Annotated in this window: 49 protein-coding genes and 1 other RNA gene (2 of these 50 only partly in view); 11 read left to right on the top strand and 39 right to left on the bottom strand. The window is 65.2% G+C overall.

The window, feature by feature from the left end:
• Positions 1–947, top strand: the 3' portion of a protein-coding gene (locus tag AC0L20_RS11420) for a multidrug effflux MFS transporter (protein ID WP_473288604.1). It extends 328 nt beyond the left edge of the window; the window shows 947 of its 1,275 coding nt (coding positions 329–1,275); its start codon lies beyond the left edge, outside the window; it ends in the stop codon at positions 945–947.
• 111 nt (positions 948–1,058) lie between these two features.
• Here AC0L20_RS11420 and ligA read toward each other — a convergent pair whose 3' ends face one another.
• From ligA to rsmH, 20 genes are all read right to left on the bottom strand, one after another.
• A complete protein-coding gene (ligA, locus tag AC0L20_RS11415) occupies positions 1,059–3,212 on the bottom strand; it encodes an NAD-dependent DNA ligase LigA (RefSeq protein ID WP_473288603.1) in 2,154 nt (717 codons plus the stop codon).
• A 107-nt stretch (positions 3,213–3,319) separates the two neighbouring features.
• The gene (gene recN / locus AC0L20_RS11410; RefSeq protein ID WP_473288602.1) at positions 3,320–4,993 is read right to left on the bottom strand and encodes a DNA repair protein RecN; all 1,674 of its coding nucleotides are present in this window, start codon (positions 4,991–4,993) and stop codon (positions 3,320–3,322) included.
• Positions 4,994–5,006: 13 nt separating this feature from the next.
• Entirely contained in the window at positions 5,007–5,897 is an 891-nt protein-coding gene (locus tag AC0L20_RS11405; protein WP_456768423.1) for an outer membrane protein assembly factor BamD, read from the bottom strand.
• Between the two features lie 293 nt (positions 5,898–6,190).
• Positions 6,191–7,153: a UDP-3-O-acyl-N-acetylglucosamine deacetylase gene (gene lpxC / locus AC0L20_RS11400; RefSeq protein WP_026232696.1), complete on the bottom strand. Its 963-nt coding sequence runs from the start codon at positions 7,151–7,153 to the stop codon at positions 6,191–6,193.
• A gap of 361 nt (positions 7,154–7,514) precedes the next feature.
• On the bottom strand, positions 7,515–9,311 hold the full coding sequence (gene ftsZ, locus AC0L20_RS11395; RefSeq protein ID WP_473288601.1) for a cell division protein FtsZ: 1,797 nt from the start codon (positions 9,309–9,311) through the stop codon (positions 7,515–7,517).
• 87 nt (positions 9,312–9,398) lie between these two features.
• Entirely contained in the window at positions 9,399–10,721 is a 1,323-nt protein-coding gene (ftsA, locus tag AC0L20_RS11390; protein ID WP_007613530.1) for a cell division protein FtsA, read from the bottom strand.
• Positions 10,718–11,746, bottom strand: a complete 1,029-nt coding sequence (locus AC0L20_RS11385; protein WP_473288600.1) for a cell division protein FtsQ/DivIB — start codon at positions 11,744–11,746, stop codon at positions 10,718–10,720. The genes ftsA and AC0L20_RS11385 overlap by 4 nt, the downstream gene beginning before the upstream one ends.
• 350 nt (positions 11,747–12,096) lie before the next feature.
• Positions 12,097–13,083 (bottom strand): D-alanine--D-alanine ligase family protein, encoded by a 987-nt coding sequence (locus AC0L20_RS11380; protein WP_473288599.1) that lies wholly within the window; start codon positions 13,081–13,083, stop codon positions 12,097–12,099.
• Positions 13,084–13,106: 23 nt separating this feature from the next.
• Positions 13,107–14,027 (bottom strand): UDP-N-acetylmuramate dehydrogenase, encoded by a 921-nt coding sequence (gene murB, locus AC0L20_RS11375; RefSeq protein WP_473288598.1) that lies wholly within the window; start codon positions 14,025–14,027, stop codon positions 13,107–13,109.
• 4 nt (positions 14,028–14,031) lie between these two features.
• On the bottom strand, positions 14,032–15,435 hold the full coding sequence (gene murC / locus AC0L20_RS11370; RefSeq protein WP_473288597.1) for a UDP-N-acetylmuramate--L-alanine ligase: 1,404 nt from the start codon (positions 15,433–15,435) through the stop codon (positions 14,032–14,034).
• Positions 15,436–15,557: 122 nt separating this feature from the next.
• A complete protein-coding gene (gene murG, locus AC0L20_RS11365; protein ID WP_473288596.1) occupies positions 15,558–16,658 on the bottom strand; it encodes an undecaprenyldiphospho-muramoylpentapeptide beta-N-acetylglucosaminyltransferase in 1,101 nt (366 codons plus the stop codon).
• 69 nt (positions 16,659–16,727) lie between these two features.
• Positions 16,728–17,879, bottom strand: a complete 1,152-nt coding sequence (ftsW, locus tag AC0L20_RS11360) for a putative lipid II flippase FtsW (protein ID WP_456768416.1) — start codon at positions 17,877–17,879, stop codon at positions 16,728–16,730.
• 58 nt (positions 17,880–17,937) lie between these two features.
• On the bottom strand, positions 17,938–18,489 hold the full coding sequence (locus tag AC0L20_RS11355; RefSeq protein ID WP_473288595.1) for a hypothetical protein: 552 nt from the start codon (positions 18,487–18,489) through the stop codon (positions 17,938–17,940).
• Between the two features lie 126 nt (positions 18,490–18,615).
• Positions 18,616–20,016 carry a UDP-N-acetylmuramoyl-L-alanine--D-glutamate ligase gene (gene murD / locus AC0L20_RS11350; RefSeq protein WP_473288594.1) on the bottom strand — a complete coding sequence of 467 codons (1,401 nt, stop codon included), beginning with the start codon at positions 20,014–20,016 and terminating at the stop codon, positions 18,616–18,618.
• A 7-nt stretch (positions 20,017–20,023) separates the two neighbouring features.
• Complete coding sequence (gene mraY / locus AC0L20_RS11345) at positions 20,024–21,127, bottom strand: phospho-N-acetylmuramoyl-pentapeptide-transferase (RefSeq protein WP_007600847.1); 1,104 nt, start codon at positions 21,125–21,127, stop codon at positions 20,024–20,026.
• Between the two features lie 164 nt (positions 21,128–21,291).
• Positions 21,292–22,671: a UDP-N-acetylmuramoyl-tripeptide--D-alanyl-D-alanine ligase gene (locus tag AC0L20_RS11340; RefSeq protein ID WP_473288593.1), complete on the bottom strand. Its 1,380-nt coding sequence runs from the start codon at positions 22,669–22,671 to the stop codon at positions 21,292–21,294.
• Positions 22,668–24,140 carry a UDP-N-acetylmuramoyl-L-alanyl-D-glutamate--2,6-diaminopimelate ligase gene (locus AC0L20_RS11335; protein ID WP_473288592.1) on the bottom strand — a complete coding sequence of 491 codons (1,473 nt, stop codon included), beginning with the start codon at positions 24,138–24,140 and terminating at the stop codon, positions 22,668–22,670. Before AC0L20_RS11335 ends, AC0L20_RS11340 begins: the two co-directional genes overlap by 4 nt.
• An 84-nt stretch (positions 24,141–24,224) precedes the next feature.
• Positions 24,225–25,976 carry a peptidoglycan D,D-transpeptidase FtsI family protein gene (locus AC0L20_RS11330; protein WP_473288591.1) on the bottom strand — a complete coding sequence of 584 codons (1,752 nt, stop codon included), beginning with the start codon at positions 25,974–25,976 and terminating at the stop codon, positions 24,225–24,227.
• Positions 25,973–26,365: a cell division protein FtsL gene (gene ftsL, locus AC0L20_RS11325; protein WP_007600843.1), complete on the bottom strand. Its 393-nt coding sequence runs from the start codon at positions 26,363–26,365 to the stop codon at positions 25,973–25,975. Before ftsL ends, AC0L20_RS11330 begins: the two co-directional genes overlap by 4 nt.
• Before the next feature lie 3 nt (positions 26,366–26,368).
• Positions 26,369–27,349 carry a 16S rRNA (cytosine(1402)-N(4))-methyltransferase RsmH gene (gene rsmH / locus AC0L20_RS11320; RefSeq protein ID WP_473288590.1) on the bottom strand — a complete coding sequence of 327 codons (981 nt, stop codon included), beginning with the start codon at positions 27,347–27,349 and terminating at the stop codon, positions 26,369–26,371.
• A gap of 523 nt (positions 27,350–27,872) precedes the next feature.
• Here rsmH and AC0L20_RS11315 point away from each other — a divergent pair.
• Positions 27,873–28,655 (top strand): N-acetylmuramoyl-L-alanine amidase, encoded by a 783-nt coding sequence (locus tag AC0L20_RS11315; RefSeq protein ID WP_473288589.1) that lies wholly within the window; start codon positions 27,873–27,875, stop codon positions 28,653–28,655.
• Between the two features lie 70 nt (positions 28,656–28,725).
• On the opposite strand, the gene AC0L20_RS11310 is transcribed toward AC0L20_RS11315, so the two are convergent.
• Positions 28,726–29,958 carry an RNA polymerase sigma factor gene (locus AC0L20_RS11310; RefSeq protein WP_473288588.1) on the bottom strand — a complete coding sequence of 411 codons (1,233 nt, stop codon included), beginning with the start codon at positions 29,956–29,958 and terminating at the stop codon, positions 28,726–28,728.
• Between the two features lie 22 nt (positions 29,959–29,980).
• Positions 29,981–30,334, bottom strand: coding sequence for a YciI family protein (locus AC0L20_RS11305; RefSeq protein WP_007600836.1), 354 nt, complete (start codon positions 30,332–30,334; stop codon positions 29,981–29,983).
• Positions 30,335–30,483: 149 nt separating this feature from the next.
• Here AC0L20_RS11305 and rnpB point away from each other — a divergent pair.
• An RNA gene (rnpB, locus tag AC0L20_RS11300) (RNase P RNA component class A) lies at positions 30,484–30,964 on the top strand.
• Positions 30,965–31,081: 117 nt separating this feature from the next.
• Here the strand turns inward: rnpB and AC0L20_RS11295 are convergent.
• Complete coding sequence (locus AC0L20_RS11295) at positions 31,082–31,795, bottom strand: alpha/beta fold hydrolase (protein ID WP_473288587.1); 714 nt, start codon at positions 31,793–31,795, stop codon at positions 31,082–31,084.
• Positions 31,796–31,867: 72 nt separating this feature from the next.
• Positions 31,868–32,332: a DUF983 domain-containing protein gene (locus tag AC0L20_RS11290; RefSeq protein ID WP_473288586.1), complete on the bottom strand. Its 465-nt coding sequence runs from the start codon at positions 32,330–32,332 to the stop codon at positions 31,868–31,870.
• 49 nt (positions 32,333–32,381) lie between these two features.
• Between AC0L20_RS11290 and AC0L20_RS11285 the strand changes: the two genes are divergently transcribed.
• Positions 32,382–33,752, top strand: a complete 1,371-nt coding sequence (locus AC0L20_RS11285; protein WP_473288585.1) for an aminotransferase-like domain-containing protein — start codon at positions 32,382–32,384, stop codon at positions 33,750–33,752.
• A gap of 7 nt (positions 33,753–33,759) precedes the next feature.
• Here the strand turns inward: AC0L20_RS11285 and AC0L20_RS11280 are convergent, their stop codons facing one another.
• The gene (locus tag AC0L20_RS11280) at positions 33,760–34,020 is read right to left on the bottom strand and encodes a hypothetical protein (protein ID WP_473288584.1); all 261 of its coding nucleotides are present in this window, start codon (positions 34,018–34,020) and stop codon (positions 33,760–33,762) included.
• 230 nt (positions 34,021–34,250) lie between these two features.
• Here AC0L20_RS11280 and AC0L20_RS11275 point away from each other — a divergent pair, with 230 nt between their 5' ends.
• Positions 34,251–34,994, top strand: a complete 744-nt coding sequence (locus AC0L20_RS11275; protein WP_456768403.1) for a sulfite exporter TauE/SafE family protein — start codon at positions 34,251–34,253, stop codon at positions 34,992–34,994.
• Between the two features lie 151 nt (positions 34,995–35,145).
• On the opposite strand, the gene AC0L20_RS11270 is transcribed toward AC0L20_RS11275, so the two are convergent.
• The 4 genes from AC0L20_RS11270 to AC0L20_RS11255 form a co-directional block, all read right to left on the bottom strand.
• Positions 35,146–36,552: an MATE family efflux transporter gene (locus AC0L20_RS11270; protein ID WP_456768402.1), complete on the bottom strand. Its 1,407-nt coding sequence runs from the start codon at positions 36,550–36,552 to the stop codon at positions 35,146–35,148.
• A 57-nt stretch (positions 36,553–36,609) separates the two neighbouring features.
• Entirely contained in the window at positions 36,610–38,409 is a 1,800-nt protein-coding gene (locus tag AC0L20_RS11265; RefSeq protein WP_473288583.1) for an ABC transporter ATP-binding protein, read from the bottom strand.
• Between the two features lie 470 nt (positions 38,410–38,879).
• Complete coding sequence (locus tag AC0L20_RS11260) at positions 38,880–40,466, bottom strand: DHA2 family efflux MFS transporter permease subunit (protein WP_473288582.1); 1,587 nt, start codon at positions 40,464–40,466, stop codon at positions 38,880–38,882.
• 25 nt (positions 40,467–40,491) lie between these two features.
• Positions 40,492–41,811 carry an HlyD family secretion protein gene (locus AC0L20_RS11255; protein ID WP_473288581.1) on the bottom strand — a complete coding sequence of 440 codons (1,320 nt, stop codon included), beginning with the start codon at positions 41,809–41,811 and terminating at the stop codon, positions 40,492–40,494.
• Between the two features lie 195 nt (positions 41,812–42,006).
• Between AC0L20_RS11255 and AC0L20_RS11250 the strand changes: the two genes are divergently transcribed.
• Together AC0L20_RS11250 and AC0L20_RS11245 are read left to right on the top strand one after the other, a co-directional pair.
• On the top strand, positions 42,007–42,642 hold the full coding sequence (locus AC0L20_RS11250) for a TetR/AcrR family transcriptional regulator (RefSeq protein WP_456768399.1): 636 nt from the start codon (positions 42,007–42,009) through the stop codon (positions 42,640–42,642).
• Between the two features lie 150 nt (positions 42,643–42,792).
• Positions 42,793–43,128, top strand: a complete 336-nt coding sequence (locus tag AC0L20_RS11245) for a DUF6665 family protein (RefSeq protein WP_473288580.1) — start codon at positions 42,793–42,795, stop codon at positions 43,126–43,128.
• Positions 43,129–43,238: 110 nt separating this feature from the next.
• Here AC0L20_RS11245 and AC0L20_RS11240 read toward each other — a convergent pair whose 3' ends face one another.
• The 7 genes from AC0L20_RS11240 to AC0L20_RS11210 form a co-directional block, all read right to left on the bottom strand.
• On the bottom strand, positions 43,239–43,787 hold the full coding sequence (locus AC0L20_RS11240) for an NUDIX hydrolase (RefSeq protein ID WP_473288579.1): 549 nt from the start codon (positions 43,785–43,787) through the stop codon (positions 43,239–43,241).
• Between the two features lie 250 nt (positions 43,788–44,037).
• Positions 44,038–44,766 (bottom strand): Crp/Fnr family transcriptional regulator, encoded by a 729-nt coding sequence (locus tag AC0L20_RS11235; RefSeq protein ID WP_473288578.1) that lies wholly within the window; start codon positions 44,764–44,766, stop codon positions 44,038–44,040.
• A gap of 47 nt (positions 44,767–44,813) precedes the next feature.
• On the bottom strand, positions 44,814–46,193 hold the full coding sequence (locus AC0L20_RS11230) for an amidase family protein (RefSeq protein WP_473288577.1): 1,380 nt from the start codon (positions 46,191–46,193) through the stop codon (positions 44,814–44,816).
• A gap of 62 nt (positions 46,194–46,255) precedes the next feature.
• Entirely contained in the window at positions 46,256–47,263 is a 1,008-nt protein-coding gene (locus AC0L20_RS11225; RefSeq protein WP_473288576.1) for a taurine ABC transporter substrate-binding protein, read from the bottom strand.
• 29 nt (positions 47,264–47,292) lie between these two features.
• Positions 47,293–48,132 (bottom strand): ABC transporter permease, encoded by an 840-nt coding sequence (locus AC0L20_RS11220; protein ID WP_007613602.1) that lies wholly within the window; start codon positions 48,130–48,132, stop codon positions 47,293–47,295.
• On the bottom strand, positions 48,129–49,427 hold the full coding sequence (locus AC0L20_RS11215; RefSeq protein WP_473288575.1) for a M20 family metallopeptidase: 1,299 nt from the start codon (positions 49,425–49,427) through the stop codon (positions 48,129–48,131). Before AC0L20_RS11215 ends, AC0L20_RS11220 begins: the two co-directional genes overlap by 4 nt.
• A gap of 236 nt (positions 49,428–49,663) precedes the next feature.
• Positions 49,664–50,854 carry an extensin-like domain-containing protein gene (locus tag AC0L20_RS11210; RefSeq protein WP_473288574.1) on the bottom strand — a complete coding sequence of 397 codons (1,191 nt, stop codon included), beginning with the start codon at positions 50,852–50,854 and terminating at the stop codon, positions 49,664–49,666.
• Between the two features lie 39 nt (positions 50,855–50,893).
• Between AC0L20_RS11210 and AC0L20_RS11205 the strand changes: the two genes are divergently transcribed.
• Positions 50,894–51,130, top strand: coding sequence for a hypothetical protein (locus AC0L20_RS11205; protein WP_473288573.1), 237 nt, complete (start codon positions 50,894–50,896; stop codon positions 51,128–51,130).
• A gap of 31 nt (positions 51,131–51,161) precedes the next feature.
• Here the strand turns inward: AC0L20_RS11205 and AC0L20_RS11200 are convergent, their stop codons facing one another.
• On the bottom strand, positions 51,162–52,010 hold the full coding sequence (locus AC0L20_RS11200) for a DUF2147 domain-containing protein (RefSeq protein WP_473288572.1): 849 nt from the start codon (positions 52,008–52,010) through the stop codon (positions 51,162–51,164).
• A 195-nt stretch (positions 52,011–52,205) separates the two neighbouring features.
• Here AC0L20_RS11200 and AC0L20_RS11195 point away from each other — a divergent pair, with 195 nt between their 5' ends.
• Together AC0L20_RS11195 and AC0L20_RS11190 are read left to right on the top strand one after the other, a co-directional pair.
• Positions 52,206–53,000, top strand: a complete 795-nt coding sequence (locus AC0L20_RS11195) for a DUF2147 domain-containing protein (protein WP_473288571.1) — start codon at positions 52,206–52,208, stop codon at positions 52,998–53,000.
• Between the two features lie 269 nt (positions 53,001–53,269).
• Positions 53,270–54,721, top strand: a complete 1,452-nt coding sequence (locus tag AC0L20_RS11190) for a FecR family protein (RefSeq protein ID WP_473288831.1) — start codon at positions 53,270–53,272, stop codon at positions 54,719–54,721.
• A gap of 192 nt (positions 54,722–54,913) precedes the next feature.
• Here the strand turns inward: AC0L20_RS11190 and AC0L20_RS11185 are convergent, their stop codons facing one another.
• Both AC0L20_RS11185 and asd read right to left on the bottom strand, forming a co-directional pair.
• Positions 54,914–55,477: an NUDIX hydrolase gene (locus AC0L20_RS11185; RefSeq protein ID WP_473288570.1), complete on the bottom strand. Its 564-nt coding sequence runs from the start codon at positions 55,475–55,477 to the stop codon at positions 54,914–54,916.
• Between the two features lie 67 nt (positions 55,478–55,544).
• Positions 55,545–56,408 (bottom strand): archaetidylserine decarboxylase, encoded by an 864-nt coding sequence (gene asd, locus AC0L20_RS11180; RefSeq protein WP_247818388.1) that lies wholly within the window; start codon positions 56,406–56,408, stop codon positions 55,545–55,547.
• Between the two features lie 35 nt (positions 56,409–56,443).
• Here asd and AC0L20_RS11175 point away from each other — a divergent pair, with 35 nt between their 5' ends.
• Positions 56,444–57,671, top strand: partial view of an aminotransferase class III-fold pyridoxal phosphate-dependent enzyme gene (locus AC0L20_RS11175; RefSeq protein WP_473288569.1) — the 5' portion only. The gene runs 437 nt beyond the window's last position; 1,228 of the gene's 1,665 nt are visible here — the first part of the coding sequence; it begins with the start codon at positions 56,444–56,446; the stop codon falls past the right edge of the window.

Genomic DNA, 57,671 nt, shown 5'->3' with positions numbered 1-57,671 from the left:
AGCTGATCGCCGCGCGCTTCTTCCAGGCGCTGGGCGGCGCCGCCGGCATGGTGGTGAGCCGCGCCATCATCCGCGACATCTACGAGCGCGACCGCGTCGCCTCGATGATCAGCCTCGTCATCGCGGTGCTGATGATCGGGCAGATGGTCTCCCCGCTCACCGGCGGCCTGATCGAGACTGCGTTCGGCTGGCGCGCGATCTTTTACGCCATCACCGTCGCCGCGATCATTGTCGCCGTCGGCATCGCATTCGCGCTGCCCGAGACCCGCCGAGACCGCGCCGCCGGCAGCGGCTTTCGCGGCGATGTCGGCATCCTGATCCGCAACCGCGCCTTCGTCGGCTACGTGATGTGCCAGGTGCTGGCCTCGCAGATCATCTTCACCTTCGCCGGCGGCGGCCCCTATATCGTGGTGACGCAGATGGGCAGGACCAGCGCCGAATACGGCGCGTGGTTCGCGACGACGGGTTTTGCCTATCTCGTCGGCAATCTGCTCTGCGTGCGCTTCGCGCCGCGGCACTCGTTGGAGAAGTTGATCTGGTTCGGCCTCGCGCTCCAGCTTTGCGGCAGCCTCTTGAACCTGCTGTGGAGCTTCACCGGCTGGAACGAGGCACCCGCCTGGCTGTTCGGCACGCAGATGATCGTGATGGTCGGCAATGCCTTCGTGATGGCGAACTCCGCCGCCGGCGCCATCAGCATCCGTCCCGAGGCCGCCGGCACCGCCTCAGGTGCGATGGGCTTCCTCCAGCAGGGCATCGGCGCGTTGATGTCGCAATTCGGCGCCTATCTCGGCGGCCATTCCGCGACCACGCTGCCGCTCACCGCCGCAGTGCTGGCGATCTCCCTGCTGTGCGCCTGCACGATGATCTTCGTCGTCCCCCGCCGCGAGGTCATGGTGAGCGAGACGCTGATCGGGCAGGCGGAGGAGGAAGAGAGCGGGATGATGTGAGGAGCGGGATGCCCTCTCACCGTCATTGCGAGCGCAGCGAAGCAATCCAGACTGCGACCCGCGGAAAGATTCTGGATTGCTTCGCTGCGCTCGCAATGACGAAAGGAAACGTCACTCCCCGATCAGCGCCAGCCACTCGTCCTCGGTCAGCACCTTGACGCCATGCTTGTTGGCTTCCGCGAGCTTCGAACCTGCGCCGGGGCCGGCGACGACGAAATCGGTTTTCTTGGACACCGATCCGGACACTTTTGCACCTAACCGCTCAGCGGTGGCCTTGGCCTCGTCGCGCGTCATCTTCTCCAGCGAGCCCGTGAACACCACGGTCTTGCCCGCGACGGCGGAGTTGCCCTTCGGCTTTTCGGCGTCGATGATCTCGACCTCCCTGGTCAGCCGCTCGACGATGCCGCGATTGTGGCTCTCGCCGAAATAATCCGCGATGCTCTTGATCACGGTCTCGCCGATCTGGTCGAGCGCATCCATCTCGGCCACCGCCTCCTCGTCGCCCTTGGCGACCTTGAGGCTGGCGTCGTGGAAGGCGTCCCAGGAGCCGTAGCCGCGGGCCAGCGCCAGCGCCGTGGTCTCGCCGATATGGCGCATGCCGAGCGCGTAGATAAAACGTTCCAGCGCGATCTTCCGACGGCTCTCGATCGCGCCGAACAGATTGCGCACCGAGGTTGCGCCGTAACCCTCGATGTCCTCCAGCTTGAGTTTCGAATTGCGCTTTTCCAGCGTGAAGATATCGGCTGGCTCCTTCACAAAGCCCTCGTCGAAGAAGTACTGGAGCTGCTTCTCGCCAAGACCGTCGATGTCGAAGGCGCGCCGCGACACGAACAGCTTCAAATGCTCGATCTTCTGATAGGGGCAGGCGAACTCGCCGGTGCAGCGAGCGCGTGAGCCCTCTTCGCCAGCGGCCGTCTCTCCTCGCACGACGTCGGTATGCAGCGGACACGGACATTTCTTGGGGAAGTGGTATTCCTTAGCGCTCTTCGGCCGCATGTCGAGGACGACGTCGACCACCTGCGGGATGACGTCGCCGGCGCGCTGGATCACGACGGTGTCGCCGATCCTGATGTCGCGGCCCTCGCGCAGCACCTCGCCCTTGTTGCCGATACCCTTGATGTAGTCCTCGTTGTGCAGCGTGACGTTCTGCACGATCACGCCGCCGACGCCGACCGGTTCGAGCTTGCCTACCGGCGTGAACGAGCCGGTGCGGCCGACCTGGATCTCGATGTCGCGCAACACCGTCGTGGCGCGCTCGGCCGGGAATTTGTGGGCAATGCCCCAGCGCGGCGTGCGCGAGACGAAGCCGAGCCGTTCCTGCCAGTCGATGCGATCGACCTTGTAGACGACCCCGTCGATGTCGTAGTCGAGCTTTGCGCGCTGCTCCTCGATCGCGTGATGAAACGCGAGCAGCTCCTCGACGGAGTGACAAAGCTTCGTCAGCGGGTTGGTCTTGAAGCCGCAGCGCTCGAACCAGCCGATCATGCCGCTCTGCGTACCCTCCGGCATCGCGCTCATCTCGCCCCAGGCATAGGCGAAGAAGCCGAGGGGGCGCGAGGCGGTGATGGTCGGATCCTTCTGCCGGAGCGAGCCCGCGGCCGAGTTGCGTGGATTGGCGAAGATGGTGCCGCCTTCCGCCTTCTGCCGCTCGTTGAGCGCCAGGAACGCCTTCTTGGTCATGTAGACCTCGCCGCGCACCTCGCAGACGTCTGGGACGTTGCGGCCCTTCAGCTTTTGCGGCACGTCTTCGAGGGTGCGGATATTGGCGGTGACGTCCTCGCCGACCGCGCCGTCGCCGCGCGTCGCGGCGGTGACGAGTTCACCGCCCTCATAGCGCAGCGACATCGAGAGGCCGTCGATCTTCGGCTCGGCGGAGAAATCGATTCTGTCGTCGTCGAGCTTCAGGAAGCGCACGATGCGGCCGACGAAGTCGCGCAGATCCTCTTCCGCAAAGGCGTTGTCGAGCGACAGCATGGGGACGGCATGCCGCACTTTCTTGAAGCGGCCCGACGGTGCAGCACCGACTTTCTGCGACGGCGAGTCCGCACTGACGAATTCCGGGAAGCGCTTCTCGATCGCGTTGAAGCGCTGGCGTAGCGCGTCATACTCGGCATCGGTGACGGTGGGCGCGTCGTCCTGGTAGTAGCGTTCGTTATGCCCCTCGATCTCGAGCGCGAGCCGCATGTGCTCGACCCTGGCCTGCGCCTTGGTGAGGTCAGCGACGTCGCGAAGCGGTGTTGATTTGGATTTTGCTGCTCTGGCCATGGTGCTTGGATACGATGGAGCGGGCGGGAGGGTAAAGGCGGTTACAGTTTCGTACCCCGAACATAACGTTTAGGGCCCCGGCGCTTGCGCGCGTCCGGGACACGAAATCAAGCCGTGGCTGCCTTGAGCAGCCGGTCCGCGGCAGCCCTCGCCTCCGCGGTGATCTCGGCGCCGGCGAGCATCCGCGCGATCTCCTCGCGGCGGTGGTCGGCGGCGAGCGCGTTGACGCGGGTGGCGACGCGCTTGCCCTTGTCCAATGCGTCCTTGGAGATCAGCAAATGCTGGTCGGCACGGGCGGCGACCTGCGGGGCGTGGGTCACCGCCATCACCTGGACCTTGCCGGCGAGCCGCGCCAGCCGTCCGCCGATCGCGTCCGCGACTGCGCCGCCGACGCCGGTGTCGATCTCGTCGAACACCAAAGTCGGCGCCGAGCCGCGGTCGGACAGCACGACCTTCAGCGCCAGCAGGAAACGCGACAGCTCGCCACCGGAGGCGACCTTCATCATCGGCCCCGCCTTTGTGCCCGGGTTGGTCTGCACCCAGAACTCGACGCGGTCGAACCCTTGCGGCCCTGGCGCTGCCTCGTCGGTCTGGACCTGGGTCATGAACTTGGCGCGTTCGAGCTTGAGCGGCGCGAGCTCGGCATTGACCGCCTTGTTGAGCTTCTCCGCCGATTTCTGCCGCGCCATCGACAGCTTCTTGGCGGCCGTCGCATAGCGCGCATCGGCCTCGATCGCGGCCTGCTCCAGCTTTTTCAGCCGTGAGGCGCCGGCATCGATCAGGACGACATCGGCGGCATATCTGGCGGCAAGTGCTGCGAGCCCGTCGACCGGCGTCGAATATTTGCGCGACGCTGCACGCAGCGCGAACAGCCGCTCCTCGATGCGTTCGAGCTCCGAGGGATCGAAATCGGTCGCGGCCAGCGCCGCCTGGAGATGCTGGTCGGCTTCCTCCAGCGCGTTGATCGCGATGTCGATCGCCCTCACCGCGGGTTCGACCAGCGCCGGCGAGTTGACGCCGCGACGCTCCAGTCGACGCACGGCCGCCGACAGCGAGGCGACCGGCGAATGGTGGCCGCCGACCGCCTCTTGTGCCTCGCGCAGGTCGGAGGCGATTTTCTCGCCCTGCATCATCGTGGTCCGACGGGACGCCAGCGAGGTCTCCTCGCCGTCCTTGGGCGCGAGCTGCTTCAATTCGTCGGAGGCGTGGCGGAGGTAATCGGCTTCGCGCGCAGCGCGCTCCATGCCGGCACGATGCTCCTCCAGCGCGGTATTGGCGGTGCGGCGGGCGTCCCAGAGCCCTTCGACCGCCGAGACGTCCTTTTCGAGACCGGCGAAGGCGTCGAGCAGGCGGCGGTGGGTGGCGGCATCGACCAGCGCGCGTTCGTCGTGCTGGCCGTGGATTTCGACCAGGGCAGTACCGACCGCCTTCAGCGTCTGCACGCTGATCGCCTGGTCGTTGATGAAGGCGCGGGTGCGGCCGTCGGCGAGCTGGACCCGGCGGAGAATCATCTCGCCAGTATCCTCCAGCCCGTTCTCCGCGAGGATTTTGGCCGCGGGATGGTTTTTTGGGATATCGAATACGGCAGTGACCTGCCCCTGCTCCGCGCCGTGGCGCACGAGGCCGGCATCGCCGCGGCCGCCGAGCGCCAACGCAAAGGCATCGAGCAGGATGGATTTGCCCGCACCGGTCTCGCCGGTCAAAACCGCGAGGCCCGGTGCGAATTCGATATCGAGCCGTTCGATCAGGACGATGTCACGGATCGACAGACGCGCCAGCATGGAACTCTATTTCCTAGCCGAGGCCCATTTTCTTGAAGGTCTTGCTAATCCAGGACCCCTGATTCTCGCTCGGTTCGAGACCGCCCGATTTTACAAGATTATAGGCGTCCTTGTACCAGCGACTGTCAGGAAAATTATGCCCGAGCACGGCGGCGGCCGTCTGAGCCTCGCCGACGATCCCGATCGCCATATAGGCCTCGGTCAGGCGGTACAGCGCCTCCTCGACATGGCGGGTGGTCTGGTACTGCGTCACCACGGCCTTATAGCGGTTGATCGCCGCCGTGTAGTCGCGCTTCTGCGCGTAATAGCGGCCGACGTTCATTTCCTTGCCGGCGAGCTGGTCGCGCGCACCTTCGATCTTGGCCTTGGCCGAGGTCGCATATTCGGAGGTCGGATATTTGCGAACCACCTCTTCCAGCGAGGCGATCGCCTTCTCAGTGCGGGTCTGGTCGCGGCTGATGTCCGGAATCTGGTCGTAATGCGAGGCGGCAATCAGATACTGCGCGTAGGCCGCATCCGGGCTGCCGGGATGCAGCGTGACGTAGCGGGTGGCCGCGCCGATGCAGCTGTCGTAATCGCCGCCCTGGTAGGACGCGTAGGCCGACATCAGCAACGATTTGCGGGCCCAGTCGGAATAAGGATGCTGGCGGTCAACCTCTTCGAACTTCTTGTTCGCCGCCTTCATGTCCTTCTTCTCGTTCATGAGGTACAGGCCCTCATTGTAGATCTTGTCGGCGGGCTCCTCGACGAAGGTGTCGTCCTTGGCGGTGAACTTGTCCCAAAGCGCGCCGGTGCCGCAGCCGGCCAGCGGCAGCGCGAGCGTGATGAAGGCGGCGGCGTGAAGCAGCCCACGAATCCCAGACAAGGCCGAGAAGTATCCGCGCGTCATACGCTGTGCCGACATGAATATTGCCCTGACGCCCTGTGGTGCGGTGTCCGCCAGCCCATGAACCCCGTCCTGGGCGCGAAATAGTGCCGTGGCGCCTGCCGTGCGACCACGCCGGTGTAACCGAAAAACGATCTTCAACCAACCGGATAGGCACGCATTCCGCCCGGATTAAGGCGAACGCGCCGCAATCCTAACCGATCATCGTTACCAGGAGTTTCCCGGGGAAAGCCGCCGCCAAACGCCCATGGCAACGGGTCTCTTCAGGTCCGTCTCTTCGGGAATGTCTCGCTTCAGGAAACGTCTCTCTTTTAGGAAACGTCTGGCCCGTAGACCGCGGCGATCCGGCCACCCACGATGCCGCGACCGGTTTCGGCCACCGGACGCGTGGTGCGGCGGGCTGCCTCGCCCTCGACCACCCGCCAGGCGGTGCGGTCGGCGAGCAGCGCGGTCAGGACGGCGTGGTTGAGCTTGTGGCCGCCACGTACCGAGCGGTAGGCGCCGAGCAGCGGCAGACCGGCCAGCGCGAGGTCGCCGATCACGTCCAACACCTTGTGGCGGGCGCATTCGTCGGCGTAGCGCAGGCCTTCGGTGTTGAGCAGCCGTTCCTCGTCGAACACGACGGTGTTGTCGAACGAGGCGCCGAGCGCATAGCCCGCGCTCCAGAGCCGCGCGACGTCGCACATCAGACCGAAAGTCCGGGCCCGGCCGACTTCGCGGCGGAAACGCTCCGGGTTGAGGTCGAAGGCGTAACTCTGCTGGCCGATGACAGGATTGGTGAAGTCAATCTCGACCTCGGCACGGAACCCGTCGGCATAGGGCCTGATCTCGCCGAAGGAGTCGCCGATCTTGACCGAGATCGGCTTCAAAACTTGGATGAAGCGGCGCTGTGCCGGCTGGGTCACGATGCCGGCCTGGTCGATCGCCGCAACGAAGGCTGCCGCGCTGCCGTCCATGATCGGCACTTCCGGCCCGTCGATCTCGATGATGGCGTTGTCGACGCCCATGCCCCGCAGCGCAGCAAGCACATGCTCGGCGGTGGAAACCAGCGGGCCGTTGCGATCTCCGAGGACGGTAGCGAAATCGGTCGCGATCACCTGCTCGGCGGTGGCCTGAACTTCGCGGTCACTTCCCTCGAGCCCGGTACGGATAAAAACAAAGCCCGCGTCGACAGGCGCGGGTCCAAGCGTGAGCGTGACGGGAAGACCGGAATGAACGCCGACGCCTGCCACACTGGCTTGCGCACGAAGCGTTGTTTGCCGGCTAAATTTCATCAGGAACCGCCCCACTACGACCACCGCGACTTATACTGGACCCGACTGAGCGGCTGAGACCGCTCGCTTCCGAATCCGTATCCCCAAGTCACGGCAAACCATAGTCACTGCCTCAAACAGCGCCAACTCACGCTTTTTTACCGATTGTTACCCCAAACCCGCCGTATTCGCGCCAAGGCTTAACCAAATTGGACCGGAGTTTGGGACCGTTTTCGGCAGTTTTACTGAACCATCGAATACGTAATTAATGATTTAAAATCAGTTGCTTGGCTGCGCAATCCGGATATGCACGGGGCAAAAGAAAAGGTCCCGGCAAGCTTCCCGCCGGGACCTTTTTTCGTCTGCCTTATTGTAACAATCCTCAGGTCGCCTGCCGCCGCAGGAAGGCCGGGATATCAAGATGGTCGTCTCCCTGTGGCGCCGGGGCAACAGGCGCAGGACGGCCGTGCATGTCCAGGCCCTGCGGCGCGGGACGACGGGCATACTCGGACACCGGCTCGGTGGACGCGATTTGCTGCGCCACGGTCTTCTGGGGGCGGCGATCGGGCAGCGGCGGCATCGCGGGACCGGCGGTGCGGGCCGCGATCGGCGCCTCGCTCTCCTCGTCACGACGGCCGAGGCCGACATTGGCGAGGCGCTGCAGCAGCGACAGCCGGGTCTTCTGCGGGGTCTCTTCTTCGACCTCGCCGCGGGCCTGGCGAAGCTCGGCCTGGGCGGGCATCGGAAGTTCCTCGATCCGCGGCATCCGCGGTGTGCGGACCGGCGCACGCTCGGCCTGCGGCGGGATGAAGGTTTCCGGCGTCATCGGCTCATGCATGGCCATCGGCGCCTGCTCGGGCTCCGGGAACAGCGTGGGCTTCTGCGCGATCGGGCGCACGGTGACGTCGCCATAGGTCTGCATCGGCGCGGGAGCCTGCGGAACGTCCGCAACGGCGGCGGCGATGGCGGCAAGCGCAGCGCGCTCCACGTTCGGACGCGGAGCCGTGGGAGCGGCGGCAAACTGGCCCGTTCCTGCGGCCGGGGTCTGCGCTTCGAACTTCTGGGCGCGCTCGGCCATGCGCTGATTGTCGGCGCGCAGCCGCGCGGTCAAATCGGCAAGGCGGCTCTCGGCAGCCGCGGCCGGAGCCTGCTGAGCCTGCGGTGCCGGGTTCGCAACCGGCGCACTGGTGGCCTGGGTGTTACGAGCGATCGCGGCCTGCTCGATGCCGGTGGCGACGACCGAGACGCGGATCAGGCCGTCGAGCGCCTCGTCGAAGGTGGCGCCGACGATGATGTTGGCGTCCTGGTCGACTTCCTCGCGGATGCGGGTCGCGGCTTCGTCGACCTCGAACAAAGTGAGGTCCTTGCCGCCCGTGATGGAGATCAGGAGGCCTTTGGCGCCCTTCATCGAGCTGTCGTCGATCAGCGGGTTGGCGATCGCGGCTTCAGCGGCGGTCAGCGCGCGCTTGTCGCCGGAGGCTTCGCCCGTGCCCATCATCGCCTTGCCCATTTCCTTCATCACCGCTCTCACGTCGGCGAAGTCGAGATTGATCAGGCCTTCCTTGACCATCAGGTCGGTGATGCAGGCAACGCCCGAATAGAGCACCTGGTCGGCCATCGCGAAAGCGTCGGCGAAGGTGGTCTTCTCGTTGGCGACCCGGAACAGGTTCTGGTTCGGGATGATCAGCAGCGTATCGACGACCTTGTGGAGCTCGTTGATGCCCGCTTCCGCGGTGCGCATACGGCGACCGCCCTCGAAGTGGAAGGGCTTGGTCACGACGCCGACGGTGAGGATGCCCATCTCGCGCGCGATCTTGGCGATCACGGGAGCCGCACCGGTGCCGGTGCCGCCGCCCATGCCGGCGGTGACGAACACCATGTTGGCGCCCGAGAGATGGTCGCGGAGCTCGTCCATGACCTCTTCGGCAGCCGCCGCGCCGACCACCGGCTGCGAACCTGCGCCCAACCCTTGCGTGGCGGCCGTGCCCATCTGCACGATGCGCTGCGCCTTCGACATCGTCAGCGCCTGCGCGTCGGTGTTGGCGACCACGAAGTCGACGCCCTGGAGGCCCGCCGTGATCATGTTGTTGACGGCGTTACCACCGGCGCCGCCGACGCCGAACACGGTGATGCGGGGCTTCAGTTCGTGAATATCAGGAACATTGATGCTGATGGTCATGTTTGCCTCTCGATCACGCGCGCGTGGGTTCGCCCCGGCCGGCGGCCGCGGGAGTTGGTGAAAATCGAATATTGCGGGAAGGAGTCATCAGAAGCCCTCGCGTAGCCATCGTCCGACCTTTCCGAAATACCCGCCGGTCCCCGTCCTGACCTGCTGCCGCGTATGCCGCGGTTCGACATGTTCGTGGTGAACATATTGCGGGTAGACGAGCAGTCCGGCCGGCACCGCGAAGGCGGCGTTCTTCGCCTCGTTGGGCAGCCGGCCGAAACCGAGCGGACGTCCGACCCGCACGGGCCGGCCGAGAATCTGCGTTCCGAGCTCAACGAGACCGGTGAGCTGCGAGGCCCCGCCCGAGAGCACGACACGGCCGTTGGGCTCCGAGGCGAAGGGCGAATCCTTCAGCTTGTCCCGAACCATTTCGAAGACTTCCTCGGCACGATGCTTGACGATGTTGGCGATGGTAGCGCGGGAGACGATCTGCGGCAGATCCTGCTCGTCACCGGCTGTCGGTACAGACATCAGCTCACGCGAGTCCGATCCGCCGGTGATGACGGTCCCATATAACGTCTTGATTCGCTCGGCATCGGCAATGGTCGCGGAGAGTCCGCGCGCCAGATCCATCGTGATGTGTTGCCCGCCGACCGCAAAACCCGCGGCATGTACGAACCGGCCGCCGGAAAAGACCGCGATCGTGGTGGTGCCCGCCCCCATCTCGACCACGGCGGCGCCGAGATCGGCCTCGTCGTCGGTCAGCACCGACAGGCCGGCCACATAGGGGCTCGCCGCCATGGCTTCGACGTTGATGTGGCAGCGTTCGACCGCCAGCATCAGGTTCCGCGCCACGGTGGCGTCGCAGGTGACGACGTTCATGTCGATGCCGAACTGATGCGCAACCATGCCGCGCGGGTCGCGGATGCCTTTGACGCCGTCGAGCGTGTAGCCGACCGGCAGCGCGTGCAGCACGGTGCGGCCTTCGCCGGTGGCGTGGCGCATGCCGGTGGAGGTGACGCGGCTGACATCGGCCGGCGTCACGGCGCCGCCGCGGATGTCGGCGGCAGCTTCGACCAGCTGACCGGAGAGCCGGCCGCCGGAGACCGATAGCAGCACGGACTCGACCCGCACCTTGGCCATTTTCTCCGCAAGCCCGACGGCCTGTCGTACCGCCTGCTCGCATTCGCCGAGATCGATCACGGCGCCGGCCTTCATGCCGCGCGACTGGATCTGGCTGTAGCCGATCAGCTCCACCGCATGGGTCCGGTCGCGCAGGGCTTCGCTCGGCGCCGACGGCTTCAGCCGCGCGATCATGCAGGCGATCTTGCTGGTCCCGATGTCGAGGCAGGCGACGAGGCCGCCGCGCTTGTGCGGCATCGGGCGTGTCTTTGGTGTCTGGGTGCGATCAAGACCGGTCATGCAGCGTCCCCGGCCTTTTTCTTCTTCTTGTCCTTGAACAAATCGTCCCGCGCCTTGGCAGCGTCCTCGGACAGCTGCACCACCAGCCGATCGGGCAGGCGCAGGTCGACCGCGACGATGTCGCGGGAGAACAGCCTGTCCTCCTTATCGAGCCTGGACAGCATCGCAAGCGCGTTGCCGACGTCCTGCTCGGGCAGGCGGATGTCCAGGCCGTCCTTGAGCCTGAGGTTCCAGCGCCGCTCACCGACGAAGATCGCGGCCTTGGTGATCGAATTGACCTGCGGATAGCGCGCCAGCAAGGCGAGGAAATCGCGGGCCTGCGTATCGGCGCCCTTGCCGACCACGAGCGGCAGCGACAGGAAGCGGCGCGAGACATAGGGTTCGAGCACGGCGCCGTCATCGGCGATGACGGAGAGCCGGCCGGCCTCCTGCCACAGCGCGAACGCCTTGCGCTCGGTGAGCTCGATCATGAGCTGGCCCGGATAGAGCTTCAGCACGGTCGCATCCGCGATCCAGGGATTGGCCTTGAGCTTGTCGCGCACCGCGTCGGCGTCGAGGAACAGCAGCGAGGATCGGCCGCTGACGCCGCCGATCGCGAGGATCTCGTCCTGGCTGAGCTGCTTGCGGCCGTTGATCACGACCGAGGTGATGCGGAAGCCGGCGGAATTGGCCAGCGCGTTACGGGTGTCGTTGACCGCCGTGATGAAATCCTGGAGATGACCGCCCTTGACGATACCGAAGCCGCAGCTTCCGATCAGGAGCAGCACCGTCATGGTGATCCCGACCCGGCGCGGCAGATAGCGCTCGACCAGCGCGACCAACCGCGGCGGCGGCTCGCGCTGGATGACGGCCTTGGCCCTGGTCTTTTCCTTGGCGGCGGCACGCGCGCCGTGAACTCTTTCCTGACGCTTGTCCTGCACCCACTCGCGCAGAAGCACGACCGCTCCGATAGCGGCCGCCTTCAGGTCAGCTTGGGGCCTCAGCGATCTGAAAAGCGACCGAGTGAGGCTTCCTGCTCCATCCATTGCACGAGCTCGTCAACAGTTTGCCCGCGACATCGCGCGGGTCCTGGCGAACATGACGTCTCGGACTTGCCGGGCCGGGTGCTGGTCTTCAGCAGAAGAAAACCTCTCCCCTTCAGAGCGTTCGCTGGGAGTGACAACACCCGCAACGGTCCACGCGCCGGCAGCCAAAGCGTCATATGCGCCGCCAGCGTTAACCTTCGGACGTCCTGGTAAACAAAAGGTAAAGTTCGTTAACGACGTGAGCGTTTTGCCCAGGCCTGTGAGGCATTTATGCCGCAATATCCGGCATTTTACCGGTTTTGGGTTCCAAAACCGGCCGTTTCGCCGGTTCGGCCGTTAACCAGTCCTAATTATTTTCGCACACCGGCCACAGCGAGCTCGACCAGGCCGCGCAGGAAGTCAACGAACGCGATGCCCTCGGCCTTCAGCGCCTTGGGGTAGAGCGAGGACTTGGTCAGCCCGGGCAGCGTGTTGGTTTCGAGATAGATCAGCCCCTTGTCCGAGACGATGAAGTCCGAACGGGAATAGCCGGTACAGGACATCGCCCGGTGCGCCAGCATCGCCTGCTGCTTCAGTGCGGCGGTGATCTCGGGCGCGAAACGGCCCGGACAGATCTCCTGGGTCGACTTCAAGAGATATTTCGCCGCGTAGTCGAAACTGCCCTCGCCCGGAATGATCTCGATCGGCGGCAGCGACATGATGGAGCCGTCCGGCCGCTCCAGCACGCCGCAGGTCGCCTCGACGCCGGCGATGTAGGGCTCGATCACGTACTCTTCGTGCTTGGCGGCATTGCGGACGGCGACGAGATCCTGCTTGGCGTTGACGAAGATCAGGCCGTAGCTCGAGCCATCCCTGGCAGGCTTTGCGATCAGCCGGCCATATTCGGCGAAGGCCTCGTCGATCTGGTCCAGCGCAATGTTGGCCGGCGGCGACACGCCGCCGAGCGCGGCGAAATGTTTGGCCGCGAACTTGTCGAACGCGAGATGCGAGGAGGCCGAGCCCGATCCGGTGAAAGGCACACCGCGCGCCTCGCACATCACCTGCAACTCGCCGTTCTCGGCGCGCCCGCCGTGCAGGCCGAGCACCAGCACGCGATCCTCCGCTTTGGCCTGGTCGAGCGCCTGCTCCAGCGGAATGCCTGACGTGCCCGGCTTGAACTCGTCCTCGAACGGACGGGCATGTTCGAGCAGTTGCTTCGACTGCACGACATGCACCTTGTCCTCGACGTCCCACCACCAGAGATCGGCCTCGGGCAGCGCCTGATGCAGCGCCTGGGCTGAGGCGACCGAAACCAGACGCTCGCGGTTGGAGCCGCCGAAGAGGATGGTGATGCGCATGTTCTCTTGTCGCCTGTCCAAATTTAGCCGGGAATTCCGATCCGCTTGATTTCCCAGTGTAGCTCAATTCCGGAATTTGCCTTCACCCGTTCACGCACGGTCTCGCCCAGCGTCTCGATGTCGTGCGCGGTGGCATTGCCCGTGTTGATCAGGAAATTGCAGTGCATTTCGGACACCTCGGCACCGCCGACGCGCAGGCCGCGGCAGCCGGCGGCGTCGACCAGCTTCCAGGCGGAATGGCCGGGCGGATTCTTGAAGGTCGAGCCGCCGGTCTTTTCCCGGATCGGCTGCGCGGTCTCGCGATGGGTTTGCACTTCCGCCATGCGCGTCCGGATCGCCTCGGCATCCCCCATCTCGCCGCGGAACCGCGCGGAGGTGAAGATGATGGAGGGATCGACGCCACTGTTGCGGTAGACGAACTTCATGTCGGCATTGGAGAAGACGTGCTTCGCGCCGTCGCGCCCGACGCCTCGCGCCTCGATCAACACGTCCCTGGTCTCGCCGCCATTGGCGCCCGCATTCATGCGCAGCGCGCCACCGATCGTGCCGGGAATGCCGAAGTAGAATTCGAGCCCGCCGATATTGGCCGACGCGGCGACTTCCGCCACGCGCTTGTCGAGCGCGGCCGCGCCCGCGGTGACGACATCGCTGTTCGCGCTCGCCTCGCCAAAGGCGCGCGGCGCCAGACGAACCACCACGCCCGCAATGCCGCCGTCGCGCACGATCAGGTTGGAGCCGACACCGACGACATAGACGGGAATGTCGCTTGCGAGATGCGCGAGGAAGTAGGCGAGATCGTCCTCGTCCGCCGGCGTGAACAACACCTGCGCGGGACCGCCGACACGAAACCAGGTGAGCTCGGAGAGCGACTGGTTCGCCAGCAGCCGGCCGCGAAGATCGGGCATCGCGGCTTTGAGGTCGGATGTGATGTCGGGGAAGCTCACTGCCCTACCCCAGCGCCTTCAACTCGCCGGGCAAGGCATACGCCCATTGCGTGATGTTGCCGGCCCCTAAGCACACGACGAGATCTCCCGACTTCGCCACGCCCTTGACGATGCCGGCGAGATCGGAGGCCGCCGGCAGCGGGATCACCTCGCGGTGGCCGTGGGCGCGCAGGCCCGCGGCGAAATGGTCGCGATCGATGCCCTCGATCGGCGTCTCGCCAGCGGCGTAGACGTCGGCGACGATCACCGCATCGGCGTCGTTGAAACAGGTGCAGAATTCCTCGAACAGCGACTGCAGGCGGGTGTAGCGATGCGGCTGCACCACGGCGACGATCTTGCCGCCGGTGGATTCCCGCGCCGCCTTCAGCACGGCCGCGATCTCGACCGGGTGATGGCCGTAATCGTCGATCACGGTGATGCCGTTCCACTCGCCGGTCTTGGTGAAGCGGCGCTTGACGCCCCCGAAGCCGGCGATCGCCTTGCGGATCGCCTCGTCCGACACGCCGAGTTCGCGCGCGACCGCAATCGCGGCCGTCGCGTTGGAGGCATTGTGGCGTCCCGGCATCGGCAGCATGAGATCGGAGATCTCATGCACGGCGCCCGTCTTGCGATCGCGGAACGCAACCTTGAACTTCGATCCGCCGCCCGTCGGGGTCAGGTCGACGAAGCGCACATCGGCCTGCGGATTCTCGCCATAGGTGATGATGCGCCGATCCTCGATCTTGCCGACGAGAGTCTGCACCACGGGATGATCGATGCACATCACGGCGAAGCCATAGAATGGCAGGTTCTCGACGAAATGCCGGAACGAGTCCTGCACGGCTTCGAAGGTCTTGAAGTGGTCGAGATGCTCGGGATCGACATTGGTGACGATCGCGACCTCGGTCGGCAGCTTCAGGAACGTGCCGTCACTCTCGTCGGCTTCGACCACCATCCAGTTGCCCGCACCGAGACGCGCGTTGGAGCCGTAGGCGTTGATGATGCCGCCGTTGATCACGGTGGGATCGAGGCCGCCGGCGTCGAGCAGCGTCGCGACCATGGTGGTCGTGGTGGTCTTGCCGTGCGTGCCGGCGATCGCGACGCAGCTCTTCAGCCGCATCAACTCGGCCAGCATCTCGGCGCGGCGCACCACGGGGATGCGCCGTTCGCGCGCCGCCGTCAGTTCCGGATTGTCGCGCTTGATCGCGGTGGAGACCACGACGACGTCAGCGCCGTCGACGTTCTCCGCCTTGTGGCCGACCGAGACCCTCGCACCGTTCTTGCGCAGACGGTCGAGATTGTAATTGTCGGACGCGTCCGAGCCCTGCACGGAATAGCCGAGATTAAGCAGCACCTCGGCGATGCCGCTCATGCCGATCCCGCCGATCCCGACGAAGTGGATGGGTCCGATCTCGCGCGGCAGTCTCATGCTCTGTTCCCTGACCTCGCCGCCGGAAAGGGCGGCGTCTGGCGAAGGTCACGGCAAATCAGCCGCGCGCCTTTCCTACTGGATGCCCCGCTTTAGAAGGCGAAGACAAGGGCTTTTTCGCGTCAGATTCCCGCGATTTTGGCCACCAGATCGGCCAGCCGCTCCGCTGCGTCGAGCCGGCCGGCGCCGCGGGCGGCCTGCGCCATGGCGGCAAGACGCGCGGGCTCGGCGGCGAAGGCGGAGATCTCGGCGGCGAGGCGATCGGAGGAAAACTCGGTTTGCGGAATGCGGATCGCACCGTCGACCTTGGCCAGCACGCCGGCATTGGCGAACTGGTCCTGGTCGATCGCGCCCGGCAGCGGCACCAGGATCGAGGGCCGCCCGATCGCGGCGAGCTCGGCCACGGTGCCGGCGCCTGAGCGCGACACCACCAGATGGTTGGAGGCCAGCCGCGCCGGCAGATCGGTGAAAAACGGCGCAAGCTCGGCCTTGATCTTCAGTCCGTCGTAGACCGCACGCACGCGCGCCATGTCCTCGTCGCGCACCTGCTGGGTGAGGACGAGCCGGCTCCACAGCGCAGGCTCGAGGCGCTCGATCGCGCCCGGCACGATGTCGGCCATGATGCGCGCGCCCTGGCTGCCCCCGACGACGAGCAGGCGCAGCGGGCCGTTCACTTCAGGCGCAGCATACGGCACGCCAGCTGCGGCGAGGATCGCCGGCCGCATCGGCGTGCCGACCGTGGTGGTCTTGCCTGATAGCGCCGGATCGCGGTCGAGCACGCCGGGCAACGACGTCGCAATGGCGCGGACGCGGCTCGACAGGAACCTGTTGGCGCGGCCGAGCACGGCATTGGCGTCATGAATGATGCCGGGCACGCCGGCGAATTTTGCCGCGACCAGCGGCGGCAGCGTCGGATAGCCACCGAAGCCGACGACGGCGACCGGCTTCAATCGCTTGATCAGGCTGTAGGCGGACAACGTGCCGGCCGCGAGCGTCAGGCCGGCATAGGCGAGCTGCAGCGGATTGCGTCCACGCGCAGTCTCGCTCGAGACGACGTCGATCATGTCCTTGGTGAACAGGCCGCTATAGCGCAGCGCGCGCTCGTCGGTGACGAGGCGGACGCGGAATCCGCGCCGGATCAGCTCGACGCCGAGCGCCTCAGCCGGAAACAGATGGCCGCCGGTGCCGCCCGCGGCGAGAAGAATCAGGGGGGAGGTGTCCATGGTGGCGAGTTTTACAGTGTCTCCCCCGTCATTGCGAGCGAAGCGGCGAAGCGAAGCAATGACGAAAAACTACGCGTAGCTGCGCATCGCCTCGGCGTGGCCGCTCGCCTCGACCTCGGTGCGCGGCCGCAGCCGCGTCAGCGCCAGCATCATGCCGACACCATAGGCCAGCGACACGATCGAGGAGCCGCCATAGGAGATGAAGGGCAGCGTCATGCCCTTGGCGGGGATGAGCTGGAGATTGACCGACATGTTGATGGCGGCCTGCACGCCGAACAGGATCGCAAGACCCGAGGCAGCAAAGCGCGAGAACATGTCCTCGTTGGCATAAGCGCGCGACAGCGTGCGAATGACGACGAAAGCAAACAGGGCCAGCATCGCGAGGCACAGGATGATGCCGAACTCTTCAGCGGCAACCGCGAACACGAAGTCGGTGTGGCTGTCCGGCAGGCTGCGCTTGGCAATACCCTCGCCCGGTCCGAGCCCGAACCAGCCGCCGTTGTAGAAGGCCTCCATGGCGGTATCGACCTGGAAGGTGTCGCCCGAGGCCGGATTCATGAAGCGCTTGATGCGGCCGGCGACGTGGGGAACAAAAAGATAGGCGCTGAACAGTCCGGCGGCGCCGAGGCCGGCGAGCCCGAACACCCAGATCATCCGCATGCCCGCGATAAAGAACAGCGAGCCCCACACCATCAGGATCAGCATGGTCTGGCCGAAGTCGGGCTCCATGACGAGAAGCGAGACCAGCATCAACAGCAGCGCGAGCGCCATCGAAGTCGCCGGCATCTCCGGCCGCTTGGTGGATTCGGCGAACAGCCAGGCGGCGATGACGACGAACGACGGCTTTGCGATTTCGGATGCCTGGATGTTGACGCCGATCAGCGTGATCCAGCGCCGCGAGCCCTTCACCTCCGGGCCAATCGCGAGCGTCAGCACGATCAGGACGATGCTGGCCGCGAAGATGATCAGCGCCGAGCGACGGATTGCCCGCGGCGACAGAAAGGACACCCCGAGCAGCACCAGGCCGGACGGCGCCAGGAACATCACGTGGCGGCTGAAGAAATGGAAGGGATCGAGCCCGATGCGGGTCGCAACCGGCGGGCTCGCCGCCAGCGACAGGATCACGCCGGTCAGCATCAGCGCGAGGATGGCGCCCATCAGCGGCTTGTCGACGGTCCACCACCATTCGGAAAAGGGGGTGCGTTCTTCACGGGAGAGCATGGCGGCCGCTTTCGGACAGAGGTCGGTCCATTGGTCGCCGAGGTTGGTTACCGGGGGGTTAAGGCGAGAGATAACTTTTCGGAGTTGTGGAGCGACGCCCTCTAGGCTTTCGCCAGGAAGAAATTTCCTTTTCCAAGTCGTGATCCGTGGACAACTCCTCGATCGCTTGCTTCGCAGCCGCGCTCCTGGATTTTCTCAAAGCTCGCAATAACAAGAGGCGGCTCGGACCGTGTGACCTGTCCTTGGCAAGGGCAATCAGTTCATTGATCGTGCTGTCGGTTGTTGTTGCCGCCAACGCGACGGCGAGGCCGTCCTCTACGCCGCGACGGCGAGTACCATTGTCATGACCGGAGGCAGCTTTGCGGTATTCCGCGACAAGAATTGGCCAAGCATAGCGCGCATCAGGAACGGCAAGGATTCTGGCCAATGTCTCCCGCGTTGGATCTGAGTAAGGCAACACAAGATGCTTCAGAAGGACCGGAATGGCAGCGGGATACGGAACGGACCTCACAATGAGGTCTGAGAGGAACTTAATGCCAATGCCCGCCGCCTGAAGTTCATTAACAATTGGCGCCTGTTCTTCCTTGAAACGCGCCATCCGCTCAGCCAAGGCGAGCTCGCGCTCTCTCTTCCTGGCCAAAAATTCGGGATCAGATTCTAATATAGCGGCTAGTTCAGCAGCCGTTACCGGTGGGCGCCTCTTTGTCATTGAGCACTCGTTTCATGACCAGCATCCCTACACCACCGGCTTCACGCCCGGCAGCGCCTGCACCAGCTCGCGGAACCTGGTGCCGCGAATCTCGAAATTGCGGTACTGGTCGAACGACGCGCAGGCGGGTGACAGCAGGACGACCGCGTCAGTGATGCCCGACGCCTCCGCGTCGCGTGCGGCTTGCTCGACGGCGACGTCGAGAGTCTGGCTGATCTCATGCGCCACTTGCGTGCCGAGCGTGCCGGAAAACTCCTGCGCGGCTTCGCCGATCAGATAGGCTTTTCGTATGCGCGGGAAGTAGCAGGTGAGGCCGGTGATTCCGCCGGCCTTCGGCTTGCCGCCCGCGATCCAGAAGATGTCCGAAAAGGAAGACAGTGCGTGCGCGGTGGCGTCCGCATTGGTGCCCTTGGAGTCGTTGACGAACAGCACGCTGCCGCGGCGGCCAACCTGCTCCATGCGATGCGCCAGGCCTGGAAAGCTCCGCAGGCCGTTCTGAAGCACATCGAGGCCGATGCCCATCGCGAGCGCGGCGGCGGCGGCGCACGCCGCGTTCTGCGCATTGTGCAGGCCACGCAGAGAACCGATGCCGCCGAGCGCCGCGATTTCACTGCGTGCGCCGCCGGAATTGCGCACAATGGTGCCGTGCTCGACATGGATGCCGCTGGCCAGCGGATTTTTGACGGAGATGCGCACCACATTCTTGCCGGCGCGATCGAGCCGGTCGGCGATATCGCGGCAAAAACCGTCGTCGACGCCGACAATCGCCGTGCCGCCCGGCTGCACACCGGCAACGAGGCGCTCCTTCACCGCAGCGTAATGCGCGATGGTGCCGTGGCGATCGATGTGGTCCTCGCTGACATTCAGCAGAATGCCGACGGAGGGATCGAGCGAGGGCGTGAGGTCGATCTGGTAGGACGACATCTCGATGACGTGAACGCGGCCCATGCGCGGCGGCTCCAGCGACAGGATCGCGGTGCCGATGTTGCCGCCCATCTGGGTGTCGTAGCCGGCGACCTTGGTCAGATGCGCGATCAAAGCCGTCGTGGTCGATTTGCCATTCGTGCCGGTGATGGCGACGAACGGCGCGTCCGGCGCGTGCCGGCGCCGTTCGCGACAGAACAGTTCGATGTCGCCGATCACCTCGATAGCGGCCTCGCGCGCCTTCAGCACGCTCCAATGCGGCACCGGGTGGGTCAGGGGAACGCCGGGCGCGAGCACCAGCGCCGCGAAATTCGCCCAGGAGACATTGCGCAAATCAGCCGTGATGAAGCCGGCTTGCGCGGCCTTGGCGACGTTGTCGGCATTGTCGTCGGCGGCGATCACCTCGGCGCCGCCCGCCTTCAGCGCGTGACAGGACGCGAGCCCCGAGCCGCCGAGGCCGAACACCGCGACCGTCTTGCCGGCAAAGGACGTGACGGGGATCATCGAGCGCTCACCGCAGCTTCAGCGTCGACAGGCCGGCGAGCGCCAGCATCACCGAGATGATCCAGAAACGGATCACGATCTGGGGCTCGGTCCAGCCGAGCTGCTCGAAATGGTGATGGATCGGCGCCATCCGGAAGATGCGCTTTCCCGTCATCTTGAACGACACCACCTGCACGATGACGGAGACCGCCTCCAGCACGAACAGGCCGCCGATCACCGCGAGCACGATCTCGTGCTTCACCGCGACCGCGATCGCACCCAGCATGCCGCCGAGCGCGAGCGAACCGGTGTCGCCCATGAAGATCGAGGCCGGCGGCGCGTTGAACCAGAGGAAGCCGAGACCGGCGCCCAGCAGCGCGCCGCAGAGCACCGCGAGTTCGCCGGTGCCGGCAACATATTTGATCTGGAGATAATCGGCGAACACCGCGTTGCCGGCGAGATAGGCGATCATCGCAAAGCTCGCGGTCGCGATCATCACGGGCACGATGGCAAGGCCGTCGAGACCGTCGGTGAGGTTCACCGCGTTGCCGGCGCCGACGATGACGAAGGCGCCGAACACGACGAAGAACCAGCCGAAATGCAGCACGGTGTCCTTCAGGAAAGGAATCGTCAGCGCGGTCGACGCGGGATCGCGGTTCAGCCGCACCAGCGCGTAGCAGGCAACCAGCGCAATCGCCGCCTCGATCAGCAGGCGAAGCTTGCTGCCGAACCCGGTCGTGGTCTGCTTGGTCACCTTGAGATAATCGTCATAGAAGCCGACGAAGCCGAAGCCGAGCGTCACCGCCAGCACGATCCAGACGTAAGGATTGAGCGGATTGGCCCACAGCACCGTGCCGACCGTGAGGCCGGACAGGATCATCAGCCCGCCCATGGTGGGCGTGCCTTTCTTGGCGAGATGCGATTGCGGACCATCGGCCCGGATCGGCTGCCCCTTGCCTTGCCGGATGCGCAGATGGTCGATGATCCAGGGCCCGAACAGGAACACGAACAGCGCGCCGGTGACGACGGCGCCGCCGGTGCGGAAGGTGATGTAGCGGAAGACGTTCAGGAAGGTGCGAACGGCACCGAAGCCCGGAAATGTGTTGGAGAGCTCGATCAGCCAGTAAAACATTCAGACGGTCCTATGGCGCCTTTGCACGCGCCTTGATCTTGGCCTTATCAACCTGTCTCACGCGCATTCGCTGGTCTTCATCCTGGGGTCGGGCGACCTCTAAAGAAAACGAACGGCTTCGCGCCGGAAAGGGTGGGATTCGGGAACAGCGCCTTCCAAGCAGTTTACGCCCTTGCCTGCAAGGCGGCCACTAGGCCCGGCACAAACTTGTTGACCCAGAACATCTTCTTGCTGCCCTTGACAACCACGACATCGCCTGCCCTCAGCAGATTTGCGACCTCGCCCGGCTTCAGCGTAACGGGGTCGTCGTGCCAGCCGAGACCCTTGCCGGCTGGAAGCGCCTCGAACAGGTGACGCATCAGGGGCCCCACGCAATAGACCCCGTCAATGCCGTCGAGATGCCTGGCGAGATCGGTGTGATAGGCCGGCGCGCCGTCGCCGAGCTCCAGCATATCGCCGAGCACGGCAATGCGGCGGCCGCCGGTGGTGTTGCGCGCCTGCAGGCTTTGCAGCGCGGCAGCCACGCTCGCCGGATTGCCGTTGAAGCTGTCGTCGATCACAGTGATGCCGCCGACCACCTCCTCGACGCCACGGCCGGTCATGATGCCGACCCGGTCGAGCTTGATCGCAAGCGTCGCCGCATCGAGGTTGGCCGCACGGATCGATGCGAGCGCGGCGAGCGCATTCTGGACGCGGTGCGGCGCCCCCGGCGTCAGGCTGAACGCGATCTCTTTCTTGCCGAGCGCGGCTACGACCTGCCAGCTGTCGCCATGCGGCGCGTGCGCGACCTCGTGCACCTCGGCTTTGTCGCCGAAGCGTATGACCTTGCCTTTCCAGTCCGGCGCCTTGATCCCGGCGGGCAGCACCAGCACGCCTTCCGAAGGCAGGCCGAGTGCAATCGACACCTTCTCGCGGCGGATGGCTTCGAGCGAGCCAAGCTTCTCCAGATGCACCGGCTGGACGTTGACGACGAGCGCGACCGTCGGCCGGGTCAGGTCGCTGAGCCGCGCGATCTCGCCGGCCTGGTTCATGCCCATCTCGACGACCCAGAGACTGGCATCGGGCCGCGCATTGCACAGCGTCAGCGGCACGCCCCAAAAATTGTTGAAGCTCGACGGGCTGGCATAGGCATTGGGGTAGGCCGCGAGGAATTCCTTGGTGCTGGTCTTGCCGGCGCTGCCGGTGAGCCCGATCACCGGTCCGTTGAAGCGCGCACGTGCCGCGCGCGCTAGGCCCCAGAGTCCGTCGATCAGCGTGTCCTTGACGACGATCTGGGGAATGCGGATGCCCGCGATCTCGTGCGGCACGATCATCGCGACGGCGCCTGAGGCTTCCGCCTTGTCCGCGAACTCCCAGCCGTCACGCGCGCTGGCGAAGGCCGAAATGAAGCCGCCGCTCGGGGTGCCGCTCAGCGCCACGAACAGGCAGCCCGGTTTCACCAGCCGGCTGTCCTGGGTGACGAAGTCGATCGGCGTGTCCGGGAACGATCCGGCGACGCCCAGCGCGCGCGCCACTTCGGCCACCGTCCATATGGGCGCACTCATGCAATCCTCGACGCTAATGCGGCGGCGACCGCCTCGTGATCACTGAAGGGCAACACCTCTCCGCCGACGATCTGCCCGGTCTCGTGGCCCTTGCCGGCGATGAGCAGCGCATCGCCATCTTCTAATTCCGCGATCGCGGTGCGGATCGCAACGGCGCGGTCGCCGATTTCGCGGGCGCCCTTGGCGGCGGCGAGGATCTCGGCGCGAATGGCCTCCGGCTTCTCGCTGCGCGGATTGTCGTCGGTGATGATGATGCCGTCGGCGTTGACGGCCGCGATCTCGCCCATGATCGGACGCTTGCCGGCATCGCGGTCGCCGCCGGCGCCGAACACGACGACCAGCCTGCGCCTGGCGTAGGGACGCAGCGCCTGCAGCGCCTTGGCCAGCGCATCGGGCTTGTGCGCATAGTCGACGAAGATCGGCGCGCCGTTGCGCTCGCCGACGCGCTCCAACCGGCCTTTGGCGCCCTCGAGATGTTCGAGGCTCGCGAACACGTCTGCTGCGTCGCTGCCGGTGCCGATGGCGAGACCGGCCGACACCAGCGCATTCTCGATCTGGAATTCGCCGACCAGCGGCAGCCGGATCGTATGCCGCTTGCCGCGATGTTCGAGCGCGAGCACTTGCGAAAACCCTTCGACCTCCGCACCGGCGAAACGAATGCCCTCGCCGGCCCCGTCGCCGTTGCGACCGACCGCCATCACGCGCAAGCCGCGCGACTTTGCCGCGTCGATTGCCTCCGCCGAGCAATCATGATCGGCCGAGATCACGGCCGCGCCTCCCGGCGGAACAAGTTCGCGGAACAGCCTGAGCTTGGCCGCGAGATAATGCGCGACGGTCGGATGGTAATCCATGTGGTCGCGCGAGAGATTGGTGAAGCCGCCGGCGGACACGCGCACGCCGTCGAGCCGATATTGGTCGAGTCCGTGAGAAGAGGCCTCGAAGGCGAGATGCGTGACGCCTTCGCGCGCGATCTCGTCCAACTGCCGGTGCAGCGCGATCGGATCGGGCGTCGTCAGCGAGCCGTAGACGGTACGCTTCGGTGAGACCAGGCCGATGGTTCCGATGCTGGCGGAGGCATGCCCAAGCCGCTCCCAGATCTGTCGGGTGAATGCGGCAACCGAGGTCTTGCCGCTGGTGCCGGTCACCGCCGCGATGGTCGCAGGCTGCGCGGGGTAGAATTTGGCCGCGGCCAGCGCCAGCGCGCGGCGCGGATTGGCGACTGTGATGAACGGCACCTTGCAGCCATCAGGCGCATGATCGCCGACAACCGCGACCGCGCCGGCGGCAATCGCGGCATCGATGAAGCGTGCACCGTCGGTCTTGCTGCCTGCGAGCGCAAAGAAGAGATCGCCCGGCTTGACCGCGCGGCTGTCGAGGGCAACGCCGCTCACGTCGAACGCCGCGACGGCGGGCTCGATTGCGGCATCATTGACCTGAACGTTCTGATCGAGGAGGTCGCGCAGCTTCATGGTCTTCCAGTCGACATGGCCGCGCCGGAAGCCGAATCTCCAGGGAAATCCCGACTCAGCAGCGGCAACGGCCCACCCGGTTGATTACTGGGTTGTCCTGGATGCTGCAAGAATAAGGCGGTCGGACGGCGGCAGGTCAAACCGCGGCTCGACACCGAGAAGCGGCGCGATCCGCTCGATCACCTTGCCGCCGGTCGGCACCGCGTTCCAGCCCGAGGTGATGAAACCCTTCGTTTCCGGAATCGCCTGGGGCTCGTCCAGCATGATCAGAATCTGATATTTTGGATCGTCGCAGGGCATGATTGCGGTGAAGGAGTTGAGCACCCGCTTCTTGGCATAGCGGCCGTTGATGACCTTCTCGGACGTGCCGGTCTTGCCACCGACATAGTAACCTTTGACGTCAGCGGTCTTGGCGGTGCCGATTTCGGCATTGAGCCGCATCAGGAACCGCATCTTGTCGCTGGTCTCCGTCTTGATGACGCGCTTGGCCATCGCCGCTGCTTCGGATTCGGTGCGCTTCATGAAGGTCGGCGGAATCAGATAGCCGCCGTTCACCAGCGCGTTGATGCCCATCACCGCCTGCAGCGGCGCCACCGACATGCCCTGGCCGAACGCGATGGTCACCGTGTTCAGCTCGCCCCAGCGACGAGGGATCAGCGGCGCCGCGCTCTCCGGCAACTCGGTGCGCAGCCGCGTCAGTTGGCCCATCTTGGCGAGGAACGCCTTGTGGGCCTCGACGCCCTGGCCGAGCGCAATCCGCGCGGCGCCGATATTGGACGAGAAGGTGAACACTTCCTTGGTGTTGATGAAGCGTCCGAGCGCGTGGCTGTCATGGATGGTGAACTTGCCGTAGTGCAGGTTTCCCCGTGCATCCCACATCGAGTTCAAATTGATCTTGCCGGAATCGAGCGCCATCGCCAGCGTGAACGCCTTGAAGGTCGAGCCCATCTCGTAGACGCCGGTGGTCAGGCGATTGATGCGGTCGGGGTCGTGCGCTTCCTTCGGATTGTTGGGATCGAAGTCCGGCAGGGAGACCATCGCCACGATCTCGCCGGTCTTGACGTTGGAGACGATGCCGGACGCCGCCTTGGCGTGGTATTTCTCCTTGGCCTTCAGGAGCTCGTCACGCAGGGCGTGTTCGACGCGCAGATCGACCGAGAGCTCGATCGGCTTTTGCAGCCGGTCGGTGGCAAAGCCCGCGCGGTGGAGATCTGCGAGCCCCTGATTGTCGAGCCACTTCTCCATGCCGGCGATGCCCTGGTTGTCGATGTTGACCAGACCGATGAGGTGGGCGACCTCGTTGCCGGTCGGATAGACGCGCTTGTTCTCGCGCAGGAAGCCGATGCCGGGAATGCCGAGCTTGTGGATGTCTTGCTGCTGCTTCGCCGTGATCTCGCGCTTGAGCCAGACGAAGCCCTTGCGCGTCTTCAGGCGCTCGCGCACCTCGGCCTCGTCGAGGTCGGGCACGGTGGCGGTCAGAAGTTCGATTGCCTCGTCCTTGTCGATGATGCGGCGCGGCTCGCCGAACAGGCTCGACGCCTTGACGTCGGTCGCGAGGATCGCGCCGTTGCGATCGACGATGTCGGGCCTCGCGGTCGCGACCACCTCCTGCGCTGCGGCACGGCGCGCGCCGTGGGCGTCGGCGCCGATCGCGAACATCACGAGCCGGCCGCCGATCAGGGCGTAGACCGCGCCGAAGGCGAGCATCGCCAGGCCGACGCGCGCCCGCGCCTTGGCCGCGCGATCGACGTTGCGCCCATAAAGCAGGCTGCGGATCAGCCGCTGCCGCCAAGGCTCGGTCGGCTTTTCAGGTTTGGCCGGGGTCACAGCACTCATGGCTTGTCCTCGGGCTGAGGCACGGAGCCCGTCACATTATCGGGGTCGCTCGCGGCTTCGATGGTGTTGAGCATGGCGCCGATCGGATCGGGCTCGCCCGGCCTGAACATCCGCGGCGGACGCTCGGGCAAATTCTTCAGTGAATCATATTGCGTGCCGTTGACCGGCTTGAGCTGCAGATGCCGGTCGGACAGGCCTTGCAGGCGCAGGGGTGCATCGAGCTTGGCCCATTCGGAGCGCAGCGCCGCGATCGCATCGCGCTGCTCGCGGATCTCCGCATGCAGCCGCAGCACCTTTTCGGTGCGCGCCGTGGAGTCCATCTTGATCCGGTAGACATAGGCCGCCGCGAAGATTAGCGCGCCGATGACGAGGAGGTGGATGAAGCGCATGCGCTAGCCACCTCTCATGACGTCGGAGAGTTTTGGCCAGGACGATTGCTCGCCATCGTCATGCGCGGGCGCCGAGGTGCGCTCGGCGGCGCGCAGTTTTGCCGACCGCGCGCGCGGGTTATGCGCGACTTCGTCCTCGCCCGCGATCACCGGCCGCCGCGTCAGCAGCTGAAAGCTCGGCACCGCCTGAGACACTTCCGGCAAATGGCGTGAGCCGCCACCTGTCTTGCTGCGCTCGGCGAAGAAATTCTTGACGATGCGGTCTTCCAGCGAATGGAACGAGACGACCACGAGGCGACCACCGGGCTTGAGCACACGCTCGGCAGCAATGAGTGCGTTCTGGAGTTCCTCGAGCTCTTCGTTGACGAAGATGCGCAGAGCCTGGAACGTCCGCGTCGCCGGATGAATATCGCCGGGCTTGGAACGAACCACCCTGCCGACGAGATCGGCGAGCGCGCGCGTGGTCGCGAACGGCGTCTCCTGGCGGTCCGCGACGACAGCGCGGGCGATGCGGCGCGACTGCCGCTCTTCGCCGAGGAGATAAATGATGTCGGCGAGATCGCCTTCCGATGCGCGCGCCACGACATCGGCCGCAGTCGGGCCTGCCTGCCCCATCCGCATATCGAGCGGACCATCGAGGCGGAACGAGAAGCCGCGGCCGGCCTGGTCGAGCTGCATCGAGGACACGCCGACGTCCATCACGACGCCGTCGAGGCCTTGCGCCGCGCAGATTTCGGCGAGGTTGGAGAAGCGGTCTTCAACGAGCGTCAGCCGGCCCGCGGAGCGTTCGACCAGCTCGGCGCCGCCCTCGATCGCAGTACGGTCGCGGTCAATGGCGATCACCCGGGTTCCCGGCACGTCGAGGATCGCGCGGCTGTAGCCGCCGGCACCAAAGGTCGCGTCGATATAAAGGCCGCCTTCGCGTGGGGCGAGGTGGTCGATGGCCTCGCGGCCAAGAACGGGGATGTGCGGAGCCGAGCTCATGCGCCAAGCCTGCCGAGCGCCCCGCCGGACTCCCAAGTGAGATCGGGGACGAACAAGCTCATAACGCCTCGAATGATTCCGCGTCGCGGCGGTTCCACGACCCAACCCCCGTCCAACATGGTTACCGTGCCCGGTCGTCCCGGGCCACCAACCCAGTATTCCCCTTGGAATTTGTCGGGCAGCCATGGGATTTCGAGCCAAAATACGCTTTGGCCGCCTCGGGACGCAGGTCGGCTCTTCATCTCTCAGTAACGGCCCTTAGCGTTAAGAAAGCGTTGATCGACTCGCGACAAGTCGAAAAGCTGACGCGGCGGTGATGCTTCATCCACACACATGCGCCAAAATGCATCCGTTAACCTCGTCGCGCGGTTGCGCACGGCGGAGGGTAAAGGAATAGTAAAGAGAAGGGCTTGGCCCACTCTCTGTCTGTCTCGAGCTGTTTATGTCGTCCGGTTCGTCCACGCCGTCTGGATCTGATTCGAAGCGTCAACGCGTTCTCCCGGTTCCCAAGGCCGCCGCGAACATGCGGACGTTCGAGCCGGATTCCTCGATCGTCTCCGACATCATCCCCTCACCGAACCATGGCGACCGCAACAAGGGCCGGCAGCCCGATATGATCGTGCTACATTACACCGGCATGCCCGACGTCGAAGGTGCGCTGGCGCGGCTCTGCTCTGCGGGCACCGAGGTGTCGGCACATTATGTCGTGCTGGAAGACGGCCGCATCGTGCAATGCGTGCCGGAGGCCAGGCGTGCTTGGCATGCCGGCGTGTCCGCCTGGGCCGGCGAGGATGACATCAACTCCTGCTCGATCGGCATCGAGATCGTCAATCGCGGCCACGATTGGGGTTATCCCGAGTTTCCGCTGCGCCAGATCGCCGCCGTGATCGCGCTGTGCCGCGGCATCATGCTCCGCCGCAAGGTGCCGGCGCACCGGGTGCTCGGCCACTCCGACGTGGCGCCCGCGCGCAAGAAAGATCCCGGCGAAAAATTTCCGTGGCATTCGCTGGCCAATTCCGGCGTCGGCCACTGGGTCACGCCCGCGCCGGTGGTGCGCGGCGAGAGCCTGATGCTCGGCACCATCAGCGACGAGGTGCTGAGCCTGCAGCAGGCGCTCGCCCGATACGGCTACGGCGTTCCCCTCACCGGCAAATACGACGCCGCGACCATGGAAGTCGTCACTGCGTTCCAGCGCCATTTCCGCCCGGCGCGACTGGATGGGGTCGCGGATCACTCGACACTGTCGACCTTGCAGGCGCTGTTGGGGAGTCTCCCTCAGGAGACAGCGACTATCGCGTCGACGTGACGGCGACTGCCACACCCCGTCATTGCGAGCGAAGCGCAAGTGCTCCTCGCAATGACGGAGTATGTGGCGGCTACTCCATCTCCCTCATCCTTCGCGCGTACAGCCGTCGCAGCGGCTCCAACTGCGTCGCCTCCGTCGCCGCGCGATAGGCGTCGCGCGCCTCCTCCTTCCGGCCAAGCCGCCGCAGCAGATCCGCCCGCACCGCCGGCAACAGCTCGTAGCCATGAAGCCCGCCGCGTGCGGCGGTCGCATCCACGAGATCGAGTGCGCGCGCGGGGCCATCGACCATCGACACCGCCGCCGCGTGGTTGAGCTCGATCACCGGCGACGGATTGATGCGCAATAGCACTTCGTAGAGCCCGGCAATCTGCGGCCAGTCTGTCTGCTCATAGCTCGGCGCGCGCGCATGCAGCGCAGCGATCGCGGCTTGTACTGCATAGGGCTGCGGCCGGCCGGGCACGCGCAGTGCGTCGTCCACCAGACGGAGACCCTCCTCGATCTGTGCACGGTCCCACCGCGAACGATCCTGCTCTTCCAGCAGCACGATGTCGCCCGCAGCGGTCTGACGCCCTGCGCGGCGCGCATCGTGCAGCAGCATCAGCGCCAGCAGGCCCTTGATCCCCGCGCGATCGGGTAACAGCCGGTCGAGCAAGCGGCCAAGCCGGATCGCCTCGGCCGCAAGATCGGGTCGCATCAAATCCGCACCTGACGTCGCCACATAGCCTTCGGTGAAGACCAGATAGATTACGGCAAGCACACCCTCGAGCCGCGGCACCAGCGTGTCGCGCTCGGGGACCTCATAGGGAATGCCAGCGAGCCTGATCTTCTGCTTGGCGCGGACGAGACGCTGCCCCATCGCATCTTCAGTGACGAGGAAGGCGCGCGCGACCTGCGCCGTGGAGAGCCCGCAGACGGTGCGCAGCGTCAGCGCGACCTGGACTTCGGGCGCAAATGCCGGATGGCAGCAGGTGAAGATCAGCCGCAGCATGTCGTCGTCGAGCATTGCCGGCGGCTCGGCGGGCGCTTGCGCGTTCAGCTCGAGCTCGTGCACGAGCGCCTGCTCCTTGCCGCGGAAGACGGCCTGGCGCCTGATACGGTCGATCGCCTTGTGCCTGGCGACATTGACCAGCCAGGCACGCGCATTGTCGGGGACCTCGCACGCCGGCCAGCGCTCCAGTGCCACCGCAAAGGCGTCCTGGAGCGCGTCCTCGGCAAGATCGAAATCGCCGACGAGGCGGATCAGCGTAGCCAGCGCCCGCCCCGCCTCGTCGCGGAAGATCTTGTCGGTCTCGGACAATGTCATATGTCGATGCGCGGCCGCGCTATCACTTGTCGTAGACCCAGATCGGCCGCACCTCGATCGAGCCGATGCGCGCCGACGGAATCCGCGACGCGATCTCGATCGCGGTATCGAGATCCTTGGCCTCCACGAGGTAATAGCCGCCGAGCTGCTCGCGCGTTTCGGCAAACGGGCCGTCGGTCGTCAGCGTCTTGCCATCGCGCACGCGCACGGTCGTCGCGGTCGTGGTCGGCTGCAGCCGGTCGCCCGCCTTGAAATTGCCGCTCTGGATGATGCCTTGCGTGAAGGTCTGATATTCCGCCGTCATCTGCTGGCCGGCCGCCGGACGCATATTCGCGTACTCGGCTTCGTTCTGGTAGATCATCAGCAAATACTGCATCGCTTAACTCCTGTTGCACGGCTTGATCGCCGACATCCAGTCGAACGGAGCCCGCGCCCAACGACATCTTCAGGATAAATTATTTCGGGCGAACCGTGCATGGCGATATCGGCTTGCGGAACCGACACAAATGCTTCATGCGTAAGCCGTCAGTCGGCCGGACGGCCGCTCCGGCAAGTGCCGAAAGGCCGCCGGGGAGGAAAGTCCGGGCTCCCTTGACATACGGTGCCGGATAACGTCCGGCGGGGGCGACCCCAGGGAAAGTGCCACAGAGAACGAACCGCCCGCCTTCGCCCCTTCGGGGCTTCGGCGAGGCAGGCCCGCAAGGCTTGCCACGTCGTAGCAGCGTCAGCTGCGTAGACGGGTAAGGGTGAAAAGGTGCGGTAAGAGCGCACCGCGGCTGCGGCAACGGAGCCGGCATGGTAAACCCCACCGGGAGCAAAACCGAATAGGGACGGCGTAGCGGGCTGTTCGCGAAAGCGATAACGCCGCGGGGCGATGTCAGGCCCGCCGTCCGGGTAGGTTGCTCGAGGCCATGTGCAAACATGGTCCCAGAGGAATGGCCGTCACGTATCGTTCGCGCAAGCGGACGGTGCCTTACAGAACCCGGCTTACAGGCCGGCTGATATCCTAACGCGTTTTCGAGCGAAGTGGTTTTCCGGTTCGCGTGAAGAAAACGCGTCTTACCAAGAAGTGACGAGGGGTTCGATGCTGACCGCATCGGGCCCCTCACCATTTGGGCGCTCACTATCCGACGATCTCTTGCAACACGCCCATCAACGCCTCCGGCGCCGTCACGTTCGGCGCATGGCTTGCGTCGAGTTCGAAAGTACGCCAGCCATCCTCGCTCTTGGTGCGCTTCGCAAACTGCCCGAACACGTCGCCCGGCGGAATGCGCGTGCAATAGATGTAGCTCCGCGGCATCACCGGCTCGCCATGTTCGAGCTTCAGCTTCGTCTCGAAACATTTGATCGGCATGTTGATCCGGCGCGCGTTGAGCCAATCGAGATCGGCCTGCGGCGTATCCGGCGGCGGCGGGTTCGGCGGGATGCGATAGCCGTCGCCTGAGCTTGCAGCCTTGCGCATCGGCTCGCGCCCGCCCTCATGGAGATCGAACAGCGATTGGCCGTCACGCGGCACGAAGGCGTCGAGATAGATCAATTGCGTCACCCGCTCGCGCGCGCGATCGGCGACGCCGGTGGCGACCATGCCGCCATAGCTGTGGCCGAGCAGCACGATGTCCTCGAGGTCCTCGAATCTGATGACGTTGAGAATGTCCTGGATGTGCGTATCGAGATCGATCGCGGGACTGGCCAGATGCGCGCGCTCGCCGAGCCCGGTATAGGTCGGCGCAATCAGGCGATGGCCGGCCTGCGCCATCAGCGGGTGCATCTTCTTCCAGGCCCACCCGCCGGACCACGCGCCGTGACAAAGCAGGAAGGTTTTTGAGCGTGCGGCCATCGGCGTTTCCATCGTTCTTGTTTGTACGATGGAGTGTAGCGGCCGGTCGCGCGATGTAAACGCTACGGCTCCTTAAGCCGCGCGCGTGTTCACCTTGACGAAAACGGGTGCACCCTGACCAGCTTTGCGCCGCAGCTTGCCCGCCTCAAAACCATGCATGCCGATCTGCCATTGCAGCCCGACGATGGCACCCTTGGTCGGCTGCAGCAGCGCGAGCGAGGCGAACAAGGTCACCGGCAGCCACACAGCCAGTTGCAGCCAGACGGCCGGCGCATAGGCGGTCTCGACCGCGAGGATTGCCGGCACCACGAGATGGCCGACGACGACCATCACCAGATAGGCCGGGAAATCGTCGGCGCGCTGGTGAAACAGCTCCTCGCCGCAATGGTCGCAGGTATCCGCCACCTTCAGGAAACGGCCGAACGCGTGCCCCTCGCCGCAATTGGGGCATTTGCCCAAGAAACCGCGCCACATCGCTTTCGTGAGAGAGACTGAACCGGTCGCCATGACCCCACCTCTTCCTTTTCTACGATCCATACAATAATATATTGCATCCATACATTCAAAGGATATAGGCCTTAATTGCATGGATTGGACCCCTACAATCTCGGAGCTGAGCGGGCCGCGCTATCAGCGCATCGTCGAGGCCATGGAGGCCGATATCGCGGCCGGCCGGCTGGTGCGTGGGCAGCAATTGCCGACGCAGCGGGCGCTGGCAAAGGCGCTCGGCGTCGACCTCACCACGGTGACGCGCGCCTACACCGAGGCGCGGCGCCGCGGCATCATGGAGGCCCGGGTCGGCCAGGGCTCGTTCGTGTCGGAGACCAGCGCGCGCCGCGCAGTCGACCTGCCGCATCCCGTCGCGATCGACCTCTCGATGAACGTGCCGCCGCAACCACTCGAAGCGCAGCTCGACGAGCGCATCATCGCCGGGATGGAAGCCATCCGCGCGAAATCGGGCCTGACGGCGCATCTCAACTATCAGCCGCCCGGCGGCAGCGCACACGAGCGCGAGGTCGCGGCGCGATGGATGCGCGCACGCGTACCGCATGCGCATGCCGACAGGCTCGTGATCTTTCCCGGCGCGCAGACGATCCTGTTCAACCTGCTCGCCCATCTCGCACGCCCCGGCGACGTGATCCTCACGGAGGCCCTCACCTTCCCCGGCATCAAGGCCGCCGCGGCGCGGCTCGGAGTCAAGCTCGTCGGCGTCGCCATGGATGACGGCGGCATGCTGCCCGACGCGCTGGCGAAAGCTTGCCGCACGCATAGACCGAAAGCGGTCTATCTCATTCCGACGCTGCACAATCCGACCACCGCGACGCTTCTTCCCGAACGCCGCAGCGCCATCGCGAAGATCATCAACGATGCCGATACGATTCTGATCGAGGACGACGCCTACGGGCTGCTCGATCGCTCGGCATCGCCGATCGCCAATCTCATTCCGGAACGGACATATCTCGCGACCACGCTGTCAAAATGCATCGCGCCCGCGCTACGAGTTGCCTATCTGACGACGCCCGACAGCAGCTCGCAGCGGGAGATGCGCAACTATTTGCAGGCGACGGTGCAGATGCCGGCGCCGCTGATGGTCGCGCTGGTGACGCATTGGATCGAGACCGGCATCGCCGACCGCATCATCACCGCCATCAGGAGCGAGGCCGTCGGCCGCCAGCAGCTCGCGCAACGGGCGCTCAAAGGATTCGAGTTCCAGGCCAAGTCCGCCGCTCACCATCTGTGGCTGCGGCTGCCGGAGGGCCGTCCGGACGTCGCGGCGCATCTGCTGCGGAATGGACTTGCAGTGGTCGCCGGCGAGGCCTTCACCGTCGACGGGACCCCGCCACACGCGGCACGCGTCTCGCTTGGCGCCGCGCGCAACAGGGCGGAATTGACGGAAGCGCTACGCATCCTGGTCGGCGCGCTGCACAGGCCCGCCGACACCAGACAGATCGTCTAGCAATAGCCTATTGATGCTGGCGGCGATGCCGCGAGCGCACGACCGGCGCGACGGGGGACGGATAGGCCGCATAGGCTTCGCTCGGCGCGACGGACTCGCCGCGGGCCCCGCGCCCGGCTGGCGTGAGCTGGCCGCCATTCAGAACATCGCGGTCGGGATGGGCAGCCTGATAGGCCGCGGGCTCGGAAAACTGGGCTTGCGCTATTGTCGGCATCAAGGCGGCCGCCGACACCAGCGCGGCCGCGACGGCTATCTTCGTGCGGGTCATCGTCCTTCTCGATATGCTCATTCGGGAGTCTGGCCGATCGAACCGCATGATAGCGTCGAGCGGGCCCCAGGTTGAAGTACGAGCATCATGTAGGCCTGTCTTTCGCGAACGCCCGCCACTGCGGATCACGCTTGCGTGCGGTTTTGAAATTGACCTGCACCGCCGCAGCTGTGCTATGCGAGCGATGGCGATCAACAGTTCGGGATCGCCCAGGCGACAGGGACAATCTGTTGGAAATACTCACCTACGCGCTGCTGCTGCTCGGCGCACTGGCCGGGGGCTTCGTCTCGGGCCTTGCCGGATTCGGCACGGCGCTGATGGCGCTCGGCATCTGGCTCTACGTGCTGCCGCCCTCGCTCGCGGTGCCGCTGGTGCTGATCTGCTCGGTGATCGCGCAGAGCTCGACGCTGCCGTCGATGTGGAAAAGTTTTGATCTTTCGCTGGTCTGGCCGTTCCTGATTGGAGGACTGATCGGCGTGCCGCTGGGCACCATGCTGGTCGCCTCCGCCGATCCAAAAGTCTTCAAGCTGAGCGTCGGCGTGCTGCTGCTGATCTTCTCGACCGCGCTGTACCTCAACAAGAAGCCGCTCGCCGTCACCTTCGGCGGCCGCATTGCCGACGGCGCGATCGGCTTCGCCGGCGGCATTCTTGGCGGTCTCGCCGGACTGTCGGGGCCACTGCCGATCCTGTGGGCCAACATCCGCGGCTGGAACAAGCACGAGCGGCGCGGCATCTTCCAGCTCTTCAATTTCACCGTGCTCGCCACCGCTTTGGTGTTGCAGACGGCCTCGGGCCTCGTCGCGTTCAAGGTGGTCTGGCTCGCGGTGGTCGCATTTCCGGGCACGCTGATCGGCGCATGGGCCGGCGCGCGCGTCTATCACGCGCTGAGCGACAAGCATTTCGGCGATGTCGTGCTCGGTCTGTTGTTCCTGTCGGGCCTCGGCCTCGTCTGGAACAGTTTGGGCACGCACTAGCTCCGTATTGTCTTCGCCGCGAGCGCCACGCCGCCGGCAATTCCGACGCCAAGCACGTAGATCCTCCCCCTCGGCAACAGCAACGCGATCAGCGCGACGGAGCGGCCTGGCGCGCGAGAGCGCGCCGCCCAGATCCGGGGACAAGCGCTCGCTACGCGGGCGCGCGTACAGGAGACGCCACGGGCTCGGGGGCAGCCTGCTCGGGGGACTCCTCGTGCCGAAGCACCACAAGGCGCTTCCTGAATTCACGCCGTAGCAGCCACAAGCTCAGGGCCGCCTGCAGCGTGGTCGTCGCGATCGACAGGTACCAGACATGCTCCATCCGAAAGCCTGGCCACGTCGAGAGCCAGATCGACGGCAGGGAATAGGTGAGGACCCGCGTTGCCGAGGTCAACAACACCGGCTTGGTGTTGCCGAGCCCCTGAAACAGGCTGGAGCAGGTGAAGATCAGGCCCTGCGCCACCATGTTGAGCGAGACGATGCGCAGGAAAAGCGAGGCAACCGCCATCGTCTCCTGATCTTTCGAGAAGCCGGTAAGCAACAGACCAGGCACGAGCTGCGCCGGGATCAAGAAAACAATCATCACGGCGGTCGCGACAAGCGCCGCCTTGACAAACGTCTCCCTCACGCGCGCTCCATTGCCGGCGCCGAAGTTCTGGCCGGCGATCGGTCCTGCGGCAAGGGCGATGGCGAGCGCCGGCATCTGCATCAGGCCGAGGAGACGCGTCCCGATGCCAAATCCGGCCTGTGCCGCCGAGCCGAAAACGCTCAGCACGTAATAGCCCACGGCCATGATGATGAAGACCATCGCGAACTCGCCGCCTGCAGGCAGGCCGACATTGAGGATCCTCTTCCACTCTCGAAGCTGCGGTCGCCATTGCGCGGGATTAAAGGCGACATAGCGTTCCAGTTTCAGGAAATACACCAGCAGCATCAGCACACCGATGAAGACGGCAATCGAGCTTGCGAGGCCCGCTCCGGCAACACCGAGCGCGTGCCCGGTGCCCCAACCCGAGATCAGGACCGGCGCCAGCGCGATGTTGATGGCCACTGCAAGCGCTTGAACCACCATGCTCGGTCGCACGATGCCCGTCGCCCGCAACGCAGACGCCATGACTTGCGACGCAAACTGCAGCGCCAAAGCCGGCATGAACCAGAGCAGATAAATCGCGCCGGCTTCGACCGTGGCCTCATCGGCCGCGACCGCGCGCATATATGGGCGCGACAATACGAAGCCCGCGCCCAGGGTCAGGAGCCCGAACAGCACCGATAGGAGGACCGACTGGTTGAAGACGAGGTTGGCGTCGCCGCGATCCTTGCGCCCCACCGCGTGCGCCATCAGTGCCACCGTGCCGACGCCGAGCACCTGCATCAGCGCATTGACGAGAAAGCCGGCATTGCCGGCCGCGGCGACGCCTGCGATTGCCGCATCGCCCAGTCCCGACACGAAATACAGGTCGACGAGCTGGCAGATCATGATCGTGATCATGCCGACCACGATCGGTGGCGCCATGCTCAGGATGTGGCTCACGATGGAGCCGCGTGTCAGGTCCTTCATGTCATCCATCCTCTGGCGGCGCGACGGCGGGCTTTCGTCTCGCCGGCCGCGCGCCCCTCATTCCGCTGCTGCGATCTGTCCGAGCTCCACCACCTGGCGCTCGAACAGGCCGCGATAGATGCCGCCGGGCTTGGCCGCGAGCCTGGCATGCGTGCCTTGCTCGACGATCTCGCCGCGGTCGAACACCAGGATGCGATCGAGGCTCTTCACCGTCGACAGCCGGTGCGCGATCACGATCGAGGTGCGGCCTCGCATCAGCCGCTCCATCGCCTGCTGGATCAGCGCCTCGGATTCCGAATCGAGGCTCGAGGTCGCTTCGTCCAGGATCAGCACCGGCGCATCGGCCAGGAAGGCGCGCGCCAGCGCCACGCGCTGCCGCTCGCCGCCGGAGAGCTTGACGCCGCGTTCGCCGACCAGCGTGCCGTAGCCCTTGGGCAGGCGCACGATGAAGTCGTGCGCGTTGGCCAGCCGTGCCGCCTGCTCGATCGCCTCCAGGCTGGCGCCGGGCCGGCCATAGGCGATGTTCTCGGCGAGCGAGCGGTGAAACAGGATCGGGTCCTGCTGCACGATCGCGATCTGGCTGCGCAGCGAATGCTGCGTCGCCTTAGCGATGTCTTGCCCATCGATCAGAACGCGGCCGCCGGTGACGTCGTAGAGCCGCTGCACCAGCTTGACGAAGGTGGTCTTGCCGGAGCCGGAACGGCCGACGAGACCGACGCGTTCGCCGGCGCGGATCGTGACCGACAGTCCGTCATAGAGCGGCGCGTGATGGCCGCCGTAATGGAACGTGACGTCGTCGAACACCAGCTCGCCGCGCTCGATCGCGATCGGCCGCGCGTCCGTCGCGTCCGCAATCCCGATCGGCTCGTCGTGGATCGCCACCAGCTCCTCCATGTCGTTGACCGAGCGCTGCAGGTTGTTGATGTGCATTCCGACGTCGCGCAAATAGGCATGGATGACGTAATAGCTCGTCAGCACATAGGTGACGTCGCCGGGCGAGGCCCGCCCCGACATCCACAGCAGCACGGCGCCGCCGATCACGGAGGCGCGCAGGGCCAGCAACACCGAGAGCTGCGCCAGATTGGTGTAGTTGTAGCGCAGCCAGGTCCGCCGCACGCGCACGCGCCAGCGGTTGACGACACGGGCAAGCCGCGCATCCTCGCGCGCCTCCGCGCCGAACGACTTCACCACGGCGTTGCAGGTCAGCGCATCCGCCAGCGTGCCGCCGACCTTGGTGTCCCAGGCATTGGAGATGCGCGCTGCTGGCGCGATGTAACGCGTCGAGAACAGCACCGTCATCGTGACATAGGCCAGCGCGCCCAGCGCGATCACCGCGCCGAGCGAGGCCCAGTGCACGCCGAGCAGGATCATCGACCCGATCAGCACCAGCAGCGACGGCGCCAGCGCCATCAAGATGGTGTCGTTCAACAGGTCGAGCGCCCACATGCCGCGGGTCACCTTGCGCACCGTGGATCCCGCGAAGGAGTTGGCGTGCCAGTCGGTCGAGAACCGTTGCACGCGCATGAAGGCTTCCTGCGCGACCTCGGACATGATCTTCAGCGAGAACGGCACGATGGCCTGGAGGCCGGTCAGCCGCAGCACCATGGAGGCTGCGCCCAGCGCCACGATACCGCCCAGCGCCATCAGCGCCGCGTGACGCGCGGCGGGATCGGATGGGCCGCGCGTCAGGGCGTCGACCAGATGTCCGGAGAAGACCGGCATGAACAGGTCGGCGATGGTCGCACCCAACAAGCCGCCGGCCACGACGAGGGTACGCCCCGGCTGCTTCAGCCAGTGCCGGAACACGAAGGGCAGCACCACGCGTATCGCCGCGGGCCTTTTTGACAGAGCGGTCATGGCATCATCCGGCCGCTTATGCCGCGGGCCGGCTCCATTGATGGACGCAGGCCGGCCGCGAGGGCCGAGACGGCGTCACTTGAAGTTGGGTTTGACTTGGGAAGCGGAGCGATCGGGACTGGAAGCCCAATCGAAGCTGGCGGAAGAGGCCTCTAGGAGGCCGAGCAGATACCGAGCCAGAACATCATCGAGCGCGGGCGTGCGATCTGCGAATGCGACGAAATCATGCAAATCCTCCCGGTTCGATGGAATGAGGTGCGCTTTATAGATGTGTCAGTGGTGATTTGCAACGGGGCTCGCGCGAGATCACGCACGAGTGTTGCAAATTGGTGCGCGTCGCCGCGCGCTCCTCCGTCATGCCCGCGTAGGCGGGCGTCCAGTACGCCGCGGCGCCTCGGCTCTATTACATGCTTTTCGGAATACTGGATCGCCCGGTCAAGCCGGGCGATGACACCGAATGAGTGGCTGGCTTAATGCGCGTCGCCGCTGGCGCCGAACGGCGAGGCCGGCTTCTTCAACAGCGTGACGAGCAGGGTGAGGCCGAGATAGAACAGCGTCAGGATGAAGAAGGCATCGCCGAAGCCCATCACCACGGCCTGGCGATGCACGAGCTGCGACAGCTGCTTCATCGCCATCAGGGTGGAATCGCCGAGCCCCTGGAACTTCTGCATGAACATGGTCAGGGTTTCGGTCGCGGTCGCGTTGCCCCAGGTCACGCGCTCCTGCAGGCGCGTGATGTGCAAATCGGTGCGGTCGTTGAGCACGGTGTTGATGACGGCAAGACCCACCGCGCCGCCGAGATTGCGCATCAGATTGAAGAGGCCCGAGGCGTTCTTCACCCGGTCGGGCGCGAGCGTGCCGAGCGCGATGTTGTTGGTCGGCACCATCGCGAACATCATACCGATGCCGCGCAGGATCTGCGGAATCAGCAGCTCGTAGAAATCGTAGTCGCGCGTGATCCAGGTCATCTGGTAGGAGCCGAGCGCGAACACGACGAGCCCGAATGCGATCATGTAGCGCATGTCGTACTTCGCCATCAGACGGCCGACCACCGGCGCGACCAGGAACATGGTGATGCCTGAGACGAACATGGTCTCGCCGATCATCAGCGCGCTGTAGCCACGCACTTCGGCGAGGTAGCGCGGATAGATGTAGGTGAGGCCGTAGAGGCCGATGCCGATGCAGAACTGAAGGACGCAGCCGATCGCGAAATTGCGATTGGAAAAGGTGCGCAAATTGACGATCGGCTCGGCCGCCGTGAAGACGCGCCAGAAGAAGGCAATCGCGGAGATGCCACAGATCCAGGCGCAGATCGCGACCGAGGGGTCCTGCATCCATTCATATTGCGGCCCTTCCTCCAGCACGTATTCCAGCGTGCCCAGGAAGCCGGCCATGAACAGCAGCCCCCACCAGTCGAAACGATCGAGCAATTCGAAATGCGGCTCGTCGAAATCGACCAGCGCCAGCACGCCGATAGTGATGCCGATGCCGGGCACGACGTTGATGAAGAACAACCAGTTCCAGGACATCAGGTCGGTGATGTAGCCGCCGACGGTCGGTCCGATGGTCGGCGCCAGCGTCGCGACGAGCCCGATGATGGGACCGACGATGTGGAATTTGGTGCGTGGGAAGACGGTGTAGGCGGAGGCGAACACCGTCGGGATCATGCCAGCGCCGAGAAAACCTTGCAGCGCGCGCCAGAGGATCATCTCCTCGATGGTGGTGGCAAAGCCGCAGAGCAGGCTCGATGCGGTAAAGCCGGCCGCCGAGATCGCGAACAACAGCCGCGTGCCGAAGGCGCGCGACAAGAATCCCGACAGCGGGATCGCGATCACTTCGGCGATCAGATAAGCGGTCTGGACCCAGGAGACTTCACTGGAGCTTGCGGACAGGCCGGCCTGGATTTCACTCAGGGACGCCGAGACGATCTGGATGTCCAGGATCGACATGAACATCCCGAACACCATGATGATGAAGGCGAACAGCCGCTTCGGCGCGATGCGCTCCGAAGCGGTGTCCGCCATCATGGCAGGTGAAGCGGTCGTGGCGTTGGCCATGGTCTAACCTCGCGGCGCAGGCGCGCTACTGCGGATGGATCATGGTGGCGTCGTCGAGATCGACCTCGCTGTCGGCGTCGGCCGCGCCCTTGTTGGTGTCGACCGTCGCAGTGACCGACATGCCGGCACGGAGCAGGTTTTGCTTCGCGACCGACTTCGGCACGCGGATGCGGACCGGCACGCGCTGCACGATCTTGGTGAAGTTGCCGGTGGCGTTGTCAGGCGGCAGCAGCGTGAATACCGAGCCCGAGCCCGCCGCGATGCTGTCGACGACACCGGAGAACTTGCGCATGCCGTAGGCGTCGACCTTGATCGTCACCGGCTGACCGGGGCGGATGCGCTTGAGCTGGGTCTCCTTGAAATTGGCGTCGATATAGACGTTGTCGAGCGGCACGACGTTGCCGAGCCGCTGGCCCACCGCGACGAAGTCGCCGGCGCTGACGAGCCGGTTCGAGAACGTGCCGTCGACCGGCGCGCGCACCGCGGTGAAGGCGAGATCGCGCTCGGCCTTGGCCAGCGTGGTCTTGAGCTCGGCGAGCTGCGCCTGCGCTTCGGCCTGCTGCGCCTTGGCGACGTCGACATTGCTGAGCGCGACGTCGTAGGCGGCCTGCGCAGCCTTGACCGCGGCGGCGCCCTGGTCGCGTCCGGCTTCGGAGCTCTCGAAGGTGGCGCGCGAGGCAAACCCCTTGTTGCTCAGCGCCTGCTGGCGCTCATAATCGAGGTCGGCGCGCTTGAGGCCGGCTTCGGCGGAGACGAGCTGCGCCTTGGCCTGTGCGACCTGGCTGTCGAGTGCCGCGACCTGGCGGCCGATGCGATCGATGGTGGCCTGCTGGGTCGCGATCCTGGTCGCGGCGGCGTCGACCGCGATCTTGTAGTCGCCGTCGTCGATGCGGAAGACGATGTCGCCGGCGCGGACCCTCGTGTTGTCGCCGGCGAGGATCGAGGAGACGTGGCCGGCAACGCGCGCGCCCAGCATGGTGTTATTGGCGCGGACATAGGCGTCGTCGGTCGCGACGTAGAAGCGGCCAACCAGGGTGTAATAGCCGGCATAGCTCGCGGCCGCGAGCGCCAGCACCAGCCCCACTCCCATCATCACGAATTTGCGCTTGCCGGACTTCGGCGCGCCGGCGGCGGCGGGCGCGTCTGGGGCTGCGGCCGGCTTGTCGGTCACGGGCTGCTCCGGCGCCTCGCTGGGGCGGCGCTTGGTTTCCTCGGCCACATGAGAGCGCAACTGCTCGGCGAGAACCACAGACGTCTCGGTGGCAGCGTCACCACCCGCGGGCGTCGGCGTCTCCACGGCGTCCGGGCGAAGGACGCGCGCAGCCTGGTCTCTCACTACGGCCATGAAGGCCTCCCCAAAAAAAGCGCGATGAGGGACGGCCGCCGTGCGGCCGGGTCCCTCTCGCCGATCCCAAATATCATTGACCGAACGGTTCGGTCAATATAGATAATATTCCCGGGCAGACCCTACTGGCCCGAATCCTTTATTTCGGTTTCATGACCCTCGACCGATGCAAAAACCTTCCGAGACCCTGAACCAATGGTTGTAGCCGACCGCGAACATCTGCACGTCATCCAGGAGGAGGACAGCTCCAAACGCCGCCAGATCCTGGACGGGGCCCGCAAGGTGTTCATGGATCTCGGGTTTGACGGCGCCAGCATGGGCGAGATCGCCCGCGCTGCTCAGGTCTCCAAAGGCACGCTTTACGTCTACTTCGCCGACAAATGCGCGCTATTCGAAGCCATCCTCGAGCAGGAGGCGCTCCAGCACGGGCAGGTCGCGTTCAATTTCGATCCGGCACGCGATGTTGAAACCACGCTGAAGGATTTCGGCCGGGCCTACAACCGTCTGCTGTGCCGGCCCGGCGGCGGATCGGCGATCCGTACCGTGATGGCGATCGCCGAGCGCATGCCCGATCTCGGCCGCCGCTACTATGCGCGGGTGCTGGACAAGTCCATCAACCGCCTCTCCGACTATCTCAACACCCATGTCGCCTCCGGCGATCTCGCGATCGACGATTGCGATCTGGCGGCGTCGCAGTTCATGGAACTGTGCAAGGCCTCGCTGTTCCTTCCCTTCGTCTTCCAGGCCGCGCCTGCGCCGTCCGAAGAGCGAATGAGCGAAGTCGTCGACAGCGCGACACGGATGTTCCTGGCGGCTTATCGGGCGAAGTAGCCGCGCAAAATAACCTCTCGCCGTCATTGCGAGCGCAGCGAAGCAATCCAGAATCTCTCCGCGGGAACACTCTGGATTGCTTCGTCGCTTCGCTCCTCGCAATGACGGCTGAGTTGCGCCTGTAGAAGTCTCAGCATTATATTTGGGCTCATGTCCCGTGATCTCCGCCCGCCGGTCGATATCCTCCATTACGAGATTGTCCAGGAACAGGCCTCCGCGCTTGGACGGATGGGCCGCACGCTCGAGCAGGCGCTCGCGCGCTTGCGCGAGTTCGACGCCGCCCATGCCCTCCCTGAGGCGCCGGCCTCGATGCAGCCAGCCAGGCGCAAGCTGGTGATGGACGCCGGCCACGCGCTCTGGATGTTCGTGGTGCAGCGTGAGGCGACCGGCCTTCGCGACAGCCGCCACATCATGCGGACCTACAACGTCCCGTCCGAGGTGCAGCTGTGCATGGGGCTGGTCCCAGCACCGTCGAAGTCGGGCTGAAAATGATTTTCGACGGCGCCGGAATACGTGAAGAACAGGTACCGAGAACCGGACATATGCGGTGCAGCGATAACCGGCTTTGCCGCTGGAAAGCCTGATCCGTCTTGCGCTTATGCTCCGATTGCGCGGAGCGCCTTATAGCCCGCGGCAACCGACGCCATAGATTTGATTCTTCCGTCTTCGAGCGCTTTAATCACTTCCTGCAGCGACATCAATACAACTTCGACTCCTGACGCCTCTTCCAATTCGTCAAGGCGTTGCCTGCCTGTCAGCGCACATCCGCTCGCAAGGAAAATATGCACTAGATTCGAATTCTTGGTTGAATCGTCAAAGCAAGTTCCGAGGTCGATCATGTCGCTCGGCGAATAGCCGGTCTCTTCTTCAAGCTCCCGCGCTGCTGCCGTCATCGGTGATTCCGACTGAAAGGTGCCGGCCGGGAATTCCAACGTGATTGCCTGCACGCCATGCTTATACTGCCGAACGAGGATAAGATCGTTTTCTCTTGTGAGCGGGACCGCAATAGCCACATTAGGCCGCTGCGAGACAAAGTAGTCGTCAACAACGCGCCCATTGGGCAATTTAACGGTGTCTCGCCGGAGCTTATACCAGCGGTGGTCGAAGGCCATTTCGCTCGACAGTAGTGTCCAAGGCTGAATCAAGAGACCTTCCTCGCTGGTGAGATGGCCGTTTGAGGTTAACTGGCCCGTTCCGGCACTGGCGACTCCAATTCGTCCTGCACCGCGTATAGCAGATTCAATCGCCTGAGCCAGACCGTGCGTGAATCTGGCAATCGAGTGTTCGCGCGCATTGCGCGAGCCGCGCCATGTCCGAAGTGGGAAGGCTGCCCATCATGCTCAACGCGGGAGACTTCCGTCTTGCGCCGGTAGCTGACCTTTATGAGTACACGACCTAGTCGGTCACCTGCTTCCGTAACGCAGCGAGATCGTTGACGACCATCTTGGTTGGGCCGGTCCAGATGATGCCGTCGTCCTGGAGGCGGCTGAGGATCAGGCTGATCGACTGGCGCGTGGCGCCGATCATGCGCGCGAGATTGGCCTGCGTGATGCGGCCGAGCGAGATCGGGCCACTCTCGTCCTGGGCCGCGTTCTCGCATAGCTTGACCAGCAGCAGCACCAACCGTTCCGCCGCCTTCTGTCCCGCCAGCGTCTGCGCCAGCATCGAATAGGTCTCGCCCTTGAAGCCGAGGCACTCGATCAGCGCGATTGCGAACGACGGCGACTGCGCGATCAAGCGGCGGACCGCATCCTGGTCGAGATGCAGTGCTTCGACGCGCCCCAGCGCGCGGGCCGACCAGCTGTGGCGGTGATCGCCGAGGATATAGGGCGCGCCGACGAAGTCGCCTGCCTCCCAGGTCGACAGCATCAATTCGCGCCCCTGCGTGCCGGCATGGGTGCTTTCGACGATCCCGTTCAGGATGATGTGGACGCCGTTTGCGGGCTCGCCCTCCCGCAGCAGATATTCGCGGTTCTGGTAGGTCGCGAGCCTGCCGGTTCGCATCACCAGCTCCAGATCGGGCTTGTCCAACGCCTTCAGCACATAACGTCCGGTCCCGGGCCGTGGCAGTTCGGCGCGCGGCTCAGTTGGATCGGCCACCTCATGCGCATCGCTGCGCCCCACGATCGGTCTCCCTTCGAGTGACGGCTCGAAGGCTAGGAGGTCTCCGCTCAGATTGCAACGCGGCGCAGAAGTTCGGGCTGGGCCGAAGCCTCCACGAAAGCGCAAGCCAGATCGGTGAGCAGGCGCTCACGGCCGGCCGGCGCCAGGAACGTAACGCCATAGGGCACGCCGGCTGCGGTGACGGCGTTCGGAACGGCGATCGCGGCCAGGCCCAGCGGATTGGCGTAATTGGTGTAATAGCCGTTGTTGAAGTTGGCCGTCAGCGGATCGCGCGCGACATCGTCGATGCTCAGCACGGTCCCGACCGTCGGCACGACCAGCGCATCGTGAACTTGCCAGAAGTCGCGCAGCGACCGCTGGACCTCCTTGACCTTGTAGAGCGCACGATAGGCATCGGCCGCCGTGAACTTCCGGCTGCCGATGACGAGGTCGCGCACGATCTTCACGCCTGCGTCCGGATTGGCGTCGAGGAACGCGCCGACCGAGACGTCCCGCTCGGCGAGGAAAGGTCCGAAAAACATCAAATCGTTGACCGAAATGAACGGCGAGAAATCGACCGATGCGACCGACAGATCGAGCTGCCGCAGCTTGCGAAGCCCATCGCCGAACAGCGCCTCGGTCTCCGCATTGCCAAAGAATCTGAGCTGATCCGGACGCGGCGTTGCGATGTTGAGCGGCCGCGCTGGAGATGCCTGCTCCGTCCATCCGGCGAAAGCTTCCGGTGAAAAACAGTCCTCGACATCGCGCCGCGCCAACACGCGATAGATCTCGTGGCCATCGCGCGGATCGCGCGTGTAGAGCGAGATGGTATCAAAACTACGGCACGCGTAGACCATGCCGCGCTGACTGAAGGCGCCGGGCGCCGGCTTGAAGCCGGTCACGCCGCAATAGGACGCCGGCACCCGGCCCGATCCGCCGGTATCGGTGCCGAACGCAAACGACGAGGTGCCTGTCGCGACCGACACCGCGGCGCCGGAGCTGGAGCCGCCGGGGATGTAGTCGGGATTATGCGGGTTGCGGGCAACGCCATAGGGCGAGCGCACGCCGACGAGGCCGGTCGCGAACTGATCCATATTGGTTTTGCCGAGATAGATCGCGCCGGCGGCGATGGCGTCGGCGACAACCGGGCTCGTTGCCTTCGCGGTGTAGGCGAATTCCGGGCAGGCCGAGGTGGTCTGCTCGCCGGTCACGTCGATACAATCCTTGACCGAGAACACGAGGCCGTAGAGCGGCAGCTCGCCGATCTCGCCAATGCGGGCATCGAGCGCGCGGGCCTTCGCCATGACGCCTTCGGGATTTGCCGTCGAGATCCAGACGCCGCTCTGGTCGGCGTCGTCAAGGCGCGACAACACATGCGCGGCGACATCGGACGGCTTGAGCTCGCCGCGGCGATAGGCGGCACGGAGGTGGCGAGGTGCGAGATTCATATCGGTCACGTGCATGCGGGAACTGGCAATGTGCCGGCGGGACAGGCCCGCCGGCACCGACCCTAGCGGCCGATCACCTTCTCCAGATAGGCGGGCTGGATGAAGGCTTCGAAGTCCGCGCGCGGCAGCAGCTTCGGCAGACGCTCTTGCTTCACCAGGAAATCGGCGGTCGAGATCAGCGTGTCGACGAACTTGCCCTTTTTCGCGGATGTGCCGAGATACTCCTCCGTGAGCTGCTTGTTGCACGGGATCATCCCGGTGCCCTTCATCATTCGCTGCGCGTCTTCGATGGGCAGCGAAAGCTCTTCCGCGATGATCTCCGCGGTCTTCTCCGGGTTCTTCAGCCAGAAATCGATGCCTTCGCATTCGGCCTTGATGAACTTGTCGACGTAGGACGGATACTTCTCCGCAAACGCGTTCATGACGACGCCGATGTCCCAGGTCGGGTAGCCGCGCTTGGCCATCTCGCCCGAGGTGACGAGGATCTTGCCGCCGTTTTTCACGGCCTTGCCAAGATTTGGTTCCCAGAACCAGGCCGCGTCGATGTCGCCGCGAAGCCAGGCCGCCGCGATGTCCGACGGCGCGAGGTCCAGAATCTTCATCGAGGCGGGATCGACACCCTCGTCCTTGAGCGCCTGGAGCAGGAGGTAGTGTGTCGTAGAGCCGAACGGCGCGGCGACCGTCTTGCCCTTGAGATCCTTGAGCGAGGCGATGTTCTTGTCGGTGCGAACCACCAGCGACTCGACGTAGTCGAGCATGTTGATCACCAGGATGCCCTTGATCGGCAGGGCGCGCGTCGCGCCGATCGCGGTCGGCGGATTGCCGAGGCCGCCGAAATCGACGTCGTTGCCGGCGATCGCGCGCAGCATGTCGCCACCGCCGCCGATCTTGACGTATTTGATGTCGACGCCCGGCATCTCCTTGGCGAGCAGGCCAAGATGCTTGGTGACCAGCTGCGCGTTGACGAGGTTCAGATAGCCGACGGTCACCTTCGCCGGCTTGTCCTCGGCGCGGACTGCGGCCGTGAGCGCCAACGTGGTAACCGCGAGCGTCGCAATCAGTCTCTTCATGGAGGTCTCCCCTACGATCAGAATTGGATTCAGGCCCACGGCATCAACAGTTTCGCGATGCCGCGCATCATGAGATCGAGCACGACGCCAGTGAGACCGAGCACGATCAGCCCCATGATCACGACGTCGGAGAGTAGGAATTTTGCGGCGTCCCAGATCATCCAGCCGATGCCGGCGGATGCCGCGACGATTTCGGCGGCGACGAGAACGGTGTAAGTGAATCCGAGCGAGATGCGCATGCCGGCGAGAATCAGCGGTCCCGCCGCCGGCAAATAGACGTGAAACAGCAGGTGGCGCCGGGTCGCGCCGAGCGACTGGGCGGCGCGCACATAGACCGGGTCCACGCTGGTGACGGCCTGGATTGTCGAGATGACGATCCCCGGCAGACCGGCAAGAAACAGCAGCGACAGCTTCGAGCTCTCACCGATGCCGAGCCACATCACCAGCAGCGTATAGAGGCCGAGCGGCGGCAGTGGCCGGTAGAACTCGATCAACGGATTGAGCAGCGCGCGTGCGTTGCGCGACACGCCCATGAGGACGCCGAGCGGGATGCCGATCAGGCAGGCCAGCGTGAAGGCCGTGAGGATACGATACAGGCTTGCGCCGAGATGCTGAAGCAGCGTCGCGCCCTGATATCCCTTCGTCATCGTCTTGACGAACGCGGCCCAGACCGCCTGCGGCTTCGGCAGGAACAGCTCGTTGGCCCAGCCCATCTCCGTGACGATGGCCCAGCCGGCCAGCAGCACGGCGACGGTCAGCGTCGAGAGCAGCACCGATCGCGAGACCTTCGGAAGCCGCAGCCGCAAGCTGCCGCGTCGCGTGCGATCCGGCGAGATTGGAATCGTCATGTGGGTCGCCTCGACGCTCATGTCCGCACTCCCAGGATCTGCATGATGGTCAGCGCGTAGATCCGCGTCGCCATCACCGACTTGGTGATCGAGATGTTCTCGTTGTCGACGGCCCAGCCGTCTTCTCCGGGACCGAACGTCACCGCATTGATGCCGGCTTCGCGGAAGCGGATCGTGTCGTTGAAGGCGTTCTTGCGGTTGACCCCGGGCTCGCGGCCCATCAGACGCCGATAGACCGCGCGCAAGGAGCGGCAGGGCTCCTCCTCGACCGGCACCGGCTCGGTCGCGTTGACGAACAGCGAGCCCGGCACCTGGCGCACCTCGACCTTGACGTCGTTCACGCCGGCAAAAGTGTCCCGTCCGAGACGCTCGATGTCCGCAATCACGCTCGATAGCGTCATGCCGGGCACGATGCCGACCACGGCGAGCGTGATGGTGCAGGCATCCGGCGAGAACTGCATCTCGCCAGGCAGGCCGGACCGAATGCGCACCACGGCGCAGCAGGGCGGCGTATGTCCCATGAACTTGCTGGGGACATGCGTGAACGCCATGTCCTTCAACTTCGGCAACAGCTTTGCCGCTTCCATGATGGCGTTGACGCTGATGTCCGGTCGCCAGATGTGCGACTTGATCCCGTGAACGGTGAGCTCGATCAGGCAGTGGCCGGAATTGGCCACCGACAGGTTCATGCCCCAGTCCTTGTTGACGTCGCCCCAGGCGGTCGGCTCGGCCGTGATCTCGTAGTCGGCGGTCAGGCCAACCTTGTTCAACATGTAGATGGAGCCCTCGGTGCCGTTCCGCTCTTCATCGACGGTGTAGCAGCACATCAAGGTGCCATCGAACTTCACACCCGCTTCGGTCAGGGCCTGCACTGCGAGCAACGATGCAGCGAGATTTCCGCGCGTGTCGGACGTGCCGCGCGCGTAGAGCAGATCGCCATGGCGCGTCGCCTTGAACGGATCGAAATCCGTCATGTGCCATTTCTCGGGCTCGACGGCCGGATAGGTGTCGAGGTGATCGTTGAGAATGAGCGAGGGGGCGCCGTCGCGTCCCTTGAGCACGCCCAGCACGTTCGGCCGGTGCGGCTGCGCGCTGTGCTTGGTGACCGCCATGCCGAGCGCTTCGAGCTTGCCCGCGACCAGCATCGAGATCGCCTCTTCCTCGGCAGGCGGCAAATCGGGATCCAGCGGATTGCCGGAACGGGGCTGGCCGGTGCGGATCAGCTCGGACGCGAGTTCAAGCCAGCGCTCCTCCGTGATGCGCGACAGCACGCGCTGTTCGAGATCCGAATAAGGAGGGCTGACAGGCATCTGCATGACGGGATCCGCTGGCTCACGGCGCCGGCAGCGCCGCTTCGTGGCAGCCTCCTCATTGCAGCGACTGTGCCAACTGCCGAAAAAGCCAGCCACGGCACAACTGTGCCTTCAATTTCAACGACTTAGGCAAGAATTGGGTGTGCGCAAATTTTTGCGCCCGAGATGCGCTCTGCCGAAGACACGGTGTCGGCTGAACAGGCCGGGGTCAGCGTGAGGCCGCCGGCGACGCGCAAGCCTCAATCGTCGGCGTACTCGTCCTCTTCGTGTTTTCGCGCCATGCTCTTGCGCGTACCGAGCGAGCCGGTCACGGAGGGATCGCGCGCATTCGCATAGGGATTGCGCCCGCCCGCTCGCGCGGCGACCTCTTCGCCGGAGACGGCGGCGGGCTGGCAGATCAGGCGGCGGCTGGCGCGACGCATCAGATCGACGTGGATGTGATCGTAATGATAGACGTTCGAGCCCGGCGCCAGCACCGTGGTGAAATGCACGCAGGCGCCCGACTGCACGTCGCGCAGGAATCCCTGCTCCTCCGGCATGCCGCGCCAGCCGTCCTTCACGGTGACGCGGCGGCCGTCGGCGAGCACGAAGGCGGCGATGTCGAGCGCATTGCCGAAGGCGTGCTCGGAAATATGGGCATGCGAATTGCCGTTCATGCCGCGGCAGGAATAGGCGGAGATCTGCTTGATCTCCGCGACGCGGCTGCCGAACCAGCGCATCGCCGAGGGCTGCACGGTGTCGGCGAGCCAGCGGTCGAGCTCGGACACGATCGGACAGGCCAGTGTCGCAACCGGCTTGATCGCAACGGGGCCGACGGCGGTGACGGGATCGCCCCGTGCCGGACCTAGACGCGGCGGCGGCTGCTGCGCGGGCGCCTGCGAGTACGGCGCCGGTCGCGCTGGATAGCTCGGCGCATTCATGTAGCGCGACGCGCCCGCGGCATCGGTACCCTCGGGCGGCAGATCGATCTCGTCTTCCTGCTGCGCCACGCCGGGCGCGTTCAGAGGCATTGGACCAGGCGAGGCGCCATAGCCGGACGGCTGCCGCACCGCGCTCTCGGGATAGTTTGAGCGTTGCGGATAGTTCTGGCTCTGCGGGTAATTCGATCGTGGCTGCGTCACCGGCCAGCGCGGCTGGTTGCCGATGCTCCCGGGCGGTCGCAAATCCTCATCGGCAAAGCCGTAGCTGCTCGAGCCTTCGCCGAGGGCGGCGACCTTGAGCGGAAACTCCGCGCCGCACATGCCCGGCCCGGAGATCGGGTCGATGCGAACGAGATCCGGCCCTTCTTTCACCGCGCCCGATTTCAGGCATGCGGCTTCGGCCTCGGCCCGCCACGGTTCACGTTCGGCCTGGAAGACGCCGCGTCCGCAACCCGCTAACGAAACAAGGACGATGGAGCCGACGAGATACAAACGAACTCCGCGCGTCATGCACGCACGTTCGGTGAATTTACTTAAAGACTCTTCAACGTGTTGATTTCAGTGTTCTTTAACCATGTCGGCCCACGCGCGCCTAATGCCCTGCCGGTGACGAGCGACAGCAAGGCTGACTTTTTCGGAAAGAGACTTTCTGTTAACCATGACGCTCTCGCGCAGGGCGGCGCGAGCAGCGGGAGCGACCTCATGACGTTCGCCGGGAGACTGAGCGTTATCACCGCGTACCTCGCCATGGCCTTTGTCGGTGCCATCGTGCTCGGCATGATCTAGCGGCTTCAGTCGGAGCTATCGAACGAATCCCTTACGACCGCGCGCTCCCCTGCCGCGACGTCGTGACCAGCTCCTGCGGCCGCTCTTCGGCTCGCGTCCAGTCGTTTCCGGAACACCAGAAGTGGCCCAGAGCGCAGGCTTCGACGTGGAGCTTGCCGGAGCTCTTCAGCGTCATGGTCGCATAATAGGTGCTGCCGCTGGAGCGGCTGTAGATGTTGCCGGTCCAGACGTCGTGCGTTTTCGGTTTCATGTTGACGAGCACGCTCTCGCCCCTGGTCGATGCTTCCGTCAGCGCGAAGCCGCACAGTGCAGGACCGCAGCGTTCGATGCGGACAGTGCCCTTGGCGCCTGCGCTCTCCCATTCGCCGAGCGGCAAATAGGCGAGTTCATCTTCGCTGCGCTGTACGATCGCCGTACTCTGATTGAGCTCCGGCCTTGGCGCGACGACCGGCGCCTCCATGCGCGGCGGATCGAGCGCGACGGTCTTCGGCGGATCCATCGGCGATAGCACCACCCGTGGCGGATTGGAGCTTGGCGCCTGCGGCAGGACAATTGGCTGCGACGTCGTCGAGGCAAGGACAGGAGCCGCCGGCGCCAGTGGAGGCGCGACCGCAATGGCTGGCGCCGGCCTGACCGGAGCCACGGGATAGAGCGGCTGCGGCGGCGGTAGCACCGGCGTCGGCGCCGGTGTCGTATCGACGCCCGGCCGAAAGCTGCGATGGGAGGAAACCGAGACACAGGAAGCCGATCGGCAATTCCTGGGCGACTCGACCTGGAATCGATGACCGCCGATCGAGAACGCGTAGGACCCGGCCTCGGCTGCGGGCGCAATCGCCAGCAACGCGATCAATGTGCCAAGCGAAGTCACAAGCCGCATCATCGGCGCCTCCCTCTGTGTGGCGACGACGTTACACAGATGGAATCGCGGCTGAATGTGCGCTGCCTCACCCAGCGGCGGCGAGCCGTTGTGACGTCCATCACAGAACGTCCGGCCCGCCAGGCGTAGGGTCGAACCACGTTTCATCCACCCGCGACTTCAGTCCCATCGGGACCCACACATTCTTCGGAGGTTGTCATGAACAAGCTCACCATCGCCGCCACTGCCCTCTTCCTCGCGTCCACCGCCGCCGCGCATGCCGGCAATGCGATCTCGTTCCAGATCGAAGGCCAGAACATCCGCATCGAGACGCCGCGCAACTGTGCCTCGCTCAATTGCGTGACCATCGTGGCGCCGGGCCTGTCGGACAAGCCGATCAAGCTGAACAACATCAACCTCAAGGGCCTTGGCTCCAGCTCCAAGGACGACGACGTCGACACCACGCCGGCTCCGGCCACCACCGCTCAGCCGGCGCCGGCTCCGGTGCAGCAGCAGCCCATGCAGCAGACGCCGGTGCAGGCGACCGCGCCTGCGGTTGCTGCGCCGGCCGCGCCGAGCACGACGATTGCCGCTGCTCCGTCCGTCGGCTACGACGCCACGACGCAGACCCCGCCCGTTGCGGCTCCCGCTCCCGCTGCTGCGCCCGCGCCGGTCGCGGTTGCTCCGGCCCCCGCTCCGGCTCCGGTCGTTGCCGCGCCTGTCGCGGCCGCCAACACGCCGATCGGCGTCTGGGCCACCGAAGAGAACAAGGGCAATGTCCGCGTCGAACAGTGCGGCGTCAATCTCTGCGGCTACGCCGCAAAGACCAACGAGCGCATCCTGATCAACATGAAGCCCGACGGCGCGAAGTGGAGCGGCCGCATCCACGATCCCGACTCCGGCCGCAATTACGACTCGACGATCGCGATGAAGGGCCCGAATGCAATGCGCGTGCAGGGCTGCGCCTTCGGCGGCATGTTCTGCGGCGGCCAGACCTGGAAGCGCGTGAGCTGACCCCGCAGGCGTCGTCTCCAATACATGCACATTCTTCGTCATGCCCGGGCTTGTCCCGGGCATCCACGTTCTTAGTCCCGCGCTTCAAGGCGTGGATGGCCGGGACAAGCCCGGCCATGACGGTGGAGAGGCTTGGACAAGCCAGCATCGCGTGCCGTTTGAACCTTCACCGCCCCCGTGCGATAGACATTCATCCGCCGTTCACCTGCATCAGGCTGATATCGGTCGATCTCGCCTCACGTTTCTCACCGGGACTCTTTGTGACATTTATCGTGGCCTGGCGCCGCTTCATGTTCGCGCTTGCGCTGCTGGCGGTGCCGCCGGCCGGCGCGAGCGTTGCGTTCGCATCCGATGCGATCGAGCTTGCGCAGGCGCAGCCAGAAGCGCAGCCGTCGCCCGCCCCCTCGTCAACGCCATCGGCTTCACCCGCTCCCACGACGGAGGCGCAGCCCGCCGCCGTCGAGCCGATCGGCAACGTCGCGACGGTGACGGGCATCGCGACCGTGATCCGCGACAAAAATTCCTATCCGCTGCGCGTGCGCGACGACATCTTTCTCAACGACGTCGTGCAGACTTCGTCGAACTCCTCGCTCGGCATCACCTTCGACGACGCGACCACGTTCAACCTCTCCGCCGGCACGAAGATCACCATCGACACTTACGTCTATGAGGACGGCGGCAAGCACAACGCAGGCATTTTCGACATCGGCAAGGGCACGGTCGCCTTCGTCGCGGCGGCGGTGGCAAAGACCGGCGACATGAAGATCACGACGCCGACGGCGACGCTCGGTATCCGCGGCACCACCGGCGTCGTCGACGTGCCGGAAGGCGCGGCCGCGAACAAGACCAGCAACGTCAACATCAAGCTCTATCCCGACGCCGACGGCCGGGTCGGACACATCGACGTCGACGACCGCACGAGCGGGACGCGGCTCGGCGCGCTGACGCAAGGCGCGAGCGGTTTTGCGATCCGGCCGGGCGCAGCCGCGGCCGGCGTCATGCGCTTTGCCGCGGTGCCGATCACGATCGCACCACAGCAGATCGCGCGCGACCGCGGCTTCCTCAGCCAGGTGCATCTGGCGCAGACCACGGGCCGGCAGATCGTCACCGAGCAGCGCGACTTCCGCCGCGCCAATCCGACCGCGAGCCCGCGTATTCCGCGACCGTTCCAGCCGCCGCAACAGCAACAATTGCGGCCGAACACGGCGCCAGGACAACAGCCGCAACAGCCGCAGCGGCCGAACGGTCAACCCGGCCAGAACAACCGTCCAGGCCAGCAACAGCCGGGCGCGCCGGGTCGCCAAGGCAGCCAGCCGCCGCAGCGGCAGGGCCAAGGCGGCGCCGTGCAGCCCGGTACGCCGCGCGTGGGTCAAGGTCAGCAACAGCAAGGCCAGAAGCAGGACGCGGGACGTCCGGCAGGCGCACCGCGCGCCGGTCAAGGCACGCAGCCTGACGGCAGGCCACACAACCAGCCGCAGCGCGGTGGACAGATTCCGACGCAGCCCGGCGGAGTCGTACCGCCGCAGCTGGGCGGATCGCAGCAGCAGCCCCACGTGCAGCCACAACTTCCGCGCACCGGCATGCAGCCAGGGCAGCCGCCCGCCGCTCAACAGCCAGGCATGCAGCGCCCGGGCGGATTCCAGCAGCGCCTCCCCGCAGCACAACGCCCCGCAGCGCCGCGAAGGCCAGCGCCAGTTCCGAAGGAGAAGGAGCGGCGGTGACTTCTTCCTTCTCCCCTTGTGGGAGAAGGTGGCGCGAAGCGCCGGATGAGGGGTCGCTTCAGCGAACTCAACTGCAACAGATTCGCGCGCCGATAGAACCCCTCACCCGTCTCGCCGCTTCGCGGCGAGCCACCCTCTCCCACAAGGGGAGAGGGGAACTGTCAGCGCGGCTCGACGGCGATGTTGCTAAACTCACGCCTCGCCGCGCAGCCAGGCTTTCATCTTCTGCAACAGACCGTGCCGCAGCTCGCCCACCGAGGCCGCTTCAGCGGGTCTCAGTGTCTGCAAAGCTGCATCGACATCGTCGGTTGCCAGCGTCGGCTCGGGCGCAGGCGAGGATGCAAGCCCCGCCGCCGCGAGCGCGATCGGGCCAACCTGGGTCAGGAACACGCGCTCGTCCTCGCGCGACAGGCGCGCGAGAGCGTCTTCCAGCGTCAGCCAGTCGACCGCCTTGATGTCGTTCATCAGCTTGCGGACGGGACCGTCCCCGGCCTCCATGCGCCAGAAATGCACGACCTTGGAGCGGCCACCGGACTGATAGACGAGCGTGCCCAGGAATTCGTGGATGGCGACGTCGTGGCCGGTCTCTTCCAGCACCTCGCGATGCGCGGCTTCTCTCGGCGTTTCGCCGTCGTCGAGCTTGCCCTTGGGCAAGACCCATTCGTTGCGCTTGCGCTGGCGCACGACGGCAATCAGCGGCGGCGCACCTCGCCGCAGCACAATACCACCCGCCGCCATCACCGGCGCCCGTGCCATCACCCAATCCGTCGTCGTCGAAACGTCCCCACGAACGATATAGGCGGCCGAGGCGCCGGATTGAAGGCTAGTTTTTTCTCAGCAGCGCTTGACCCGCCCGGATGCGCGTGCCTTCGGCGATGCCGTCGCAGAAGGTGAAATCGCCGGGAGCGAGGATGATGATGGTCGAGCCATGCTCGAACCAGCCAAGCTCCTCGCCCTTGCTCACGTTGACGTCGCAGGGAAAATTGACCGGCCCCCTGGTCTGCGCATTCAGCACCATGTCGAGGAAATGCAGACGGATGCTTGCGACCAGGATCGCGGCGACCGGTACCAGCGTCACGGCTTCGCCGGTCGGCAAACGCGTGCGGATCACCGCGCGCTCGTTCTTGCAAAACAGACGCTCGACCCGCTTCAGCGCGATCGGGTTGACGTTCCAGACATCGCCATGGATCAGCGTGACGCGTTCGATATGCGCGTCAAAGGGCGCGTGGAAGCGGTGATACATGCTCGACGTCAGCCGCAGCGTGACGAAGGAGCCGTTGCGGTGCTGGTCGACCAGCACGGAGTCTCCGAGCAAATCGAGCAGCGAGTACGGCGCGCCCTTGACCTGGAACAGCTCGGTGTCGGCGATCCGGCCGTGGGCGCCGACAATGCCGTCGGACGGGCTGGCGACGATGGAGGGGTCCGGATCAAAGGGCCGCAAACCGGGCTTAAGCTCCCGGGTGAAGCAGTCGTGCAGACTCCTGAAATGGGTCTTGCGCGCCTCCGACAGATCGAGGTCGGAGAACAGCTTCCACAACGCGATGGAGCCGTCCCGCACCAGCGGGTTCTCGATCTTGGAGAACCAGCCCATGAAGCGGGTCAGCGCGGCGCGGGGGATGCGGTTGGTCAACAGGAAGTTGAGGTCTTCCTGCTGGGTGAAAGAGGCGATGAGGGCTTTGACTGTCATGAATCTGTCAGCTCGCAGTATTAGCGCTTGTTGTCATGGAAACGACACTCCCGATTCTTTCTTTGTCCGTGGCCGCCGCAGCGTCCGCTGCCGCCGCCTTCCCGAAAATCAAGGCGCGGATCGAATTGTCCCGCGCCAAGCACCGCTCGCTCGCCGGACATTCCAAGATGTCCCGCCGCGTGGCCAAGCTGCTTCCGTTCTACGAATTCGAAGGCGATGCGTACTTCGCCTGCGACGGCGCGCCGGCGAATGTCGCAACCCAGCGCAAGGACGCCTTCTTCCGTCTCGCAAGCCTCTATGCCGAGCGCTACCCCAAGGGCCGCGCGATGACGAAGGAGGCGGCGGAGAAGATTTCCGACCTGCATTTCACCGAGACCTACCGCGTGCCGTTCCAGTTCTCGCGTCTCGTTCGCGAGCATTTGGGCACCTCGACCTTCGTGGAGTCCTCGCGCGGCGTCACCGTCACGGATGTCGACGGCAACATCTCCTACGACCTCACCGGGTCCTACGGCGTCAACATCTTCGGCAACGACTTCTACAAGGAGTGCATCGAGGGCTCCGAGAAGCGGGCGCATGCGCTCGGACCGGTGCTCGGCCCCTACCATCCCGTCATCCTCGAGAACGTGGCGCGGCTGTGCCGGATCTCGGGCCTCGACGAAGTGTCCTTCCACATGTCCGGCACCGAAGCCGTGATGCAGGCGGTGCGGCTCGCGCGCTACCACACCAGGCGCACCCATCTGGTTCGTTTCGCCGGCGCCTATCACGGCTGGTGGGGCGACGTGCAGCCCGGCGTTGGCAATCCGATTCCCGCGCACGAGACCTACACCCTCGCCGAGATGTCGGAGAAGACGCTGCACGTGCTGCGCACGCGCAAAGACATCGCCTGCGTGCTGGTCAACCCGCTGCAGGGGCTGCATCCGAACGGCAACGCGCCCGGCGATTCCTCGCTGGTCGACAGCTCCCGCGGCGGAAATTTCGACCGCGCCTCCTACACCGAATGGCTGAAGAAGCTGCGCGACGTCTGCACCGAGCGCGGCATCGTGCTGATCTTCGACGAGGTCTTCGTCGGCTTCCGTCTCGCCGCCGGCGGCGCCCAGGAATACTTTGGCATCAAGGCCGACATGGTGACCTACGGCAAGAGTCTGGCCGGCGGCCTGCCGGTCGGCGTCGTCTGCGGCAAGAAGGAGCTGATGCGCCGCTTCAACGACGATCGCCCCGCCGACATCTGCTTCGCCCGCGGCACCTTCAACTCGCATCCCTATG

The organism is Bradyrhizobium sp. Kon58 (genome assembly GCF_055807455.1).
This window is presented reverse-complemented; position numbering and strand designations above follow the sequence as displayed.

What these genes read in the sequence shown, in the direction of transcription:
- AC0L20_RS11295 (WP_473288587.1), bottom strand. Translation starts at nt 31,795, where the DNA reads ATGGCCGCACGCTCAAAAACCTTCCTGCTTTGTCACGGCGCGTGGTCC.
- AC0L20_RS11185 (WP_473288570.1), bottom strand. Translation starts at nt 55,477, where the DNA reads ATGGCACGGGCGCCGGTGATGGCGGCGGGTGGTATTGTGCTGCGGCGA.
- AC0L20_RS11330 (WP_473288591.1), bottom strand. Translation starts at nt 25,976, where the DNA reads ATGAGTGCTGTGACCCCGGCCAAACCTGAAAAGCCGACCGAGCCTTGG.
- AC0L20_RS11315 (WP_473288589.1), top strand. Translation starts at nt 27,873, where the DNA reads ATGCGGACGTTCGAGCCGGATTCCTCGATCGTCTCCGACATCATCCCC.
- ligA (WP_473288603.1), bottom strand. Translation starts at nt 3,212, where the DNA reads ATGGCCAGAGCAGCAAAATCCAAATCAACACCGCTTCGCGACGTCGCT.
- mraY (WP_007600847.1), bottom strand. Translation starts at nt 21,127, where the DNA reads ATGTTTTACTGGCTGATCGAGCTCTCCAACACATTTCCGGGCTTCGGT.
- AC0L20_RS11225 (WP_473288576.1), bottom strand. Translation starts at nt 47,263, where the DNA reads ATGAAGAGACTGATTGCGACGCTCGCGGTTACCACGTTGGCGCTCACG.
- murC (WP_473288597.1), bottom strand. Translation starts at nt 15,435, where the DNA reads ATGAGACTGCCGCGCGAGATCGGACCCATCCACTTCGTCGGGATCGGC.
- AC0L20_RS11210 (WP_473288574.1), bottom strand. Translation starts at nt 50,854, where the DNA reads ATGACGCGCGGAGTTCGTTTGTATCTCGTCGGCTCCATCGTCCTTGTT.
- asd (WP_247818388.1), bottom strand. Translation starts at nt 56,408, where the DNA reads ATGACAGTCAAAGCCCTCATCGCCTCTTTCACCCAGCAGGAAGACCTC.
- AC0L20_RS11405 (WP_456768423.1), bottom strand. Translation starts at nt 5,897, where the DNA reads ATGTCGGCACAGCGTATGACGCGCGGATACTTCTCGGCCTTGTCTGGG.
- AC0L20_RS11385 (WP_473288600.1), bottom strand. Translation starts at nt 11,746, where the DNA reads ATGGATGGAGCAGGAAGCCTCACTCGGTCGCTTTTCAGATCGCTGAGG.
- ftsW (WP_456768416.1), bottom strand. Translation starts at nt 17,879, where the DNA reads ATGCTCTCCCGTGAAGAACGCACCCCCTTTTCCGAATGGTGGTGGACC.
- AC0L20_RS11245 (WP_473288580.1), top strand. Translation starts at nt 42,793, where the DNA reads ATGTCCCGTGATCTCCGCCCGCCGGTCGATATCCTCCATTACGAGATT.
- ftsZ (WP_473288601.1), bottom strand. Translation starts at nt 9,311, where the DNA reads ATGACCATCAGCATCAATGTTCCTGATATTCACGAACTGAAGCCCCGC.
- ftsL (WP_007600843.1), bottom strand. Translation starts at nt 26,365, where the DNA reads ATGCGCTTCATCCACCTCCTCGTCATCGGCGCGCTAATCTTCGCGGCG.
- AC0L20_RS11255 (WP_473288581.1), bottom strand. Translation starts at nt 41,811, where the DNA reads ATGGCCGTAGTGAGAGACCAGGCTGCGCGCGTCCTTCGCCCGGACGCC.
- AC0L20_RS11220 (WP_007613602.1), bottom strand. Translation starts at nt 48,132, where the DNA reads ATGAGCGTCGAGGCGACCCACATGACGATTCCAATCTCGCCGGATCGC.
- AC0L20_RS11270 (WP_456768402.1), bottom strand. Translation starts at nt 36,552, where the DNA reads ATGAAGGACCTGACACGCGGCTCCATCGTGAGCCACATCCTGAGCATG.
- rsmH (WP_473288590.1), bottom strand. Translation starts at nt 27,349, where the DNA reads ATGAGCTCGGCTCCGCACATCCCCGTTCTTGGCCGCGAGGCCATCGAC.
- AC0L20_RS11200 (WP_473288572.1), bottom strand. Translation starts at nt 52,010, where the DNA reads ATGATGCGGCTTGTGACTTCGCTTGGCACATTGATCGCGTTGCTGGCG.
- AC0L20_RS11310 (WP_473288588.1), bottom strand. Translation starts at nt 29,958, where the DNA reads ATGACATTGTCCGAGACCGACAAGATCTTCCGCGACGAGGCGGGGCGG.
- AC0L20_RS11290 (WP_473288586.1), bottom strand. Translation starts at nt 32,332, where the DNA reads ATGGATCGTAGAAAAGGAAGAGGTGGGGTCATGGCGACCGGTTCAGTC.
- lpxC (WP_026232696.1), bottom strand. Translation starts at nt 7,153, where the DNA reads ATGAAATTTAGCCGGCAAACAACGCTTCGTGCGCAAGCCAGTGTGGCA.
- AC0L20_RS11280 (WP_473288584.1), bottom strand. Translation starts at nt 34,020, where the DNA reads ATGACCCGCACGAAGATAGCCGTCGCGGCCGCGCTGGTGTCGGCGGCC.
- AC0L20_RS11285 (WP_473288585.1), top strand. Translation starts at nt 32,382, where the DNA reads ATGGATTGGACCCCTACAATCTCGGAGCTGAGCGGGCCGCGCTATCAG.
- AC0L20_RS11265 (WP_473288583.1), bottom strand. Translation starts at nt 38,409, where the DNA reads ATGACCGCTCTGTCAAAAAGGCCCGCGGCGATACGCGTGGTGCTGCCC.
- murG (WP_473288596.1), bottom strand. Translation starts at nt 16,658, where the DNA reads ATGGACACCTCCCCCCTGATTCTTCTCGCCGCGGGCGGCACCGGCGGC.
- AC0L20_RS11250 (WP_456768399.1), top strand. Translation starts at nt 42,007, where the DNA reads ATGGTTGTAGCCGACCGCGAACATCTGCACGTCATCCAGGAGGAGGAC.
- AC0L20_RS11215 (WP_473288575.1), bottom strand. Translation starts at nt 49,427, where the DNA reads ATGCAGATGCCTGTCAGCCCTCCTTATTCGGATCTCGAACAGCGCGTG.
- recN (WP_473288602.1), bottom strand. Translation starts at nt 4,993, where the DNA reads ATGCTGGCGCGTCTGTCGATCCGTGACATCGTCCTGATCGAACGGCTC.
- AC0L20_RS11305 (WP_007600836.1), bottom strand. Translation starts at nt 30,334, where the DNA reads ATGCAGTATTTGCTGATGATCTACCAGAACGAAGCCGAGTACGCGAAT.
- AC0L20_RS11195 (WP_473288571.1), top strand. Translation starts at nt 52,206, where the DNA reads ATGAACAAGCTCACCATCGCCGCCACTGCCCTCTTCCTCGCGTCCACC.
- ftsA (WP_007613530.1), bottom strand. Translation starts at nt 10,721, where the DNA reads ATGACCGGTCTTGATCGCACCCAGACACCAAAGACACGCCCGATGCCG.
- AC0L20_RS11260 (WP_473288582.1), bottom strand. Translation starts at nt 40,466, where the DNA reads ATGGCCAACGCCACGACCGCTTCACCTGCCATGATGGCGGACACCGCT.
- AC0L20_RS11380 (WP_473288599.1), bottom strand. Translation starts at nt 13,083, where the DNA reads ATGCGCATCACCATCCTCTTCGGCGGCTCCAACCGCGAGCGTCTGGTT.
- AC0L20_RS11230 (WP_473288577.1), bottom strand. Translation starts at nt 46,193, where the DNA reads ATGAATCTCGCACCTCGCCACCTCCGTGCCGCCTATCGCCGCGGCGAG.
- AC0L20_RS11340 (WP_473288593.1), bottom strand. Translation starts at nt 22,671, where the DNA reads ATGAGTGCGCCCATATGGACGGTGGCCGAAGTGGCGCGCGCGCTGGGC.
- murD (WP_473288594.1), bottom strand. Translation starts at nt 20,016, where the DNA reads ATGATCCCCGTCACGTCCTTTGCCGGCAAGACGGTCGCGGTGTTCGGC.
- AC0L20_RS11335 (WP_473288592.1), bottom strand. Translation starts at nt 24,140, where the DNA reads ATGAAGCTGCGCGACCTCCTCGATCAGAACGTTCAGGTCAATGATGCC.